Here is a 57671-nt window from a genome sequence, read left to right as displayed (position 1 = left end):
CGGCCGACCACTTTGCAGCAGGGCGAAATGATGAATGTCGGCGACTGCCGGGCCCTGAATCTCCACCGAATAATCCTGCTTCGCCTCCGGGCCGAAATCCGCCAGGTGATCACCGGAGAAATTGATACCGCCAATGAACGCAATCAAGCCATCGACCACGACGATTTTACGATGCAACCGGCGAAACCAGTTGGTGCGGATGCCCAAGCGTTTCGGTGCCGGATCGAAGATCTGCAAATGCACACCGGCCTCGCTCAGCGCGGCGAGATAGCCAGTGCTCAGCTCGCCGCAGCCGAAGCCGTCGAGGCTGACGGTGGTGCGGACACCGCGCTTGGCAGCATCAATAAGAATCTCCTGCAGTTCGGCGCCGACCTTGTCTTCGAAAACGATGAAGGTCTCCAGGAGGATTTCGCTTTTCGCCGCACGCATCGCTTCGAATACGCGGGGAAAATACTCCTCGCCGTTTTCCAGCAGTTGCACATGGTTGTTGCCCTGCCAGCGGTACTCGACATCGACATGACCGGGCTCGCGGACAGGCGGGGTAATGGCTATCGGTTCCACGGCGGATTTCTCCAGCGGCGCACTGTTCATAGTTCGATCTCCACCGATAACGGTGCGTGGTCGGAAAGGTGCGACCAGGGCCGGTTCGCCAGAACTTTCGGCTGGCTGGCCTTGAGGTTGCGCACGTAGATGCGGTCCAGGCGCAGCGTTGGCAGCCGCGCCGGAAAACTGCGCGCCGGTTTGCCATGGTGCTCAGCGAATACCTCACGCAAGCCACACGGTTTGAGCAGCGCATCGGCGCGCTGGCGCCAGTCGTTGAAATCACCGGCGACGATCACCGGCGCGTCGTCCGGCAACTCGGCGATGCGCTCGCCGAGCAACTTCAACTGCGCGTTGCGATGGCTTTCGCGCAGGCCCAGATGCACGCAGATCGCATGCACTTCGGTGCCGTCGCCGGGCAGGCGCAACACGCAATGCAACAGGCCGCGGTTCTCATGGCCGCTGATCGACACGTCGAGGTTGTCGTGGCGGATGATCTGGAATTTCGACAGCAGCGCATTGCCGTGATCGCCTTCCGGGTACACCGCGTTGCGCCCATAGGCGAACTGCGGCCAGAGGCTGTCGGCAAGAAATTCGTACTGCGGCATCGTCGGCCAATTGCTATAGCGCTTGGGATGATGTTCGTGGGTGCCGTGGACTTCCTGCAGGAAGACTACGTCGGCAGCCACGCTACGCACTGCCTCGCGCAGCTCCGGCAGGATGAAGCGCCGGTTGAGCGCGGTGAATCCCTTATGGGTGTTGACCGTCAGCACCGTGAAGGTGCGCACCGACGGTGCGACCACCGAGCCTTCATCGGTAAAGCCGACCGGTTCTGGAATGCTCATGCCAGCACTCCTTGCGCAGCGGGTTGACCGGGGGCGGTGGCAAGGTCTTTATCCAGTTCGAAGCGATGCAGCAGATCGCGCGCGTCGTACGGTGCACGGACTTTGATGTCGTTGTCGAAATAGCAAAATACTTCGCGGGATTTGCGTGCGCGCGGTTTCAGGCGTGGAGCGATCAGGTGCGCGTCGTGCGGTTGATCACCGTGGTGCCAGACGTCAATGCGTTCGGCCCAGCGCTTGAGGGCGGGCGCGGTGTAGCCGCTGGCGTAGAGTTCTTCGGCACCGTGCAGGCGCAAGTAAACGAAGTCGCTGGTGAGGTCTTCGCGGTACGGCCACTTATCGGCAGTGTCGGCGATCACCAGTGCAGTGTTGTAGCGCTTCAATAACCGCACGAATTCCGTATCAAGGAAGCTGTCATTTCGGATTTCCACGGCATGGCGCAAGGGCTTTTTGCGCCAGGCTTTCATGCTCGCGTGACCGTGCAAGTGGTCATCATGCTGACGGGCGAGGGTGGCGGCGGCTTCGGTATCGTGGGGTAGCAAGGCGAGGAAATGCTCGAAACGCTCGGGCTCGAATTTGAAGTTCGGCGGAAATTGCCAGAGGATCGGCCCGAGTTTTTCCTTGAGTTCCAGAATCCCGGAAGCGAAGAAATTCGCCAGCGGTTTTTCGATCTCGCGCAGGCGCCGGATGTGGGTAATGAACCGCGGCGCCTTGACGCTGAAGACGAAGTCATCGGGCGTTTCGGCGTACCACTGCGCATAGCGTTCGGGCCGTTGCAGGGCGTAGAACGATCCATTGATTTCGATGCTGTTGACCGCCCGCGAAGCGAACTGCAATTCGCGTTTTTGCGCCAGTCCCTTGGGGTAGAAGTCCCCACGCCACGGGGCGTAGCGCCAGCCGGAAATACCGATGTGAATCGTTGCCATGTCGCCCTCCCGTCGAAAGTCCTCGTCTTGCCGCTGTCTTTTGCTGACTGCGACTGGCTCGGGAAAGTTTCGACGGCATTACCGACGGCATATTTGCTTTCACATCAATAACCGGTTGATCGCACGCCCCTGTCGGAGCAGCCTGCGGCAGCTCCGACAGGGGAATCAGTGAGTCATCAGTGGCCGGTGACGACGCGCGAAGTGCTTTCGGTGTAGGTCGGGCCGAGGCGATCCAGACGTCCGCTCCACGCGGTCAGCGCCAGTGCCACCAACACCACCAGACCACCGATCCACGCCGTGTGGATCAGGCCGATGTGCTCGACGATCAAACCGCCGCCCCACGCACCGCCAGCAATCCCCAGATTGAACGCTGCAATGTTCAGACCCGATGCCACGTCTACTGCATGCGGCGTGTGATGTTCGGCCTGACGCACGACATACACCTGCAACCCAGGCACGTTTCCGAACGCGACCGCGCCCCAGACCAGCACCGTGGCCAAGGCCAGCCATGGATTGCCAGCGGTAAAGGTCAGCACGAACAACACGGCGGCGAGCAGGGCGAAGATGATTTTCAGCGCGCTGATCGGCCCGCGCTTGTCGGCCAGTTTGCCGCCCCAGATATTGCCAGCCGCGACCGACACGCCGTACACCAGCAGCACGAGGCTGACGGTGCTGGCGCTGAAACCGGAAATGTCCTGAAGGATCGGTGCCAGAAAGGTGAAGGCGATGAACGAGCCGCCGTAACCGATCGCGGTCATCGCATACACCAGCAGCAGACGCGGCTGTTTCAGTACCTGCAACTGTTGCAGCAGCGACGCCGGTTTGCTGTGGGCGATATTGTTCGGCACATAAATCAGACTGCCGATGAACGCGATCACACCCAGCGCCGACACGGCGAGGAAGGTTTCCCGCCAGCCGAAATGCTGACCGATAAATGTGCCCAGTGGCACCCCGGTCACCAAGGCGACGGTCAGGCCGGTGAACATGATCGCAATCGCGCTGGCAGCTTTTTCTTTCGGCACCAGACTGGTGGCGATGGTCGAACCGATCGAAAAGAACACGCCGTGGGCGAGACCGGTGACGATCCGTGCCAGCACCAGCGATTCATAACTCGGCGCGAGCCAGGCCAACAGGTTGCCGAGGGTGAACAGCACCATCAGCGACAGCAGCAACAGTTTGCGCGGGACTTTGCCGGTGAGCGCGGTCAGCACCGGCGCGCCGATGGCCACGCCCAATGCGTACAGGCTGACCAGCAGGCCGGCGGAAGGAAGACTGACGCCGAGATCGGCGCCGATGGTCGGCAACAGGCCAACGATGACGAACTCGGTCGTCCCGATGGCAAAAGCGCTGAGGGTCAGCGCGAGCAAGGCAATGGGCATGACGGCACTCCGGTAGAGGTTTGGATGGAGCGCAGTGTCGGGGTTTGGGTTGTGCGGAAAAATAGAGGGATTGGCATTTGATATTTGTCTTGAGCGCAAAGATCGCCAATGCGAGATGGCAGCCATTGTTGAAATCATCATCTTGGAGAGAGGCCTTTGTGGCGAGGGGATTTATCCCCGATCGGCTGCGCAGCAGTCGCAAAACCAGCCAACTCGCTCTAGCTGGAAAAATGGGAATTCAGGCTTGGGGCCGCTTCGCAGCCCTTCGGGGATAAATCCCCTCGCCACAGGGGAAGGAATTTTAAAAAATGGCATTTAGGGGAGATCACTCTGGGTTCAGTGGGTTATTGAGGCAAAAACCGAACTTGTCCGCCATTCACCGATCAGTTCCTTACAGGTTCAGTCACCGGAGGTCGCAGTTTTGCTCAAGTTCAGGATCGCCATTGTGCTGGGAGCACTGCTGTTTCTCGGCGCCAACGAAATCGAAGCTGCCGCGCTGCCAGGCGTTCCGGCCGCTGCCGAAGAACCGGCCAAGCCTGAGCCGATCGTACAAGGCGGTCTGCTCGGTGCGATCAGTTCAAGCATCGACGACGTCCAGGACAAACTCGATCTCAACGAACATCTGGTCGATGCCTGGCGCCTGCGTGCCGACCGCGCGGCTGATGAAGTCGACAAACTGGTCAACCAACCGTCAAACCGTTCGGGCTGGAGCGTCGCAGGGGATTTCCTCACGCTGTCGGGCGTATGGCTTGGCAGTTTCGCGTTATTGACCGTCCTCGGCAGTCTGTTGGCCAGTCGCCTGCGCCAGGGCCGCTGGTTGCGTACGCGGCAGCGCAGTCAGGATTTGCTCGGCTACCTGTTGCCGTACACCATACCGGCGCTGATCTGTCTGCCGCTGACCCTTTACGTCAGTCACTTCCTGCAGGGCTCGGTTGGCCGTGCGCTGGCGCTGTGTCTGGCCTACGCGACCAGCAGCGGTATTTTTTCAACCTCGATGCTGCTGTGCGTGGTGGTGATGTTCAACGTCGGCCACAAACGCCCGGCGGCGAAAATCATCCGTGATTACTGCCCAAAACCATTGTTCCTGATCGGCTTCCTCGCCGCGCTCAGCGATGCCTTGACCAGCCCGCAGATTGCCCGGCAACTGGGTGGCAATATCACCAGCAGCATTGCGGTATTTACTGGACTGATCGCTTCGATCATTTTTGGTTTGCTGGTGATTCGCCTGCGTCGTCCGGTGGCGCATCTGATCCGTAACCGCCCGCTGAGCCAGCGGCTGAAGCAACCATCGCTACAGGAGTCGCTGCGAATTTTTTCCGGGCTGTGGTATTGGCCGATTGTGTTGATGGTGCTGGTCTCGGCGGTCAGCTTGATCGGCATCGGCGAAGACAATCAGAAAGCGCTGCGTTGCGCGTTGTTCACCACGGTGTTGTTGATCGGCACGGTGTTCCTCAGCACGATCCTCCAGCACTTGTTCAAATCGCGAAAAGCCGCAGCGATCCAGCGCAGCAGCGCTTACAAGGAACGCTTTCTCAGCCTGTTGCACGCGCTGCTGCGGATCATCATTGCGATTGCCTTCATCGATATTCTCGGGCGGATCTGGGGCCTGTCGCTGCTCGACTTCGCTCAGAGCAGTACGGTCGGGCGGGCGATCAGCGATGCCTTGAGCCGCATTGGGCTGATCTTCCTGGTGACCTGGCTGCTCTGGGTGGTGCTCGACACGGCGATTCAGGAAGCACTGAAACCACCGGTCAGCAAACGCGCGGCGCGTCAGCCCAGCACGCGGGTGAAGACCATCCTGCCGCTGTTGCGCAACGCGATCAAAATCATCCTCGTGGTGATCTGCGCGATCACTACCATGGCCAATCTGGGGATCAACGTCGCGCCGTTGCTGGCAGGCGCCGGGGTGGTCGGCCTGGCCATCGGTTTCGGCTCGCAGCAACTGGTACAGGACGTGATCACCGGGCTTTTCATCATCATCGAAGACACCCTGTCGATTGGCGATTGGGTGGTGCTCGATTCCGGGCACGCCGGGACGGTGGAAGGGCTGACCATTCGCACGTTGCGCCTGCGTGACGGCAAGGGCTTTGTGCATTCGGTGCCGTTTGGTCAGATCAAAGCGGTGACCAATCAATCACGGCAATTCGCCTATGCGTTCTTCTCGGTGCAGTTCACCTATGACACGGATGTGGATAAGGCAATCGAACTGATCCGCGAAACCGGCGACTCGATTCGCGAAGACCCATTCCTCAAGTACAACCTGCAAGGGCCACTGGATGTGTTCGGCGTGGACAGGATGGATTTGAACGGCGTGGTGCTGACAGCGCAGTTCCGCACGGTGTCAGGTGGGCAGTATGCGGTGAGCCGCGCGTTCAACCAGCGTCTGAAGAAGCTTGTGGATAACACTGAGACGGTGCATTTCGCGCAGACCTATCCACAGCAGGTTTTGCTGCCCAAGCGCCAGCAGACGGATGATGTGTTGCAGGAGTCGGAGGAAACACAGTAGACGACGCACTGAAATCCTGTGGCGAGGGAGCTTGCTCCCGCTGGGCTGCGCAGCGGACCCAAACCCTGCAACCCGGTATGTCTGAAAGAAAGGGATGGCTGGTTTTGGGGGCGCTTCGCGCCCCAGCGGGAGCAAGCTCCCTCGCCACAGTTAACGGCGTTGGATCAATTTGCTTCGCATGTCGATCATGCTTTCTTGATCCAGCTCAAGCCAGAAATGCTGCTTGCCGGCAATCTCTGCCGCCGCCGGCAAACCATCGCGATAGACCAACCGATTGCTCACCAACGCCGGCACTTTCGCCCCCGGCAACAACGTCCCGGCCAGATTCAACGGATCCACCCCGCACACCGCAATCAGACTACCGTCATGCGGTCGCCGCCGCACTTCGCGCAGTAATGGAATCGCCTCGGGCAAGGCAAACTGTTCCCCCGCCAAACCACTGACAAAGCGCCCGCCACGAATCTCGCCGCGCGCCTCCAGACGATGAAACGTGCGCAGCAATTCACGCCAACTCGGCAACCAGTCCGCCTCGCGCTCCAGCAGACGCCAGAACACCACGCCGTAGCGGCGCAGCAAGGTCATCGCGAGGTGTTCGAGGGTTTCACTCGCGTCCACAACTGGCCCGCGGCGCAGCAACGCCCAACGCCCGGCATCGTCCATCCCGCCAACAAACGCCCCACGTCCGCGCCGACTGCTGCGCTGCTGGCGTTTGCTCGCCGGAGTGATCAGCGCGCGCAGGCCGGCAAAGCTGTCGGCATTCACCAACCCGGCGCCGACCAGTTCCTGCAAGGCGATTTCCAGTTCGCTGCGCAACAGATGCGCCTCATGAATCAACTCATCGAAAAACAGCGCGCCGTGCTGACTCAAGGCCTCAAAGACCTTTTGAGTTTTCGGCGACAGTTCGCTCACCGGCGTCTGTTCGGCCAATGCACTCCACAAGCCGACCTGACTGCGCGGCAGCAACACGATCGGTGTGCTGCGCAACGCCGTGCCGCTGACTTTTTGCCGGGTGCTGAGGCGCGTCCAGACCAGTTTGCCATTGCGACACAAATCATCCAGCCAGCTCGGCGAGTAGTCCTTGAGCCGCGCCGGGAGGATGTCGCTGTCCCACGCTGAAGCCGCCGCCGGGTAGCCTTCGAACTGGCCGATAATCGCCGGCAGAACCGTGCTGCCCTGACCGCGCGTGGTGGATGAGAGGTGCTGCCAGTCGAACAGGAAGCGCATGAAATCCTGCAACGCCACCGGTTCGATTTCCCGGCGCAAACGCTTGACCGTATAGCGATGGATGCGCGCGAGCAGGTGCCGTTCGCACCATTCCTCGACGTCGAGTTTCGGCGTGAATTGGCCGCGCAGCACATAACCTTCGCGTTCCAGTCGGGCGAGGGCCTGATTGACTTCAGTGGTCACCAGCGCGAGCGGTGCGGCGATGGCGGATAACGGCAGTGGGCCGAAGGCTCCGAGGCGCGCGCGGATCACTTCGATCAGGGCTTCATCGGAGGTCCAGGTTTCATCGAATCCCGGCAATGCCTCCAGCTCCGGTTGCACTGGAGCCTGTGGATAAAGCGCTTGCAGGCAGGTCAGGCGCTCACGGGCCAGCCACAACCAATGCTCTGGACCGATCTGCAAGCGGCAGGCGCGACCGCTGCTGGCCAAGGTTTCCAACCACTCACGCCAACCGCTGTTTGCTTGAACTTCAAGGTCACTGATGCATGCCAGGCTCATCAGTGCTTCGTGCATTTCATCCGTACTGTTCGGCGCTGGCCACGCCTCTTCACGCACGGCGGCAATCGCGTCGGCATCCAGCGCACCGAGGTCATCGGTCGATTGCGGATCACTCCAGCGTCGATTGATCACTGCCTGAGTCCGACGCTCCTCGAGCGGCGCATCGTCGAGAAAGGCATACGGCCGCGCACTGAGAATCTCCGCCGCGAGCGGTGAGGGCGCCGGCAGATCACGGCTGAGCAAACGCACGTCGCCACGTTCCATGCGTCGCAGCAAATGCAGCCAGCCTTCACTGTCCATCGCCTCATGCAGGCAATCGTCGAGGGTCTGCTCGATCAATGGATGCTCAGGGATTTCCCGTTCGCCCGCGAGGTTCTCCAGGCAGGCGATCTGATCGGGAAACACACTGGCAATCAGGTCTTCGCTTTTCATCCGCTGCAACTGCGGTGCAACTTTGCGCCCGCCGGTAAAACGCGGCAACGCCAGCGCCACGCCGGCATTCCAGCGCCAGCGCACGCCGAACAGCGGCGCATCGAGCACCGCTTGAATCAAGGTGTGCTCGGCGCTGTTGCTGTGCAGGTAACGCCACACCTCATCGAGTTCGAAACTGTGGCTGGTCGACAGCGACAGTACGATCGCATCCTCGCTGGCCGCGGCCTGTAGTTCGAAGTTGAAGGTGCGACAGAAGCGCTTGCGCAAGGCCAGGCCCCAGGCGCGATTGATGCGACTGCCGAACGGTGAGTGAATGATCAATTGCGTGCCGCCGGACTCATCGAAAAAGCGCTCCATCAGCAGCGTGTCCTGCGAGGGCAGGGCGCCGAGAGTCTGGCGTGCGCGGGCGAGGTATTCGACCAACTGCTCGGCGCTGGCGGCATTCAGCCCGAGGGTGTCGGTCAGCCAGTCGAGGGCCGGTTGCAGATTGCCGGGGCTGGCGCCCAGCAGAGCGTCGAGCTGCGCTTGCAGACGCGCCACGGCGAACGACAACTCATCGCTGCGCCCCGGCGCTTCGCCGAGCCAGAACGGAATGGTCGGCGGCTGGCCATGAGCATCCTCGACGCGCACCTTGCCGGTTTCCACCCGCAGGATGCGGTAGGACGTATTGCCCAGTTGGAACACATCACCGGCAATGCTTTCCACGGCGAAGTCTTCGTTGACGCTGCCGATGTTCAGGCCTTGCGGCTCGAGCATCACGCTGTAATCGGCGTTATCCGGGATGGTGCCGCCGCTGGTCACGGCGGTCAGTTGCGCGCCGCGCCGGCCACGCAAGGTGCGGCTGACGGCGTCGCGGTGCAGATAAGCACTGCGGATGCCCTGGCGGCCGTTGTAGCCTTCGGCGAGCATGCTCAGCAGGGCCTGATAGTGTTTTTCGTCGAGATTGCGGTAGGGCGAGGCTCGACGAAACATCGCCAGCAACGCGTCTTCCGCCCATTCCTGACAACTGACCTCGGCGATGATCTGCTGCGCCAGCACGTCCAGCGGCGCTTCGGGGATGTGCAGCGTGTCGAGTTCGCCACGGCGCACGCAGTCGAGCAGGGCGGCGCATTCGATCAGGTCGTCGCGGGTGGTGGCGAATAAACGGCCTTTGGGCGTGCCGCCGACCTGGTGCCCGGAGCGACCGACCCGTTGCAGAAATCCGGCGATGGAGCGCGGCGAGGCGATCTGGCAGACCAGGTCGACGTCGCCGATGTCGATGCCCAATTCCAGTGATGCGGTGGCGATCAACACTTGCAGTTCGCCGCGTTTGAGGCGTTGTTCGGCGTCGAGGCGAAATTCCTTGGCCAGACTGCCGTGGTGCGCCGCCACGGCGTGTTTGCCGAGGCGTTCGCTCAGATGTCGGCTCAGGCGTTCAGCCAGGCGCCGGGTGTTGACGAAAATCAGTGTGGTGCGGTGTTCGCGGGCCAATTCGGCGAGACGGTCATACACCAATTCCCAGACATCGTTGGCCATCACGGCGGACAGCGGCACGGGTGGTACTTCGATGCCCAGATCCCGTGGGCGCGCGTGGCCGATGTCGATGATCTCGCAAGAACGCTCTGCGCCGACCAGGAATCGCGCGACCGCGTCGATGGGTTTTTGCGTTGCGGACAGGCCGATGCGAGTCAGTGGTTCGGCGCATAGCGCTTGTAGTCGTTCAAGGCTCAGGGCGAGGTGGCTGCCGCGTTTGCCAGCGGCCATGGCATGAATTTCGTCGATGATTACCGTGCGCGCAGTGCCAAGCATTTTGCGTCCCGACGCCGAACCGAGCAGCACGTAGAGGGATTCTGGAGTGGTCACCAGAATGTGCGGCGGGCGCTTGCGCATGAGCGCGCGGTCTTTCTGCGGGGTGTCGCCGGTGCGCACGGCGGTGCTGATTTGCAGTTCCGGCAGGCCCATTTGCCGCAGTTGCTCGGTAATGCCGGCAAGCGGGTTTTGCAGGTTGATCTGGATGTCGTTGGACAGCGCCTTGAGCGGTGAAACGTAAACCACCAGGGTTTCGTCAGGCAGGCCAGCGGGGTTTTCCAGGCCTCGGTGGACGAGGTCGTCGAGCACGGCGAGGAACGCGGTGAGGGTTTTACCGGAGCCGGTAGGTGCGGCGATCAGCGTCGAGCGGCGCTGGCGGATCAACGGCCATGCGCGAGCCTGGGCGGCGGTGACCGACGGGAATGTGCTGTTGAACCAGGCGCTGACGGCGGGATGGAAGCCTGCCAGGGCCGCGTCCGTGGGAAGGGGCAGATTCATGGCTTAAGTTATGCGGTCGCAGGGGCGAAGATGCAAGTCTGTCTGGCTGATCGGTTATCCCTGTGGCGAGGGAGCTTGCTCCCGCTCGGCTGCGAAGCAGTCGCAAATTCAGCTGATGCGGTATTTCTGCTGCACCGCTTCGGTCGGATTCGGGAGTCCTTCGGCCTCCAGCGGGAGCAAGCTCCCTTGCCACAGGGTGTGCAAATCCCGGGGATGTACACTTTGCGGATGACGGTTGCGCACTAAACCCGCAAAATGCAACGATTCCGGCAATTATCGGCGACGCTTCCACAAGATCCGTCGCTCAAGCCATCGTTCCAATCAGACTGGGCCTGCTGACTCTATGCGAATGCGCCTTATGTTACTGGGCGGCGGAAATGCCCTTGGGCAGGCGCTGATTCGCCTCGGTGCGGAGGAAGACATCGGTTTCCTCGCCCCCCGCCCGCCCGAAAATGGCTGGGATGCCGCGAGCCTGACCCAATTGCTCGACGACACCCGTCCCGATGCATTGATCAACCTCGCCTACTATTTCGACTGGTTCCAGGCCGAAACCGTCAGCGAAAGCCGCATGGCCGGGCAGGAACGCGCGATCGAGCGCCTGGCCGAACTGTGCCAGCACCACAATATCGTCCTCGTGCAGCCGTCCAGTTATCGGGTGTTCGACGGCTCGCGGGCCACCGCCTACAGCGAAAAAGACGAACCGGTGCCACTGGGCCTGCGTGGTCAAGCCTTGTGGCGCATCGAACAAAGCGTTCGCGCCACGTGCCCGCAGCATGTGCTGCTGCGTTTCGGCTGGCTGCTCGATGACAGCGCCGACGGCACCCTCGGGCGTTTCCTTGCCCGCGCCGAACAACCTGAAGAACTGCTCCTGGCCGATGACCGACGCGGTAATCCGACGCCGGTCGACGACGCCGCACGGGTGATCATCTCGGTGCTCAAACAACTCGATTGCGCCGCGCCGCTGTGGGGCACGTATCACTACGCCGGTCACGAGGCGACCACCCCGCTGGCGCTGGGTCAGGCAATTCTGACCGAAGCGCGCAGCCTGCATGCGCTGGCGATCGAGGCGCCGACGGCTCAGGCTCACGCTGCGCGCCCGGACGCTGCCGAGGAACCGCAACACGCGGTGCTCGCCTGCAAGAAAATTCTGCACACTTTCGGGATCAAGCCGCGCGCCTGGCGTGCGGCACTCCCGGCTTTACTGGATAGGTTTTATCGTCATGGCTGAAGGCCCTGTTTTAATCACCGGCGGCGCCGGTTTCATCGGCTCACACTTGACCGACGCGTTGCTTGCCAAGGGGCACTCGGTGCGGATTCTCGATGATCTGTCGACCGGTAAACGCGCCAATCTGCCGCTGGACAATCCGAAGGTCGAGCTGATCGTTGGCGATGTTGCCGATGCTGCGCTGGTCGCTCAGGCCATGCAGGGTTGCAGCGCCGTGGCGCACCTGGCCGCTGTGGCCTCGGTGCAAGCCTCGGTGGATGATCCGGTGAAGACTCATCAGAGTAATTTCATTGGCACGCTGAACGTCTGCGAAGCCATGCGCCAGGCTGGGGTCAAACGTGTTTTGTTCGCCTCCAGTGCGGCGGTGTACGGCAACAACGGCGAAGGTCAGTCGATTGACGAAGACACGCCGAAAGCACCGCTGACGCCGTATGCGTCGGACAAACTGGCGGGTGAGCATTACTTCGATTTCTACCGCCGTCAGCACGGTCTGGAACCGGCGATCTTCCGTTTTTTCAACATTTTCGGCCCGCGCCAGGATCCATCCTCGCCGTACTCCGGGGTAATCAGTATCTTCAGCGAGCGCGCGCAGAAGGGTTTGCCGATTACCGTGTTCGGTGATGGTGAGCAAACGCGGGATTTCCTCTACGTCGAGGATCTGGTCGATGTGCTGGTGCAGGCGCTTGAAAAGCCTGAAGTAGAAATCGGTGCGGTGAACGTTGGCTGGAATCAGTCAATGAACCTCAAGCAAATGCTCGCAGCGCTGGAAACAGTGGTCGGCGAGTTGCCACCGATCAGCTATGGCCCGGCGCGTTCTGGCGACATCCGCCATTCGCGGGCGAACAACCAGCGCCTGCTGGCACGCTTCACGCTCCCAGAGCAGACGCCGATGAGCGTGGGTTTGGCGCGGTTGTTGGGAAGATAAAACGCAGAAACAAAAAAGGCGCCTTTGCAGGCGCCTTTTTTGTGGGCGGGGTATCGCTTTGACTCAGATGCGATCCCTGTGGCGAGGGAGCTGGCTCCCGCTCGACTGCGTAGCAGTCGCCAATCCAATCAGTGCGGTTTTTCTGAAGCACCGCTAGTGCCTGTTTCGGGGCCGCTTCGCAGCCCGGCGGGAGCAAGCTCCCTCGCCACATTAGCCCGCATTCACCACCACGCGAATGTTCCTTAGAACTTGTAGCCCAAGCCCACCATGTACACAAACGGATCGACATCAACATTCACTTTGGCACGGGTACCCGGGGCCACAGCGTTGTTCTCGACAGTGGCGCGGGTATCGATATCGATGTAGCGCACTTGGGCGTTGAGCATGATGTTGTCGGTCAGCATGTAGTCCGCACCGACCTGCCAGGCCAGACCCCAGGAGTTCTTCGCCTTGAAGTTGCTGAAGCCGTTGGACTGCGCTTCGCTGCCGACGTGTTCGTCGTAGATCCAGGTGTAGTTGATGCCGCCGCCGATGTACGGCTGGAACGGTGATTTCGAATCCAGCGGGTAGTAAACGACGCTGAGGGTCGGTGGCAGGTGTTTCAGGGTGCCGAGTTTGCCGTTGGCCGCTGGCAGGGCAGTGCCTTTGATCTTCACGTCATGCTCGAACGGCGACGCGGCCAGCAACTCGATACCGATGTTGTTGGTGACCATGTAAGCGAAGTTCAGACCCAGTTGGGTATCGCTGCTCATGGTCGCCTTGCCGCCCAGATTGGTGCCGCTCAGCGGACCCTGATCGACCTTGACGCTGGAGCTGTCGGCCTTTGGGTTGACGGTGATCGCACCAGCGCGAACGATGATGTCACCCGCATCGTGGGCGTGGGCGAGCGGGGCTGCGAGCGCGAGGGCAAACAACGAAGCGCTGAGCAAGGACTTGTTCATGGGGGCTCCAAAAGGACGTTAAAAGTTTCTGATGTCCTATGGTACGAAGCCAACTGATACGGTCTTTTGACTCAGCTCAATGAAACAGTGAAGGGGTCAGGTTTTGTGGAACCTTTGAGGCCCTCATCGCTGGCAAGCCAGCTCCCACAGGGGAACGCATTCCAAATGTAGGAGTGAGCCTGCTCGCGATAGCAATTGAACAAACAACCCAGAGTTACCGGATTCACTCCGGCAGCTCATACACATAAATCTTGTCGGCATCCATCTGATACCCGGCGTCCGCCAACTCGCTGCTCGACGCCTTGACCTGCAACGGCCCCTCGACCCAATACGGCTGATACAGCTCATCGAGCTTCACGCCCAATTCGCTTTTCACATGCACGATCTGGTTCGACGGCGGTGGCGGCACATGGATGCAGGCGCCGAAATACGGCACCAGCAGGAAGTCTGTCGTGCGTCCTTCTTCGTTCACTTCCAGCGGCACGATGTACCCCGGCAAACGAATGTTCTGGCCATCGAGTGACTGCACCACCGGCGCGTTCGGCAAATCCTGCTTCGCTGCTGGCGCGGATTCGGCGGACAGCGCATCGCTCATCTTCGACAGGTCGTGCAGCGGCGTCATGTTCGGCACTTCCGGCGCGGCGTCCGGCGGGATCATCTCCGACCACGTCAGGTCTTTCGGCGCCGCCGCCCACACGGGCAGGGCGACCAGCAACAGCAGCGCGAGTACGGCGCGGGGCATGGTGAACATCCTCATAGACGAATCGACAGGCCATCGGCCAAAGATTGGCGATACGCACGCCAGGCCGGCACGCTGCCCATCAGCAGCGCGGCCGCCAGAATGCCACCGAGCAGCGTCCATTCATACTCGCTCGGCCATGCCAGCGGCAGGAACAAACCGTAATTGGCCTGCACGTAACCCTGCGCGGCAGCGATGCCGATGTACAGCAATGCCACGCCGACGATCACCCCGGTCAGCGCCAACGCAAACGCTTCCAGCACCAGCAGGCTCGCGATGTGCCATGGCCGCGCACCAACCGAACGCAGAATCGCCATCTCGCGGCGACGTTCGTTGAGGCTGGTGAGAATCGCTGTGAGCATGCCGATCAACCCGGTCAGCACCACGAACAGTGAGACCACGAACAGCGCTTTTTCGGCGGTGCTCATCAGGCTCCACAATTCCTGCAGGGCCACGCCCGGCAGAATCGCCAGCATCGGTTCGCCACGGAATTCGTTGATTTCACGCTGCAGTGCAAAGGTGGAAATCTTGCTGTTGAGGCCGAGCATGAATGCGGTGATCGCTTGCGGCGTCAGGTCCATGTTGCGCGCCTGATCGGCCGTGATCCGGCCATTGCCTCGCGCCGGCACGCCGTTGTGCCAGTCGATATGAATCGCTTCCATGCCGCCGAGGCTGATGTGCAACGTGCGATCCACCGGGGTGCCGGTGCGTTTGAGAATGCCGACCACGGTGAACGGTTTGTCATCGTGCTTGACCAGACTGATCGCCGCCACACCGTGGGCCAGCACCAGTTGGTCGCCGAGTTTGTAATGCAGCGCGTCGGCCACTTCAGCGCCGAGTACCACTTCAAACGGGTCGGTGGCGAACGCGCGACCGTCGGCCAGTTCCAGGTGTTGCTGGCGGCCGTACTGGTAGTGCTCGAAATAGGCTTCGGTAGTGCCCATCACGCGATAACCGCGATGGGAGTCGCCGAGTGACATCGGAATCGCCCACTTCACTTTCGGGTTGCTGGCGAAGTGTTCGAAGCTGTCCCAGCGGATATTGTTAGTGGCATTACCAATGCGAAACACCGAGTACAGCAACAGGTTCACCGAACCGGAGCGCGCGCCGACGATCAGGTCGGTGCCGCTGATGGTGCTGGCGAAACTGGCTTTGGCCTCCGTGCGTACGCGTTCGACGGCGAGCAGCAGGCAGACCGACAGGGCGATGGCGAATGCAGTGAGCAAAGCGGTGAAGCGGCGGTTGGCCAGGCTGGCCATGGCCAGACGAAAGAGATACATCTCAGACCTCCGCAGACGTGGCGGCGCGATTGAGCTCGGCCAGGGACAAATGACGATCGAACAGCGGCGCCAGGCTCTGATCGTGGCTGACGAACAGCAGACTGGAACCGGCCTCGCGGCATTCAGCGAACAGCAGGCGGATGAAGTTTTCCCGGGCGTCGTAATCCAGCGCCGAGGTCGGTTCATCGGCGATTACCAACTCTGGCTGACCGATCAGCGCGCGCGCCGCAGCAACGCGCTGTTGCTGGCCGATCGACAACGAATCGGCGCGACGGCTGAGGATACTTTCATCCTTCAAGCCCAAGTGGGCGAGGAGGGTGGCAGCGGCTTGATCGACGCTGCCGTGACGCTGTTTCGCCCGCTGAGCGCGCAGTTTCGAGAAGTGGCAGGGTAGCTCAACGTTCTCGCGCACCGAGAGAAACGGCAGCAAGTTGAACTGCTGGAAAATGTAGCCGGTGTGATCGACGCGAAAGGTGTCGCGGGCGCCGGCGGAGAGTTCGGTCAGTTCCTGGCCGAGCAGGCGAATGCTGCCGCGATCGGGTTTCTGTACACCGCCGAGCAGGCCAAGCAGAGTGGTCTTGCCGCTGCCGCTGGGGCCTTTGAGGAACAGGGTTTCGCCGGGTTCGAGACGAAACGCCGGGATGTCCAGCAGCGTCGGGTGACCGGGCCAACTGAAGCCCAGGTCGGACAGTTCGATGAGTGCTTGGGTCATGGCACCAATTTCATGGTTGGACACTGAATCCCTGTGGGAGCGAGCCTGCTCGCGAATGCAATCTGACAGTCAACATCGATGTCGACTGACACACCGCTTTCGCGAGCAGGCTCGCTCCCACAGGGGATTTTCGATGTATTCAGAATTTCAGCGCGGCAGCCTTGGCCGTCACTTCGGTCCCTTGCTGGCCGTTCGCGCTGATCAGTTGTACCTGAATTTTTTGCGTCGCCGGGAAGGTATTGAACACGTTCGACAGGTCCAGCGTCTTCAACGCGCCCGGTGCCGCGCAGTTGAATTGATAGTGCGCGTGGATTTCGCTGTGGTCGTGGTGATGCTCATGACCGTCCTTGCCTGCTTCATCGTCGTCGTGATCGTCGGCATCCGGTTTGTCGCCGAACAGCGGGCTCTCCAGTTCCTGGCTCACCACTTTGCAACCGGCCGCGGCGGGCAGGCTGAACAGAGCAAGGGGTTTTTCCAACTGCGCACGAGCAGCCGCGACCTTGGCCTTGTCGGCATCGCTGGTGGCAACGTGTTCAAACCCCACCAGGTTCATCGCCGGGCTTTCCAGCTCCAGTTCCAAGGTCTGGCCGTCGAGCGCAGCGTTCAGACGACCAACACCGTGTTCGTGAGCGCCGAGGCTGCCGTGTTCATGGTCGTGATCATGCTCATCGGCAGCATGGGCGATGGCCAGCGGCAACAGGGCAAACGGCAAAGCGAGCAGCAGACGACGCATGGCGGAACTCCGGTAAGTAGATGAATAATTTGTTATGTAATCTTATAACGAAAGTGCGCAGAGTTTGCCCGTGCGCTTGGCGTTGCACAAGTCCCGTGGGAGCATGCAGGTCAGAAATGTGCGGGAGTGAACTCAATGCTGCGGATACGCGGAACTGTCGGTGATGTGCCGGTGGATTTGACGGTGGAACTGGATGACAACGACTGGGCGAAGCTCGGTTCGGCACTGAATGGACAGGCGTCGATTGCTCAATCTGAAACGGTCGCGTCAGCCCCGGCGGCGAAACCGTTGAATCAGGACGATGCGTTGTGGCAAGTGGCCAAGGATCTGTTGCGCAAGGCCGGGCAGCTCAGCGGACCGGATTTGCTCGAACAGCTTGAAGGGCTGACGGGCAGCGCGGCGTCGGGCAAGCGCTTGCTGGTGCGCTTGCGCCACAGTTCGGACGTGAAAGTGGTGAGCGGCGGAGATACGCCGCTCTACAGCTGGATCGAATAGAACGCAGAAGCAAAAGGTCGCAGGCTGCGATCTTTTGCTCTTAATAAAGCGCAGCAAACATCTTGCGGCGGTAAACGCTGACCAGCGGATGATCATTGCCCAGCAACTCAAACACCTGCAGCAAAGTCTTGTGTGGCAAGCCTTCGCCATAGTTGCGGTTACGGATAAACAGCTTGAGCATTGCCTCAAGCGCCGCCTCATACTGCTGGCGAGCGAGCTGCTGAATCGCCAGTTGATACACCGCTTCATCATCCTGCGGATCTTTCGCCAAACGCGCTTTCAGGTCGGCGGCATCCGGCAGATCGCGCGCAAGACCGAGGAACTTGATCTGCGCCTTGGCTCCGGCCAACGCAGCCTTATGCTCATCGCTCTTGACCGCATCAAGCACGGTTTGCGCTTCGTCCAGTTCGCCGCGTTCAGTCAGGCAACGCGCATAGAGAATCAGCGCCTTGGCGTTGGTATTGTCTTCATTGAGCATCACCACCAGCGCCGCTTCGGCGTCGGCGTAACGGCCGTCATCAAACAACGCCTGAGCCTGTTCGAACGGATCAGCGGCGGCCGGTGGCGGCATCTGCACATGCGGCTCTAGCAGGGCGCGCACAGCGGATTCCGGTTGTGCACCGGCAAAACCATCGACCGGTTGACCGTCCTTGAACAGCACCACGGTCGGCAGGCTGCGAATGCCGAAGCGGGCGACGATGTCCTGCTCGATGTCGCAGTTGACCTTGGCCAGCAGCAACTCGCCCTGATAGCTCTCGGCAATGCCTTGCAGCATTGGCATCAGCGCCTTGCACGGCGCACACCATTCGGCCCAGAAATCCACCAGCACCGGTTTGTTGAAAGAAGCCTCGATCACCGACTGGTCGAAATCGGCAGTCGTGGCGTCGAAGATGTACGGCGTTTGCTCACTCATGGGGGATCTCGTCAAAGCGTGGATGGGGCAACTATACGGCTTGGTGGGGTGTGGCCGGAAGTTAGAGATGAGTTGTCAGGCAGGACGCCATCGCGTGCAAGCCCGCTCCCACAGGGTTCTGTGCCGTACACAAAATCCCGGTTCGACTCGGTCACTGTGGGAGCGGGCTTGCCCGCGATGCTTTAGCTAGCGCCGCGCGTAGTACAGGCTGACATGCCGAAATTCCTCAGGCTCGGCCAGATCCGGCAACGTCATGGCTTCAAGCATTTCAATACGCTCATACAACGGATGGCGAAAATCCCGTACCCGCGAATCAGCCACCAACGCCTCACGGCCACGGCTTAAAAACGCATCGAGCAATGGCAGATTCGCCCGGTCGTACAAAACATCCGCCACCAGGATCAGATCAAACCGATCGGCCTCGGCAAAGAAATCCGTCGAATAACTCATCTCTACATTATTCAACGTGGCATTCGCCCGGCACGCGGCAATCGCCAGTGGATCCAGATCACACGCCACCACCTCCAGCGCTCCGGCCTTGACCGCCGCGATCCCGGCAATCCCCGAGCCAGCGCCAAAATCCAACACGCGTTTGCCGCGCACCCATTCGGGAAACTCTGCCAGATAGCGCGCCACTGCCAGACCGCTGGCCCAGCAAAAGCTCCAGTACGGTGGCTCATGCAGGATCCGCTGGGTTTCTTCCTGGCTGAATTCACGCGCCATGTTGTCGCCATCGATCAACCACAGCTGCAAATCGCTGTCTGGCAACGTACAGGCCTTGAGCCTGGCGTCGCCGAGCAATTCACCTAATGCCTGTTGCAGGTCAAACGGTGCATTCATGGCGCTTTGACGAATTGCAGTTGGCCCAGCGCCTGAGTCGTCGGCTGAGTGATGGTTTGCGACGGCAGGTGCAGAATCAATTGACCGGACTGACTGGCGCGGCCACGCAACTCGACCCGCGCACCCGCCGGGAACGCGTCCGGGCTGAAGCGCAGGCGGAACGGCAGGATCTGGTTGTTGCCGATCAGGCTGGAACTGGCGAGCAATTGTTGCGGGCGATCTTTTTCATCGATCACCAGCAACGCCAGTTCGACTTCGGCACCGGCCGGCACGCCTTGCAGGGTGCCACTCAGTTCACGTTGATAGGCGGGCAGCGGGCCGAGGTCGGCAGCCTCTTTGGCTTTTTTCTGCGCCTGTTGCGGCGCGGGGCCTGGTGTCGGCGGTTGCGGCTTGGGTGCATCGCTGCCGCAGGCCACCAGCAGGCTGAAAAGACTGAGCAAAACGAGCGGTCGTAACGACATTGGCAGCTCCGGCAAAATGAAATCCATGGATCAAACGATCATGGCAGTCTGTATACCGCAAACCCTATGGCTTGTCTTGCCACCGGGATGCGCTACCATGGCCCTCCCTTTTTTTGTTGCCAGCCACCATGCACTGTCCCTTCTGCGGTGCCAACGACACCAAGGTCATCGACTCGCGTCTGGTCGCCGAGGGCGAACAGGTGCGCCGCCGGCGTGAATGCCTGGCCTGCGGCGAGCGTTTCACGACGTTCGAGACGGCCGAACTGGTGTTGCCGCGCCTGATCAAAACTGACGGCAGCCGCCAACCGTTCGACGAAGAAAAACTCCGCGCCGGCATGCAACGCGCCCTGGAGAAACGTCCGGTGAGCGTCGAGCGCCTCGAATCCTCTCTGGTTCACATCAAGCACAAGCTGCGCGCCACCGGCGAGCGCGAGGTCAAATCCCTCGTGGTCGGTGAGTTGGTGATGGCCGAATTGCAAAAGCTTGATGAAGTCGCCTACATCCGTTTCGCCTCGGTCTACAAGCGCTTCCAGGACCTCAACGAGTTCCGTGAAGAGATCGATCGTCTCGCCCGCGAACCGGTGAAAGAATGACCAGCGCCGCCGAACAGGCCATTCTCGACGCCCACTTCATGGCCCGCGCACTGGAACTGGCGCGCAAAGGTCACTACACCACGCACCCCAATCCTCGGGTTGGCTGCGTGGTGGTGCGCGACGGGCAGATTGTCGGCGAAGGTTGGCACGAACGCGCCGGTGAACCCCACGCCGAAGTCCACGCCCTGCGCGCCGCGGGTGAACTGGCCCGGGGCGCGACGGCTTACGTCACTCTTGAACCGTGCAGCCACCATGGCCGCACACCGCCGTGCGCCGATGCGCTGGTGAATGCCGGTGTTGGTCGAGTGGTCGCGGCGATGCGTGATCCGAATCCGCAAGTCGCCGGACGTGGTTTGCAGCGACTTGCCGATGCCGGTATCGCCACCGCAAGCGGTGTGCTGGAAGGTGAAGCGCGCCTGCTCAACCAGGGTTTCCTCAAGCGCATGGAGCATGGCCTGCCGTTCGTGCGGGTCAAGTTGGCCATGAGCCTTGACGGTCGCACGGCAATGGAAAGCGGCGAGAGCCAGTGGATCACCGGCCCGGCTGCGCGTTCGACAGTCCAGCGGTTACGCGCTCAGGCGGCTGTGGTGCTGACCGGCGCCGATACGGTGCTGGCCGACGGCGCACGCCTGACGGTTCGTGCTGACGAGTTGGGTCTGGATGCCGAGCAAACCGCACTGGCCATGAGCCGTCCGCCCCTGCGGGTGCTGATCGATGGCCGCCTGCGCGTGCCGCTGGATGCACCGTTCTTCAAGGCTGGCCCGGCGTTGGTCGCTACGTGTGTCGCGATCGAAGAGCAATACGCCCACGGTCCCGAGTGTCTGATCGTGCCGGGTGATGACGGTCAGGTCGATCTGCACAAATTGCTGGTCGAGTTGGCCAACCGTGGCGTCAACGACGTGCTGGTCGAGGCCGGTCCGCGTCTTGCCGGTGCTTTTGCGCAGTTGGGGTTGGTCGACGAATTCGTGATCTTCATCGCCGGCAAGTTCCTCGGCTCCACAGCGCGCCCATTGCTGGACTGGCCGCTGGCCTACATGAAGGATGCACCGGAGCTGAAAATCACTGAAATTCGCGCCGTTGGCGATGACTGGCGAGTCACTGCCATCCCTGTCCTTTCGGCGAGCGTATAATTCCCGGCCATCGTTACTACGCTGGCCTAGTTCTCAAGGAGAACCCCATGTTTACCGGCATCATCGAATCCATCGGCAGTATCCGCGCACTGACCCCAAAGGGCGGTGATGTGCGGGTACACGTCGCAACCGGCAAGCTCGACCTGAGCGACGTCAAACTCGGCGACAGCATCGCTGTCAACGGCGTGTGCCTGACAGCGGTCGAGTTGCCGGGCGACGGCTTTGCCGCCGACGTCAGCCGTGAAACGCTGGACTGCACCGCCATGAATGACCTGAAAAGCGGCAGCCCGGTCAATCTGGAAAAAGCCCTGACCCCGACCACCCGTCTCGGCGGGCACCTGGTCAGCGGTCACGTTGATGGTGTCGGCGAAATCGTCTCCCGTGCCGACAATGCCCGCGCCGTGGAGTTTTGCATCCGCGCGCCGAAAGACTTGGCCAAGTACATTGCCCATAAAGGCTCGATCACCGTCGACGGCACCAGCCTGACCGTGAACGCGGTCGATGGCGCCGAGTTCATGCTGACGATCATTCCGCACACCCTGAGCGAAACCATCATGGCGTCGTACAAGCCAGGTCGTCGGGTGAATCTGGAGGTCGACTTGCTGGCGCGCTATCTGGAACGTCTGCTGCTGGGCGACAAGGCCGCAGAGCCTGCATCCGGTGGCACGATCACTGAAAGCTTTCTGGCCCAAAACGGCTACCTCAAATCCTGAAGCTCTAATTCGAAAGAAGGGGGGTGCCTTGTGGCGCTCAATAGCATCGAAGAACTGGTTGAAGACATCCGCCAAGGCAAGATGGTCATCCTCATGGATGACGAAGACCGCGAGAACGAAGGCGACCTGATCATGGCCGCCGAATGCTGCAAGGCCGAGCACATCAATTTCATGGCCAAGCATGCCCGCGGCCTGATCTGCATGCCAATGACCCGCGAGCGTTGCGAGACCCTCAAGCTGCCGTTGATGGCGCCGCGCAACGGTTCCGGTTTCGGCACCAAGTTCACCGTCTCGATCGAAGCGGCCGAAGGCGTGACCACCGGCATCTCCGCCGCCGACCGTGCGCGCACCGTGCAGGCCGCCGCTGCCAAAGACGCCAAGGCTGAAGACATCGTCAGCCCGGGCCACATCTTCCCGCTGATGGCTCAGGCCGGCGGCACCCTGGCACGTGCGGGCCACACCGAAGCGGCTTGCGACCTAGCGCGAATGGCCGGTTTCGAGCCGAGCGGCGTGATCTGCGAAGTGATGAACGATGACGGAACCATGTCCCGTCGCACTGAGCTTGAAGCCTTCGCTGCCGAACACAACATCAAGATCGGCACGATTGCTGACCTGATTCACTACCGGATGATCCACGAACGTACCGTTCAGCGGATTGCCGAGCAGCCGCTGGACAGCGAACTGGGCCAATTCAACCTGGTGACCTATCGTGATTCGGTGGAAGGCGACGTGCACATGGCGCTGACCCTGGGCACCGTTTGCGCTGAAGAACCAACGCTGGTTCGCGTGCACAACATGGACCCGCTGCGCGATCTGCTGATGGTCAAGCAACCGGGCCGCTGGAGCCTGCGCGCCGCGATGGCTGCGGTCGCCGAGGCCGGCAGCGGTGTGGTGTTGTTGCTCGGTCACCCGCTCGATGGCGACGTGTTGCTGGCGCACATCCGTGAAACTGGCGATCAGCCAGCGCCGAAAAAACCGACGACCTACAGCATCGTCGGTGCCGGTTCGCAGATCCTCCGTGACCTCGGTGTACGCAAAATGCGCTTGATGTCGGCGCCAATGAAATTTAATGCGATATCCGGTTTCGATCTGGAAGTTGTAGAATACGTGCCCTCCGAATAATGACCGGTTGTTTCCGACATTGTTGGCGCAGATTCTTGTGGTGAGGGGATTCATCCCCGACGGGCTGCGCAGCGGCCCTATTTTGGGACTGCTGCGCAGTCCATCGGGGATAAATCCCCTCGCCACAGGGGTGTGATCAGGTAGCAATGCGGATTTTTCCGGCCATGTATTCGTGGCTAATATCACTGAGGGACGCGTACGAGACGCGTCCCGGCTCTTTAAGAGATCTGACGAATGACCCTGAAGACCATCGAAGGTACCTTCATCGCCCCTAAAGGCCGCTACGCTCTAGTAGTGGGCCGTTTCAACAGCTTCGTGGTTGAAAGCCTGGTCAGCGGTGCAGTTGATGCCCTGGTTCGCCACGGCGTGAGCGAAAGCGACATCACCATCATCCGCGCACCTGGCGCCTTCGAAATCCCGCTGGTTGCGCAGAAAGTCGCTCAGAAAGGCGAGTTCGCAGCAATCATCGCCCTTGGCGCGGTCATTCGTGGCGGCACTCCGCACTTCGAATACGTGGCAGGCGAGTGCACCAAGGGTCTGGCCCAGGTGTCCATGGAGTTCGGCGTTCCGGTCGCTTTCGGCGTCCTGACCGTTGATTCCATCGAGCAAGCCATCGAACGTTCCGGCACCAAGGCCGGTAACAAAGGTGCCGAAGCTGCCCTGTCCGCGCTGGAAATGGTCAGCCTGTTGGCACAGTTGGAGGCCAAGTGATTAGCGACGAAAGCGATCGTTTCAACCCGCGCGATCCGCGTCCAACCGACGCCGGCAAGCCCTCGAAAAGTGAAAAGCGCCGCGCTGCCCGTCAGTTGGCGACTCAAGCGTTGTACCAGCGCCACATGGCCAGTACTTCGCTGAACGAAATCGAGGCGCAGTTTCGCGTCGACAACGATTTCACCTTCGCCGATGCCAGCTACTTCCACGACATCCTGCACGGTGTTCCGGCCAGTCTGACCGAGATCGACACTGCGCTGGCGCCGTGCCTGGACCTGACCATCGAAGAGCTCGACCCGGTTGAACTGTGCGTACTGCGCCTGTCGACCTGGGAACTGCTCAAGCGCGTCGACGTGCCGTACCGCGTTGTGATCAACGAAGGAATCGAACTGGCGAAAGTCTACGGTTCCACCGACGGCCACAAGTTCGTCAACGGTGTGCTCGACAAGCTGGCCCCGCGCCTGCGTGAAGCTGAAGTGAAGGCGTTCAAGCGCTGATCCGCGCTTGATATCGCAATGGGCGAGTTTGAGCTGATCCGCAATTTCTTCGCCGCCGCGCCTTGTGCGCAGGGCGGCGAGGGCGTTGCACTGGGGATTGGCGACGACTGCGCCTTGCTGGCGGTTCCCTGCGGGGAACAGCTGGCGATTTCCACCGATACGCTGGTGGCCGGTGTGCATTTTGCCGACCCCTGCGATCCGTTTTTGCTCGGTCAGCGCTCGCTGGCCGTCGCGGTCAGCGATCTGGCCGCCATGGGTGCTACGCCCATTGCCTTTACCCTTGCCCTGACTGTGCCAACGATAACCGCCGATTGGCTGCAGGCTTATGCCCGCGGTTTGAACCGTATGGCGCAGAGTTGCGGTGTGGCGTTGATTGGCGGGGATACCACGCGCGGGCCGTTAAGCCTGACCGTCACCGTGTTCGGTCGCGTTCCCACAGGCCAGGCCTTGACCCGCAGCGGCGCGCAACCGGGCGACCTGCTGTGCGTTGGCGGCGAGTTGGGCAATGCCGCTGGCGCGTTGCCGCTGGTACTGGGCCAGCGCGACGCCGCAGCGGACATTGGCCAGCCATTGCTCGACCATTATTGGTCCCCGCAGCCACAACTCGCTCTCGGTCAGGCCTTGCGCGGCAAAGCCACTTCAGCGCTGGATATCTCCGACGGCCTGCTCGCCGATTGCGGGCATATCGCGCTGGCGTCGAAAGTGCGGCTTGAGATTGAACGCGAGCGCGTACCGCTGTCGGATGCCTTAGTCGCGTTTCTCGGCCAGCGCGGCGCCGAGCGTGCAGCGCTGAGCGGTGGCGATGATTATGTGTTGGCCTTCACGCTACCGTCCGTCGAGTTGCCTGCGCTGCTGGCGGACGGCTGGCCGATCCATGTCGTCGGCCGGGTAACAGAGGGGCAGGGCGTGGCGCTGCTCGATCGCGAAGGGCGTGACATCACCCCGCAAATCCGCGGTTACCAACATTTTCAGGAGTCACCGTGACAGATCACCCGAAACAGGTGCCGGGGGAATTCGTGCCGCCATCGGTCTGGCGCAATCCTTGGCATTTCATTGCGTTCGGCTTCGGTTCGGGCACCTTGCCAAAGGCGCCGGGTACGTGGGGGTCGTTAGTTGCGCTACCCTTTATCCCGTTATGGCAGATGCTGCCCGACTGGGGTTACTGGCTGATGCTCGGGATCACCATGCTGTTCGGCTTCTGGCTGTGCGGCAAAGTCGCCGACGATCTGCGGGTACATGACCACGAAGGCATCGTCTGGGACGAAATGGTCGGGATGTGGATCACTCTGTGGCTGGTACCGGAAGGCTGGTACTGGTTGCTCGCGGGGTTCCTGGTGTTCCGCTTCTTCGACATTCTCAAGCCCTGGCCGATCCGCTGGATCGACCGGCATGTCCACGGCGGCTTTGGCATCATGCTCGACGATGTGCTGGCGGGTGTGTTCGCCTGGCTGACCATGCAGGGACTGGTGTGGATTTTCGCCTGATTGTCAGGGTGATCAGGATCAAGTGAGGGAACTAGGGATGGCGCGAGGCTGGTTGGCGGTGGTGGTTTTTGCTCTGCTGGGCTCTGTGGCCAGTGCGCAAGACGCTGCGCCGACGCCTGCGGTCATCCATTTGGCCAGCGAAGACTGGGAAGACTACACCGCCGCCGACGGCCATGGCCTGGGTTGGGACGTGTTGCGCAAGGTCTTCGAACCCGCCGGCGTAACGCTGGATATCCGCACCGAGCCCTACACCCGTTCCGTCGGTTTGGCGCAGCGCGGTGAAATCGATGCCTGCGTCGGCTCCTATCATGAAGAGGCCAGCGATCTGCTTTATCCGCGCTGGAACTTCGACACCGATCATATCTACGCCCTGGGGCTTGCCAGCAACCCGGCGCCGACCGCGGAAACCCTCGGCAACTATCGTCTGGCCTGGGTGCGCGGCTACGACTATCAGAGTTACTTGCCCAATGTGCACAGCTACAACGAAGTCATCCGGCGCACCGGGATTTTGTCGATGCTGACCCACAATCGGGCCGACTATTACATCGACGCGCAGACCGAAGTCGATTACGTGGTCAGTCGGGCGAAGGATCCAACGCAATTTCGCAAAACCCATATCGCCGAATTGCCGCTGTATCTGTGCTTCGCCAATACGCCGCAGGCGCGCACGTTGATGGGTTTGTTCGACCGGCGCATGGACCAGTTGGTGAAGAGCGGCGAGTTGAAGCCGATCTTCGAGAAGTGGAAGCAGCCCTACCCATTCGTCTCTGACTGAAGCCCTGCGCAAATCCTTTGTAGGAGTGAGCCTGATCGCGATAGCGGTCTCATTCAAACGTTGATGTAGCTGACACACCGCCTTCGCGAGCAGGCTCGCTCCCACAGGGATCCGCAATGGCCGGGAGATATCAAACTTTTTGATCGTTATGCCCGATAATTCAGCCTAAGCGCCTGCCCAAAGCTGCTGTTACAATGCCGCCCAGCGAATCTTCAGACTTTTTAGATCAGGAGCACACCGGTGCCTGTCGTTTTTGTCGCCGCTTCCAAGCTGCCAACGCCTTTTGCGCAATTCACCATGCACGGTTTTCTCGATGAAGCCACCGGCCGCGAGCACGTCGTGCTCAGCCTGGGTGAGTTTGCCGACGGTGCCCCTGTACTCGGCCGGTTGCACTCCGAATGCCTCACGGGCGATGCCTTGTTCAGTCAGCGTTGCGACTGCGGCTCGCAACTCGAAGGCGCGCTGAAAGCCATCGCCCGTGAGGGCCGTGGTGTGTTGCTGTACCTGCGTCAGGAAGGTCGCGGTATCGGTCTTTTGAACAAGATCCGCGCCTACGAATTGCAGGACGGCGGCGCCGACACCGTTGAAGCCAACGAGCGGCTGGGTTTCGCCGCCGACCAGCGTGACTACGCCATGTGCCTGCCGATGCTTGAGCATCTGGGCGTGAAATCCCTGCGCCTGATGACCAACAACCCACGCAAGGTCAAAGCCCTGACCGACATGGGTATCGTCGTCGCCGAGCGCGTGCCGTTGCACACCGGGCACAATCCGCACAACAAGCTGTATCTGGCGACCAAGGCCAGCAAACTCGATCACATGATGGGCAACGAGCATCAAGGCGAGGTAGACCGGGCGTGACGCGCGGTCAGGTGCGGCGCCGGCTGTCGGTCGCGTGGTGGAAATACCTGGCGCTGGCATTGGTGCCGCTCTTTGTCCTCAACGCTCTGTTCGGCCAGGGCGAGGCAACTCTGCCCGTGTTGGCGATGCCGCTGTTCATTGCCGGTGTGGCGTCGATGTTTGTCAGCCTGAAGTTTTTTGGCCGCTACAAACATGCATTGATCGCCACGCAAAAAGCCCTCGATACCCCTGAAGAGCCTGCAGCCTGGATTGCCCTCGCCGCGACTCGGCGCTCCGCGTTCCTCGCGGCAGCCTTGCCAGCGTGGATCGGAGCATTGGCAGTATTCGTCGGTCTCGAAGCGGTGCCGTTGATGCTGCTGGCGCTGTCCACCGCCGTGTTGTTTTATCTCTACCGTATCCCGCGTCAACTCGGCTGATGCGCCGTCTCTGGCTGGCGGTTGTGCTGTTGGCCGTCACTGCTCCGGCGCTAGCGAGCCTGCGGGTGGTCAGCCTCGCACCGTCCCTGTCTGAAATTGTCGTTGAACTGGATTCGGCTGACCTGTTGGTCGGGGTGCTGGATGCCGGTGAACGTCCTGCGCAAATTTCCAACATTCCGTCGGTGGGTCGTTACGGTCAGTTGGATATGGAACAGTTGCTGAGCCTTAAACCTGATTTGTTGCTGCTCTGGCCCGGCAGCGTCGGCCCGGCGCAGCGTGATCAGTTGAAGCGTTTGGGTATTCCTACCTTCGTCGCCGAACCGCATTCTTTAGATCAACTCTCCACGCAGATAGAAGCCATCGCCACACAATTGGGCAGGCCTGAGCGTGGGGTGAAACTGGCTACTGATCTGCGGCAAAAACTCGGCGATCTGCGCCAGCGGTATCACCGGGAAGTACCGTTGCGGGTGTTTTATCAGGTGTGGGACAAGCCGCTGTACACCGTCGGTGGCGGGCAGATCATCAGTGATGCGCTGGAGGTGTGCGGGGCGCGGAATGTGTTCAGCGACCTGACCTTGCCTGCGCCGCAAGTCAGTATTGAAGCGGTATTGCAGCGAGATCCGGAAGTGATTCTGGCGGGTGATCAGGCGCAGTTGAAAGCGTGGAACGCCTGGCCGCAGGTAGCCGCCGTCAAGCAGCAGCAATTACTGTTGGTCACCGACAAAGGCCTCGAACGCCCAAGCGGCCAGATGATCGACGCCACCGCCAAACTCTGCCAGTTGATCGCACCTAGCCAATAACTTGTGGCGAGGGGATTTATCCCCGTTGGGCTGCGAAGCTGCCCCAAAATCTGCCAATGCTTTTTTCAGTTTGATCGCATCGGCGTTTATTGCGACTGCTGCGCAGCCGAACGGGGATAAATCCCCTCGCCACAAGGGAGGGTGGAAAGTCTTAGCGTTGAGGTGTCCAGGTGACGCCAAACATCCACGTCCGGCCTTCTTCGCGATAACCATACTGGCTGCCGTCGTAGCTGTAATTCGCGCGGCTGTAACCCTTGTCCAACAGGTTGTCGACCTTCAGATCCAGCTTGATCTCGCGGTTCAGCGCCCAGCTGCTGCGCAACCCGAACAGTGCATAACCGCCCAGCGGGTTTTCATTTTTCAGGTCGTCATAACTGCTGCTCACCGCCTGCCAGCTCGCACCGACGCCGATCTGGTCAAACTGCCGATCCAGATCCCAGCTCAACGTACGCCGTGCACGCCGCGCCAAGGTATGCCCGGTATCCCGATCGCGAGGATCGATGATCGACACACCGAGGTTACTCTGCCAGTCGAACAACTCCTGCTTCAGCGCCGCTTCAAAGCCGTTGATCCGCGCCGAAGCGACGTTCTCCGGGCGTGAATTGCTGCCAAAGATAATCGCGTCCTGCAGATCCGTGCGGTAGATCGACGCTTCCAGGCGACTGCTGTCGCTCAACTGGCTACGCCATTGCAGTTCGTAGCTTTTGGAGGTTTCCGGCTTCAGGTTGGGGTTGCTGTAATCCGGGTAATACAGGTCGTTGAAGGTCGGCGCGCGGAAACCTTCGCTGTAGCTGAGCAACAGGTCATTGTCGGGGTTGAGCGGCAGGGTGAACGTGCCGCTCCAGGTGTTCTGGCTGCCGAATTGCTGGTTGTCATCGTGGCGCAACCCCAGCTCGGTGGAAAAGCTGTCGGCCTGATAACGATGCTGAATGAACGCGGCGCGGTTCCAGCGGCTGTCTTCGTCAAACGCGGTGCTGCTGTTGACCTGGTCTTCATACCAGTCGCCGCCAAGTATCAGGCTGTTACGTGCGTCGAGCGTCAGGTCGTTCTGCCAGTTCACCGAGTCGCGATAGGTGTTGAACACCGTGCGTTCGTCGCTGAGCTTGTCGAGAGTCTTTTCGCGGTTCTCGGTGTGGCCGAATTCGACGCGGGTTTTCCAGGTTTCGTTGACCCGGGCATCGACGTAACTGCTGACGCTGCTGACGTTGAAATCGCTGTAGGGCTGCTGCTGGACCGATTCGAAGGTGTTCATGTCGAAGCGGCCGAACGGGTTGTCGAACTCACTCTTGCCACGGTTATCCAGCAGGTTGGCACCGACTTCGATGTCGTCGGTCAGCGCGTGGCTGAGGCTCAGGCTGACCGATTTATTGCGATAGGCATCGTGATCGCCGTCGCTTGGATACGACTCGTGGGTACGGTCGATCCCGGCGGTTTCATCGAGGCTGGCGCCGAGGTTGAAGCGGGTTTTGTCATCGCCACCGGACAGCCCGAGGCTGCGTTCCCACGTTTGGTTGCTGCCGAAGCCAACATGCATGCGTGGCTGCAAACCTTGCTCGGATCCGCGCCGGGTGAAAATCTGAATCACGCCGCCAATCGCGTCGCTGCCGTAAATCACCGAGCGCGAACCACGCAGTATTTCCACGCGTTCGATCTGATTGATGTTCAGGTGTTGCAGATTGCTGTCGCCGGAAGTCGAACTGCCGATGCGCTGGCCGTCGACCAACACCAGACTCTGCGCCGATTGCGTGCCGCGAATGTAGATCCCCGGCAGGCTGCCGCGCCCACCAGCCTGCGCCACTTGCACGCCCGGCACGCGCCGCAGCAGATCCGGTACGTCGCTCGGTTGCAGGCGATCGATGTCTTCACGGGTGAAAACGGTGTTGGCGGCGCTGCTGTCGTTGCGCGCTTCGACCTGACGGTTGGCGGAGATCAGCATGTCCGGCAGCTTCAAGGCCTGGTCACGCTCAAATGTGTCGGCGAAAGCGTTGGCAGCAGGCAGCAGAATAAAGGGCAGGGCGAGGCGCGAGAGTTTCATGGCAATCCATGGCTTATGCAAAACCGTGTAGGAGCTGCCGAAGGCTGCGATCTTTTGATTTTGCTTTTTTAGAAAGGTCTGGAGCCGCCGAGAAGCAGGATCAAAAGATCGCAGCCTTCGGCAGCTCCTACAGGAGGGACGCTTAGCGGTTGAGGAGGGCCAGACGCTGACGAATCGACGCTTCGATCCCTGCTTCATCCAGTCCGCACTCGGCCAGCATTTGCGCCGGTTTCGCGTGCTCGACGTAGATATCCGGCAAGCCCAGATGCAGCATCGACTTGAGGATGTTCTCGCGGGCCAGGAACTCGCTGACCGCGCCACCGGCGCCGCCCATGATCGCGTTCTCTTCGATGGTCACGAGCAATTCGTGGCTGCCGGCAATCTCGCGTACCAATGCTTCGTCGAGGGGTTTGACGAAGCGCATGTCGACCACGGTCGCATCGAGCTTCTCGGCGACTTTCAGCGCTTCGGCCAGTTGTACACCGAACACCAGCAAAGCGACTTTGCTGCCTTGGCGACGGACGATGCCCTTGCCGATTTCAATCGGCTGAAGATCTTTCTCAATGGTCGCATTCGGGCCGTTACCGCGCGGGTAGCGCACAGCCGCCGGGCCGTTGTAGAGGTGGCCGGTGGTGAGCATTTTGCGCAGTTCGTTTTCATCGCTCGGGGTCATGATGACCATGCCCGGGATGCAACGCAGATAGGACAGATCGAAACTGCCGGCGTGGGTCGGGCCGTCTTCACCGACCAGACCTGCGCGGTCGATGGCGAACAATACGTCGAGGTTTTGTACTGCGACGTCATGCACCAACTGGTCGTAACCGCGCTGGAGGAACGTCGAGTAGATCGCCACCACTGGTTTCGCGCCCTCGCAGGCCATGCCGGCGGCGAACGTCACCGCGTGTTGCTCGGCAATCGCCACGTCGAAGTAGCGCAGCGGGAAACGTTCGCTGAACGCCACCAGATCCGAGCCTTCCTTCATTGCTGGCGTAATACCGACCAAACGTGGATCAGCCGCCGCCATGTCGCACAGCCATTCGCCAAACACTGCCGAATACTTGGGGCCGCCAGCCTTTTTCGGCGCAGCAGCCGGAGCGTCGACAGGTTCCAGTTTGGTGATCGCGTGGTAACCAATCGGATCGACTTCCGCCGGAGCGAAGCCTTTGCCTTTCTTGGTGACGATGTGCAGGAACTGCGGGCCTTTCAGATCGCGCATGTTGCGCAACGTGGCGATCAGGGTTGGCAGGTCGTGGCCGTCGATCGGGCCGATGTAGTTCCAGCCCAGCTCTTCGAAAAGGGTGCCGGGAACCAGCATGCCTTTGGCGTACTCTTCGGTGCGACGGGCGATTTCCCAGGCGCCGGGCAGGCGCGACAGGACTTTCTTGCTGCCTTCACGCATGCTCGCGTAAGTGCGGCTGGAGAGGATCTTCGCCAGATAATTCGACAGACCGCCGACGTTGCGCGAGATCGACATGTCGTTGTCGTTGAGGATCACCAGCATGTTGGCGTTGACTTCCGGCGCATGGTTCAGCGCCTCGAACGCCATGCCCGCGGTCAGTGCACCGTCGCCGATCACCGCAATCGCCTTGCGATCACTGTTCTGCAGGCGGGCGGCAATCGCCATGCCCAGCGCAGCGCTGATCGAGGTGCTGGAGTGGCCGACGCCAAAGGTGTCGTATTCGCTCTCGGCGCGGCGCGGGAAGGCAGCGATGCCGTCCTTCTGGCGCAGCGTGCCCATGCGCTCGCGGCGACCGGTGAGGATCTTGTGCGGATACGCCTGATGACCGACGTCCCACAGCAACCGGTCGTCCGGCGTGTCGAAGACGTAATGCAACGCGATGGTCAGCTCGATCACGCCCAGGCCAGCACCGAAGTGCCCACCGGTCTGACCGACCGTGTAGAGCAATTCCAGGCGCAACTCATCGGCCAGGGTTTCCAGCTCGGCTTCGCCTAACCGGCGCAGGCCGTCCGGCGTATTCGCGCGGTCGAGCAGGGGCGTGGTCGGGCGCTTGCGGGGAATCTCATGAAACGTCGTGGGCATCAGGCGAATCGTTATAGGTATAGAAGAGGCGGCAGTTTACCTGATGCATCGGCCCCTGCCCACGCGTTGGTTTTTTTTGGCTGATACGCCGTCAGCTACGGCGCTCGACGATATACCGGGCCAGCTCGCGCAACGGCTCGGCCGCCGCGTCAAACGGTCGCAGGGCCTGCAGGGCCTGATCACGCAGTTCCAGCGCGTAAGCCTTGGCGGCGTCGAGACCAAGCAGGGCCGGGTAGGTTGGCTTGTCACGGGCAATATCGGCGCCCTGGCGTTTGCCGAGGGTTTCGGTATCGCTTTCGACGTCGAGAATGTCGTCCTGCACCTGGAAGGCGAGGCCGATGGCCTGTGCATAAGTCTGGAGGGCTTTGAGTTCGTCCAGCTCGGCGCGGCCGCTGGCGAGGGCACCGAGTTTGACGCTGACCTCGATCAGCGCGCCGGTTTTGTGCCGGTGCATCTGCTCAAGGGCTTTTTGATCAAGCTTGAGGCCGACCGATCCGAGGTCGATGGCTTGACCGCCGACCATGCCGGCCGGGCCTGCGGCATGCGCCAGTGCAGTGACCATTTGCAAGCGAATGTCGCTGGTGCAATCGCTCAGGCGCGGGTCGAGCAGGGCGCTGAAGGCCAGGCTCTGCAAGCCGTCGCCAGCGAGAATCGCGCAGGCTTCATCGAATTTTTTATGAGTGGTTGGCTGGCCGCGACGCAGATCGTCGTCGTCCATTGCCGGCAGATCGTCGTGCACCAGCGAGTAAGCGTGGATCAGCTCAACCGCACACGCGGCGCCGTTAGCCTGCTCAGCCTTGCCACCGAGCGCTTCACACGCGGCGTAAGCCAGCAGCGGACGCACGCGTTTGCCGCCGTTCATCACGCTGTAGCGCATGGCCTCATACAGACGCGCCAGTTCCGGCAGCGGCGCGTTGAGCAGGGTTTCCAGCGCCGCGTTGACCCGGGCCTGGCTGGACGCTGTATACGCTGCAATCATTCTGGCTGTTCCGCGTCGAAGGGTTCCTCGGCGAGTTCGCCATCGCGCTCCAGCAGCACTTGCACCTTCTGCTCGGCCTGCGCCAGCGCTGCCTGGCAATCACGGGTCAGGCCGATGCCCTGCTCGAAAGCGGTCAGCGAGTCTTCCAGCGACAATTCACCGTTCTCCAGACGCTCGACCAGTGTTTGCAGGTCGGCGAGGGACTGTTCGAAATCCAGTGCAGCTTTTTTGCGGGCCATGGCGGCGATTTCCGGTTGACGTTAAACCGGCGCGACACTAGCAGATAGGGGGGTTGTGGGCAAATGAGCAGGCCGATACTCGCAAGAACAAATGGGCCTTTGGGGAGAACAAAAATCCCTTGTGGCGAGGGGATTTATCCCCGATCGGCTGCGCAGCAGTCGTAATCGATGTTGACTCGGTTGACATGGAGATACGGGGTCGGCGTTTTTGGGCCTGCTGCGCAGTCCAGCGGGAGCAAGCTCCCTCGCCACAGGGATTGGTGTTGATTTTTAATGTGTGGGCTTGTCCGTATAGCTGATCTGATACCGCGTACTGCGGCCGCCTCCCGGCAATCGTTGCAGGCAACCCTTCTCCAGCAACTCCGCCAGATGCCGGGTCGCGGTGGCTTTAGATACATTGGCCACAGCCTGATATTGAGCCGCACTGATGCCGTGCTCACCGCCGTCAAGCAGGCGATTGAGCACTTTGATCTGTTCCACCGACAGTTCGGAATCACGATGCGTCTGCCAGAAACGTGTCTTTCCCAGCACGCTTTCAATCCGTGCGATGGCTTGTCGAAAGCTGCGCAATAAAGTCTGCAGGAACAACGTCAGCCAGTCAGTGATGTCCAGCGTGGCTTTCTGACTGGATTCAAGGATTCGGTAATAGCCGTCGCGATCATCGAGAATGCTGGCCGACATGGCATAAAAACGGATTGCCCGGGCTTCACCCTGGGCTAGTGCCAGATCGGTAATGGTACGGGTGAGTCGGCCGTTGCCATCGTCGAAGGGGTGCAGTGTGACAAACCAGAAGTGCGCGATGCCGGCGCGCAGCAGAGGATCGAGTCCAGCTTCATGCTGACTGGTCTCGAACCACTTGAGGAAACGCTCGAGTTGCTGCTCAAGGCCTTGCCTTGGCGGGGCCTCGAAGTGCACGGTCGGCCGCTCGATCCGTCCGGAAACCACTTGCACCGGCTCATCACCGCGCAGCGCAGCGACATTGATTGCGCGTGAGGAAAGACCATTTTCCTGTTCTGGAAACAGCAGCGAATGCCATTCCAGCAAACGCTCCAGCGTCAACGGCTCTGCGAAACGCCGGGTGGCGTCGAGCATCAGTCGCGCAAGGCCTTCACTGCGTGGACTGACGTTATCGTCATCAGCCGTTTCCAGCCCGAGGCGCCGCGCCAATGACGAGCGCACGGTGCCGACATTCAATTGCTCACCCTCAATGGCCGAGGAGGTCACGATGTTTTGCAGCAAGGCATCAAGTTCGGACTGAGCGCTCAGGGAATTGCTCACTGAGCCGGCCATGCCCAGCAATTGGCCTTCTGCCTGCACACACTCGCGCAGCAACAGCGTGAGGCGGTCTGCCTGCCAGTTGAAGTCGGGCCAATCGGGTTGCTGCCAGATCCAGTGAGTCGCCATGAGGTGTGGTTCCTGAGCGCGTGAGCCGAATAGAAAAGCTATTCGGCTCATTTTGTGAGCCGAATATGATGCCTATTCGGCTCACCGTCTACCGGGGGCCGTGATTCCCACAACAAATCCAGATGTATCCGATTGTTAAAAAACTGCCGAATGGCTAATCTTCGCGCCTTCTACGACCCGACAGTCACGGGTCTTTCAGACGAAACGCAGTTTTCACCGCTGTGAAGTACCGAGGATCGGGTGCAAGGTTTCGTTCAGGCATGGCAGGAGGCATCACATGCGTTCATTTCTTATGCTGCTGATCGGGTTGGCCTGCGCGCCTGCGCTGCTGGCGGCGCCGACGGCGGAAATGTCGGAACCGGTGGGCGGCTGGCGCTATCACGGTTTGCTCGACCGCACGGAAAACCCGCAAGTCGCCTATCCCACGCCGCCCATCGATCGCGGCATCCAGCGCAATCGCACGATGATCCAGGGCCAACTCAAGGCTATTGGCAATCAGCGTGGGCCGCATACGCTGGCGGTCAACGGCAACCCATTGAATCTGTACACCGACGATGACGGGCGTTTCGCCCGGCCCTACGCGTTCGGCGCCGGTTCCAACAGTGTCGAAGTGCGCAGCGCCGAAGGTCAGTCGCTCAAACGCGTGCAGTTCTATGAAGCCAACAACCTGCGCACGCCGGCGAAAATTCGCGTGGTGCTCGGCTGGGACGATCCCAAAGCCGAACTCGACTTGCACATCATTACCCCGGACGGCCAACACGCGTTCTTCGCGCATACCGCGTTGACCAACGGCGGCGGTCTGGACCCGGATGGCGTCGATGGCCCCGGCCCGGAAATGTTCACCATGACTGCGCCGTTGCATGGCACCTATCTGGTTTACGTCAACTATTGGGGCAACTTTGGCGATGGCGGCTATAACTTCGAGGAGACCAGCAACCAGAACGAGGTAATTACTTCGCAAATCACGCTGGTACTCAACGAGAACACCGTCGACGAAAAACGCGAGACCTTCATCGTGCCCCTGCGGGCGATCGGTGATCTGCTGCTGGTAAAGACTTTCAACTATTAAGCATCCCGCACCACGGATGAACTTCGGGTTTTGTGAACATGAGTGATAACACTGTTACTCCGGCCGTTGAAACGCCTGCCGGCAAACCTTTCCGGCGCTGGCCACTGCTGCTGGTCGGGCTGTGCCTGGTGGCCGGCGTGGCGGGTGGTTTTGGCTGGCTGCTGCTCAAGCCCAAGGCAGCGCCGACGGAATTGGCCGGCGACAAGCTTGGCCTGAGCCGTCCGGACGCGTTGCTGGAAACTCGCTCCCTGAGCCAGTTGCCCAAGGACCTGCTGACGGTGCCGTTCCTCAAGGCCACGCTCACCGAAGATTTCGTTTTCTATTACGAAACCCATGCCGACCGTCTCGGCTTGATCGGCAGCCTGCGCCGGATCATCTACGAGCATGATCTGAAGTTGCAGGACAGCTTGATCGAGCAGCTTTTCGACCAGCCGGCGGATGTGGCGTTGTGGCGCGGGGCTGATGGCCGCCTGAAGGATTTCCTGCTGGTGATGGATCGTGGTGGTCTGGCCAAACTGCTGGAGCCGCTGGCAAAAGTAGCGCTGGATGACACGCAGCTCAGCCAGATTGCAGAAATAAAGGTTGGTGGCGACACCGTGCCGTTGTACCAACTCACCTACAACGCCAGCAAAGCGCTGCTGTTCGCCTCGCATGGCGACAAACTGGTGGTGCTGTCCAATCCGGCCAAGTATTACGACCCGCAAAGCGGCGCGTCCGAAGAGTCGGGCCACGTCTCGCCGCAAGCGTTGGCGGCTCTGCTGAACGGCGAAAAACTGTTCCCTGAAGCCTTCGGTCTGCCGGCCAAGACACCAGAAACCAAGCAACGTCTGTCGGTGAACTCCAGTGTTCTCGCCATGGGTTACCAGCGCTTCATCCCGAATTTCGCCGGGCTGCGGTTCGACATGGACGATAAGGGCTGGCACAGCTACCTGGCCATGGACGAATTGGAAAACCAGCCTGACTTCGATTTCAAACCGGTCTGGAAAGCCATGCCGCTGGGCGCGAGCGCCTGCGTGACTCTGCCAGTGGCCGCTGAACCGCAAAAACCATTGCTGGTGAAACTCGGCGCCGAAGAAGCCGTGGCGCAGACCCTCACCGAACACGTGGCCGGCGCGGCGGGCCTGTGCTGGTACGCCGACTCACGCTTGTACACGCCACTGTTGGTCGCCAGTCTGAAAGACGAGGACAGCAGCAAACTCGACGGTGATCTCGGCAAACTGTTCGGCTCGATGGTCGGTGCATTCGAATCCAACGTCGAAGAAAGTGTGTTCCCGGTGATCGAGAAGCAGGAAGGCCAGAGCCACGTCTGGCAGCGTCAGGTCAGCTCCAACTTCGGCCCCTACGCGGCCAGGGATGCCGAGAACCCGGACGCCATCAGCGGCAAGGCGTTCATGAAAGTCAGTCTCGCGCGCCACGGCTCGACGCTGCTGTTTTCCCTCGACGACAAACTGGTCGACAAAGCCCTCGGTACCCTCGACAAGCGCTTCCCGCCGATGGCTGACGTGCTGCCCAAAGATGTGCTGATGCCGATCTATTTCGGCCCCGATTCGATGGCGCAGCTGATGCAGCAGGAAACCCTCGACAGCCTGCCGCAGGACATGGAACCGGTGTTCTACAACGCCGCGCAAACTTACCTGATTCCGAAACTGCGGACCCTTGGCGGCTACGGCAAATATGCCCTGACGTTGCCCGAAGGCAGTGAGCCTGACGGTCATTGGCAATGGCTGCCGCTGGAATGGAAAGCGCTGTGACTGGATTGATCCGCAGCCTCGGCCTGCTTGCGCTGCTGCTCAGTGCGGGTGCCCGAGCCGTCGACTCGCTGCCTTTAAAAGCCCCGGCACTTGATCCGGCGCAATCCCAGGTATTCCGCGCCTGGTTCGTGCGCATCGCCCAGGAGCAACTGAGCCAGGGCCCGAGCCCGCGCTGGTATCAGCAGGATTGCGCGGGACTGGTGCGTTTCGCCGCCAACGAAGCGCTGAAAGTCCATGACGACAAATGGCTGCGCAGCAATGGTCTATCCAATCGCTACCTGCCGCCGGAACTGTCGCTGAGCGACGATCAGCGCAAGCTTGCCCAGCAATGGCAGCAGGGTGGCGGCAAGGTCGGGCCGTACGTCAACGCGATCAAACTGATTCAGTTCAACAGTCATCTGGTCAGCCGCGATGTGTCGCAGGCCCGCCCCGGTGACCTGATGTTTTTCGATCAGGGCGACGACCAGCACCTGATGATCTGGATGGGCCGCTACATCGCCTATCACACCGGCACCACCACCCCCACTGACAACGGCATGCGTTCGGCAAGCCTGCAGCAACTCATGACATGGAAGGACACCCGATGGATACCCGACGCAGCCAACCCCAACTTCATCGGCGTCTATCGACTGAACTTTCTCTCCCAATGACCGGTGCCCGCATGTTGCGTATCTGCTCCCGAGTTTCCTTGCTGCTGGCGCTGTTGCTGCCGGTGGCGACTGTAAATGCCGAAGACTCGGTTGAGCCGAGCAACTACACGCCGGTATCCGGTGAAAGCTTTTTCCTGCTGGCCGACAGCAGTTTCGCCGCCGACGAGCAGGCGATGGTGCGCCTTGAAGCGCCGGGCCGTGATTACCGTCGGTTTCGCATGGAACCTTACGGCGGCGCCGACATTCGCGTGTACCGCATCGACAAGCCGCTGGACTTCCTCAAGCGCCAGAAGAACCTGCATCGCGTAGTCAGCGACGGTCAGTTCAAGGGTGAAGGCCTGTCCAACACCCTCGCGTATCTGTGGGACAACTGGTATCGCAAATCCCGGCGAGTGATGCAGCGCGCGTTCTCCTATGAATCGCGCAAACAGGTCACCGAAGAAGTGCCGGAACTGAAGATGGGCAATGCCATCGCAGCGCCGACACCGTATGACGCACAGCCGCAATTTGCGCTGATTCCGGGTCTGCCGGTGGTCAGCCAGTTCCGTTATCCGCTGTGGCAGGCGAAACCGATTCAACCACCTGCCGGGGTCAATCTGGCTGGCTCTTCCAGTGATTTCGTCAGCGTCGCGCCGGGCAACGTTTATATCCCGTTGGGCAATCTGAAGCCGGGTCTGTATCTGGTCGAAGCGCTGATCGGCAAGTACCGCGCGACCACCATGGTTTTCGTCTCCAACACCGTCGCCGTGAGCAAGATTGCCGGTGATGAGTTGCTGGTCTGGGCGGCACGCAAACACGAAGGCAGCTCGGTGCCGAAGGTTAATGTCCTGTGGACTGACGGCCTCGGCGTGATGAGCAGTGGCGCTACCGATGCCGATGGTTTGCTGCGCCTGAAACACGTCAGTCCCGAGCGTTCGTTTGTAATTGGCGAGGACGAGGAGGGCGGTGTATTCGTCTCCGAGAACTTCTATTACGACAGCGAAATCTACGACACCAAACTCTACGCCTTCACCGACCGGCCGCTATATCGCCCGGGGGATTGGGTGTCGCTGAAGATCGTTGGCCGCGAGTTCAAGAACGCGCGGGATTCGGTGTTGCCGGGAGCGGCTGACGTCACTGTCAGCGTGCTTGATGCGACGGGCACCGAATTGCAGCATCTCGATTTGAAACTCGATTCGAAGGCCGGCACTCAGGGTCGCTTCCAGTTGCCGGACAATGCCGTCGCCGGCGGCTACGAGATTCGCTTCAACTACAAGGACCAGGCCTACAGCAGCGCCTTTCGTGTGGCCGAATACATCAAACCGCACTTCGAAATTTCGCTGAACCTGGCCAAGCAGGATTACCGTACCGGCGAGCCGGTCAAAGGTAGTCTGGTGCTGCTCTATCCAGACGGCAAACCGGTGGCCAACGCCAAGCTGACCCTGAGCCTGCGTGCCCAGCAACTGTCGATGGTCGATAACGAGCTGCAGTACCTCGGGCAATTCCCGGTGGAGCTGACCAGCACCGAACTGACCACCGACAGCAAAGGCAACGCGACCCTCGACCTGCCGGCCGCCGACAAGCCGAGCCGCTACATGCTCACCGTGTTTGCCAGTGACGGCGCGGCGTACCGGGTCAAGACCACCAAGGAAATCCTCATCGACCGTGGCGCCGCAAGCTTCCGCTTGAGCGCGCCGCAACGCTTCAGCGCGGTCGGCGACAAAGTCGCATTCAGCTACGCCAACGAAGGCGGCAGCGAGCAAAGCAAAGCGGTGACGCCGAGCACATACGGCTGGGTGCGTCTGGAAGATCAGAGCACGGGCGAAGGCAAACTCGCCGCGACGGATAAAGGTTTCAGCCTCGCGTTCGAGCGTCCGGGCACTTACAACCTGACCCTGAAAGATCAGCACGGTCGCGTGCTCGGCGCCACCGGCCACTCGGTCACTGGCGACGGCGTCAAAGCGGTGCCGGGCACCGTCGAAATCGTCCTCGACAAACCCGAGTACAAGGCCGGCGATGAGGCGCTGGCGTTGATCACGTTCCCGGAACCTGTGAGCGATGCCCTTTTGTCGCTGGAGCGCGACAAGGTCGAAGCCACCGCGCTGCTGGCCAAGGGCGGGGACTGGCTGAAACTGGAAAAACTCAGCGACACTCAATACCGCGCGCGCATTCCAGTAAAAGAAAACTTCGCGCCGAACCTGACCTTTTCCGTGCTGTACACCAAGGGCGGTCAGTACAGCTTCCAGAACGCCGGGATCAAGGTTGTCGCGCCGCAAATCGACGTGGCGATCAGCACCGACAAACAGGTCTATCTGCCGGGCGATACCGTTACGGTTGACCTGACTACTCAGTTCGCCGGCAAAGCAGTTCCTGCGCATCTGACCGTCAGCGTCGTCGACGAAATGGTTTATGCGCTGCAACCAGAAGTCGCGCCAACCATCGATCAGTTCTTCTACCACCCGCGCCGCAACAACGTGCGCACCAGCGCCAGCCTGTCGTTCATCAGTTACGACGTGGCGTTGCCGGGCAGCCCGGGTGCGCCGGGCAAGGCCAATCGTAGTGAGCGTGGGGTGAAAGTGCTGGAACGGCCGCGTCGTGAAGACGTCGACACCGCCGCATGGCAGCCGGAATTACTGACCGGTGCTGACGGCAAAACCCGTTTCACCTTCAAGATGCCGGACTCGCTGACCCGCTGGCGCATCACCGCTCGCGCCATCGCCGATGACGGTCAGGTCGGGCAGAAGAAGCAGTTCGTCCGTTCGGAAAAACCGCTGTACCTGAAGTGGAGCGGGCCGAGCAAATTCCGCAAAGGCGATCAGCCGCAGTTGGGTGTGTTCGCGTTCAGTCAGGCCGAGAAACCGGTGAAAGCAGAACTGGTGACTCATTACGCCGGTGCCGAACAGCGCCTGCCGGTGACCCTTAACAACGGCATCAACTACCTGCCGCTGCCAGCATTCGCGCTGGCTTCGGGTGAGTGGACGGCCGAGCTGGTACAGGACGGCAAAACTGCGGATTCCCTCGCTGTGCGCCTGAGTGCGACGGGCGACGGCTGGCAAGTCACGCAAACGCAAAGCCTCGACGTGGCCAGCGGCGACACCGCGCTTAGCCTGCCGGCGGATGCTACGGATATTCGCCTGCGTCTGGATGACAGTCCGCAAGCACTGTTCCGTTCCGCACTCGATGATCTGCTCAGCTACCCGTATGGCGGCGTCGAGCAGACCGCCAGTCGTTTGCTGCCGCTGAGCATCGCCTATCCATCGCTGGCGTCGAGCCCGCAGACCCGCGACCGCTTGCGCCTGATCATGCAAAACAGCCGTTTGCGTCTGGTGCAAATGGCCGGGCCATCGGCGAGCTTCACTTGGTGGGGTTACGACGGCGAGCCGGATGCATTCCTCACGGCCTACGCCTATTACGCTGACTGGAACGCCAGCCAGGTGCTGGAACTGACCTTGCCGCCGGAGCATTGGCAGCGGGTGCTCGAGGTCTACGCCAAGCAAGCGCCGAACACGCCGTTGCTGCAACGGGCGCTGATTCTGTCGTTCGCCAAGCAGATGCATCTGCCGGTCAACACGCTGCTCAGCGGCTTGATGGACGATCTGGCCAAGGCCGGAGAGGGCAATGCCGAAACGCTGCTGGACGACGGTGAAGACAGTCTGGTGATGGGCGATCCGGATTCGGCGCTCGGTCTGGCGGCAGCGCGAGTCTTGACCGCAGCGCTGGCCACGCAGTCGAAAGTGGCATTGCCCGACGTGTTCAATCGTCAGGTGGGCGCGGCGCAACAACGTCTGTCGGTCAGTTCGCAACCATTTGCCGAAGCGCTGAATCTGTCCCTGCAACCGTTCGATCAGGCGCGTGCGACGGCGTTGCTGCAACGCTTGTTGCCACAGCAATCGACCCTCGAACGTGCACTGGCGCTGACCTGGCTGCAACGCAGCATCGCCCAGGCTTCGCCGACCATCGCGCTGACGCCGGGCGAAGGCTGGAAGAAAAATTACGGTGCGACTGGTGAGATGTTCTGGACCTGGCAAGGCGCGACGCCAGTGCCGAGCGTGTTGACGGTCTCCGGAACGCAGGAACGTCCGCTGCGCGCAGCCTTGAGCTTCCAGACGCAGCAGCCCGCCGTCGATCCAATGGCCGTGACCATCACCCGTCGCCTGTCGCGATTGGTGCCGGGCGACGAAGCGTTCACCTTCAAACTGGAGCCGGTTGGCACCAAGCCGCTGTCCAGCGACAGCCTGTATCTGGACGAAGTGATCCTCACCAGCAAAGCGTCGAAACCGCTGCGCTACGGGATGCTCGAAGTGCCGCTGCCACCGGGTGCCGATGTCGAACGTACCACGTGGGGCATCAAGTTGCAGGGCAAGGACGGCACCGAGCCGGCCGCGTTGGAGAAGGCGCGTTTCGAGCCGGGGCAACTGGCTTACGCGGTGCCGGTGGATGCGCTGAGTGGCGAGTTGCGTCTGCGTCATCTGGTGCGCTTCTCGCAGAAGGGCCAGTTCACTCTGCCGCCGGTGCGCTTCACCCAGATTTACGCGCCGCAGCATCAGGCCCAGGAAGCGAAAGCCGCCCTCGGTCAGGTCACGGTCAACTGACATGACCCGGCCGCTGCTGTGGCTGCTGATGTCTGTGATTCCTGCGCTGGCGACGGCGCAGGATGAGCCGTTGCGCGTGGCGTACAAGGGTGAGTTATTGTCGTTGAATCAGACGCAACTGGTCGCTCGTGAGCCGTTGTCGTCGTCGCTGGATACGCCGGTGGGCAGCCTGTGGAAGCTGTTTGTTTACGCGTGGCTGGTGGATACCGGCGCTCGCGAGCCGGCTTATGAATGTCGCGGGCAGTCGAAAGAGGAAGTCTACTGTTGCTCGGCCGGCGGCAAGATCGAGCGAGATCAGGCGTTGGTGAAATCCTGCGGGTTGTATTTCGAGCCAGCGCGGTTGGGTATTGCGGCTGCGGATTGGCGAACCTATTGGCAGGCGCGGCAGGCGCCTTCGTGGTTGCTGGAGTTGCCTTCGGTGCAGCCAGCCACGCGGGTTTCCGTGGCTGACTTGCTCAAGGTGTTGGCTTCGCTGCCAGCGCAGGATCAGATGCGCCGAGTGTTGCTCGATGTGGTGCTGAATGCTGCCGACGGCAATGTCGTCGGTGAACTCGGCGGACGCCTGCGGGTGAAAACCTGGAGCTGGCTCGGCGATCAGGATCCGCATTCGCGGCAGGGTGGTTTTGCCGGTTGGACGGCTGATGGCTCGCCGGTTTGGGCCGGTGGGCGCGGCACCAGTCAGATGGTTCTGCGTCATTACGGTCAGGCGTTGGCGACGGTATTGCCAGCGGCATGGCCGGCGGAGGCCGGGCGCTGTGTCGAGGTCGGGCTGTTCTCGCGCTATCCGCTAACCCGCGTTCTGGCGGGTGACCGGGCGGTAACTTCCGGCCCGTTACAGGGCGACTACCGCGTCGAATTCGCCAACGGCAACGCGCTGGATATCCACAGCGACGGCGAACTGTTTCTGCTCAACGACAAACTCGTCGCCAGGCTCGATCGCGAAGAATACGTCGCTCGTGTTCTTGAGCGCGAAGCCAAACCCGAGCCCGCCGAAGCCGCCAAGGCCCTGGCTGTGGCGATCCGCACTTATCTGCTGCAAAACGCCACGCGCAACGGTGACTGCCTGAGCATCGACGACAGCAGCACCCGTCAACGGGTCGCGCCACGTCCTGCTTCCGCCGAGTCGCGCAACATTGCGGCGTGGACCGCTGATCTGGTACTGGCTGGCAGCACCGTCACCTATCATTCCGATCAACCCGGCCCGGACAAACTCGCTTGGCAACAAGCCGTTGAGCAAGCGAATTCCGGCCAGCGCTACGACGCCATTCTGCTGCATGCCTACCCGCGCGCCAGCCTCAGCCGTTGGGACAACCCGGTCGCTTCCTGCGAAGCATTGCCCGCCGCGCAAGACTGGTTGCAAAAACAGCGTCGCGGCTGGCGTCCGAAGCTGGAAAGCGAAACCGGCTACAACGAAGTCAGCACGTTCGCCGTGTGCAAACTCGCTTTCGGTCGCCCGTTCGTTGATCGCGAACGCCAGCGTATCTATGTGCGCGGCGTCCTGACTTTGCAGGATCGCCTCGACCTGACTCACGAATATCTGCACCTGGCCTTTGAAGCACATCCCAATGGCCAGGATGAAACCTACATCGAAGGGCTCGCCCGTCACCTTTTGCTGGAATAGACCATGACACTTCGTTATCCACAGGTCTTGCTGCTGCTCTGCACGTTGACCGCGCTATCGCCGGCGATGGCCGCCGACAGCGTCAAACTCGACACGCCGATCGGCGGCTGGCGCAGCGGCGCACCGGAAGGCGAGGGCGAAAGCTTCCGCCAGACCGTCAACTACCCGGCCTCCTCGGTGAACACTCCGATCGGTCAAGCCAACACCGCCCGCATCAGCGGCCAGATCAGAGCCACTCCGAAGAGCAACGAGCCGGGCCGGCTGATCGTCAACGGCGTCAGCATGCCGCTGAAAATCGACGACAGCGGCCGCTTCGACCGTCCGTTCTCTTTCCCCAACGGTAGCAACAGCGTTGAAGTGCGCAGCCCCGACGGCCAGCAACGCCGCCGCACGCAATTCCTCAACACCAGCGGCGGCGCCACCCCGGCGAAACTGCGCGTGCTGCTGGCGTGGGACAGCGACGGCACCGACCTCGACTTGCACCTCGTCACCCCTGACGGAGCGCACATCTGGTACGGCAACCGCAGCGCCGCCAACGGCGCCGCCCTCGACGTCGATGTCACCACTGGCTATGGCCCGGAAATCTTCGCCATGCCGGCGCCGATCAAGGGCCAATACCTGGTGTATGTGAATTATTACGGCGGCGGGTATCGCGGGGATGACGAGGGCGGGGATGAAGCAGTGCAGGCGCTGACCACGGCGCAGGTGACAGTGATTACTGAAGAAGGCACGCCGAGCGAGAAGATGGAGACGTTTTTGATCCCGATGCGCGCAGTCGGCGAGCTGACGCTGGTGAAGTCGTTCAGTTACCCGTGAGGCCCAAATACAGCGAACGCAACGTCTGCACCCGATTACGCCCCTGATCCTTGGCGCCGTACAGCGCCTGATCCGCCTCCGAAAGCAACCGCGACAGGTCGTAACCCGATTCACGGGTGGTGACCACGCCAATACTGACGCTGAGCAGGCCCGGTTCCGGAATGGAGAGCCGGGCGAAGGAGTGACGGATTCGCTCGGCAATCTCCAGCGCGGTCGGCTCATCGCAGGCGCCGAGCAGGCAGGCAAACTCCTCACCACCGATGCGCCCGAATACATCCTCTTTGCGCACGCTCTCCATCAAGACATCGCTGAACGCGATCAATGCTTGATCGCCGACAGGATGGCCGTAGGTGTCGTTCAATCGCTTGAAGTTATCCAGGTCGCAAAGCAGCAGCGCCGCCGGTTCGTCCCGCTGCTGACTGTCGTCCAGCAAGTGAATGGCGTGCAGCATGAACGCTCGGCGATTGCCGATGCCGGTCAACGGATCGCTGAACGCTGCGGCCTTCAGTTTCAGTTCGGCACGCTCCTTGACCATCGCCAGCGTCACGTAAGCAATGCCGATCACATACAGCATCGACTCAAACAGCATAAATGAGAAAAACGAAACGCCTTCGCCACTGCCCAGCAAAGCGTTGGTCACCGGCAGGCCTTCATCGATTACGCTGCGCACGGCATAAAACACGGTATGTGAAACCGTCAGCAGCAACGCTGGCATGAACGCGACGTCCAGGCTGTCGCGGCTGCGCCAGAGTTCTCGTGTCGTCAATACGCCGTAGCCGAATGCCAGCAGCGAGTAGAACAACACACGGTTCGACATCGACTGGTAGAAGGCGGGTATCAGACACAACAGCAACCAGATCACACATCCGGCGAGAATCCCCGGCAAGCATGCCTTGCGACCGACCAACGTGCGCATGGCCGTCCAGTTGAACGCCGCGCTGAGCAACAAAACGACGTTGCCGAAAATGATCGGAATGTAATCGACACCCCGGTCACGCCAGCTGACCAGCACCACACCCAGCGCCCCCAGCAACATCATGCCGCCAAGAAAGGCCAGTGAAGGTTCACGGGTCTCGCGATACCAGGCGTGCAGCGTCAACAGCCCCATCAAAAAGAAGACGAAGACGGAAACGACCAGCAGGGTCGGGATATGCAGGGCCATTCCATGGATTCCCGTGAGGCTCAATACCGGAATCCGGCCGGTGAAGGGGATGCGGGTAAAAACAGAGGGTGGTTATGGGGCGGGATTTAGCACTGAGGAGGTGGAATTGGCAAGTGTCTGGGGGCCACGCAGATGAGTGATTCACCAGAACTTCCTCGGAGCGCAAACGGTATCCACGTTTCACGGGGGTACCGGTACTGGCGGTCTGTGGCGCCAGGTTGACGCCGAAATGATCATCGCCTGAAGGCTTCTTGCCGGGTGTCGGTGAGGTCACGGCAATGATCGTCGCCTGTTCCGGGCGGCGCATCGGCATGACTACGCTGGTGTCGGCGTTGAGGTAGCTGGCCATCGTCGCCAGCGTGAGGCCAACGAACGGCGAGGCCGAGCCGGTGTCGCCCAAGCGCTGAGTGAGGTCGTAGCTCTCGCGCGAATCGAGCAGGTCCAGCGGACTGTGCGCGGCAGTGAGCGCCGGCAGCAACTCCGCCAGTGGCGTGGTGTTCGCGCCGCCATCAAAGAACACCCGAACCGGTTTTTGCGCGAGTCCGTCGGTGGCGCTTTTCCAGCCAGCGGCCAGTTTGGCGGTCAGCGCGTCACGCTTCAGGCGTTCGCCATTGTCTGGCCGCAGCAGTGACACGGTGACCGGCCGATGCAGCTTGGCCAGCACCGGTTGCGCATCCCATTGCTCGAACGCACGTTGGGTCCAGGGTTGCGGAATGAACGTCGATGGCTGGAACTCCACGGCGGGTTTGCTCGCGCCCCAACCGCTGAACTCCGGGTCGATTTTGTTCTCGTTGACCTTGGCGAATTGTGCGTAATAACGCAGCCATTCGACGCGTTCGGGGCGGCCGACCACCATGGCGACCATGGCGTCGGTGAGTTCTCCCGGTTTGCGCGGGCCCGGCCCGCCAATCAACGGTGCCTTTTTTGCCGACAGTGCGAACGACATGCTGAACCCTTCCACGTTGTAGACCAGCACAGCGGGGAGGTCGGGGTTTTGTTCGAACAGGCTGAACAGGTTTTCCACCAGGCCTTCGGGGGTGTCATTGCAGACCACGCTATCTTGCAGATTGCGCACGCGATGCCAGTGCAGGCCCGCTTCCGTGCGGTAACTGTTGACCATGCCCGAGAGCATTTCCCGGGTTCTTTGCGGGGCGTAACGCAGGTTCGGTGTATCGGGATTCCAGCCACGCACGACGGTGATGGTCGGGATCGGCCACTTCTCCATGAAGTCGCGCAAGCCCAATTCCAGCGCATCGGCCTTGCGCTTGTCATAGGCGAGGTCTTTGGCGTCACCATCCACCGGGTACTTTTTCGGATCCGTGGGCAGAATGCTGCCCACATGCAGGGCTTCGGTCTGCTTTGCATTCTGCTCCTGCAAGGCTTTCCAGGCCTGACCCTGACGGAACACGTCGAGGCTCAGGCCAATGGCGAGCACATCCAGCGTGTCCAGACGAGGCGAGGTGGCAGGGGCGCGGTAACGGGCATCAACAGGCATGGTGGCGGCCTCCTTGGCCGAGGTATAGGCAGTCACGGGAGAAGCCGCGCTGGCAAAGCAACGGCTGACCGTCGATGGATGTTCAGCCGCGTGAACCAGAGGGCTGGTCAGGAAAAAAGCGCTGAGCAGCAGGCAAGCAGGCTTGAGAGACATGCCGTTTTTGCTCTTGCGACGCCGGCAGGCTGTGCCGTCATCGTTGGCGCGCATGCTGTTGCTGGCTGGCGGCGGATAGGGGATCGATTGCCTGGAACAAGGTTCCTTTGCCTGTGCAGCGTCAGTCATCACGCATTTCCTCCTTGAAAATTGACTCGATGGCCTCAACGAATGCGCCTTCGATTTGATCCCCCGCGATAATGACCCTTATTGGCGTTGCACCTCAAATACGAAGGGATCTCCCTGATTCGGGAAGTGCAGCAGGTACTGCGCAACCGGAGTCTTACCATCGGGCAACAGATAATCCATTTTCAGCCCGGTCGGATTATTTTCCCGCTCCGGACCCAGGTAGGAATTGTCCGGATAGCTGAACTGATTATGTGGTGCTTTGCGAACGCTCGCACAGGACGCAAACAGCCGCGGCAACGCGTAAAGGTGTTGGCCGTGTAGCAGCAAAACCTGAGGGTAACGATCACCGTAGCCACTGCTCACGTACTGCATCTCGAGACACGCCGAGGTGCCTTGGCGCCAGACCGTAGCCGACGCCACATTTTCCGGGTCGACCGGATCACCTACGCGCCATGCCGGCGTCGCGAGGTTGCTGACGTCGCGCAGCGGCCAGCGCTGTTTGCCGATCGCCAAGGCCTTGCCATCGAAAACAATTTCGGGCGTGCCTTTGGGCGGTTTTAGTGGCAGCCCATCGGGCGCGCTCCAAAGCGCCTGGTCATAACGTTCAAACGCTGGGCGCATGGCATTGACCCAAAGGCAATGCCTCGGCGATTCCGAGCAGGTCATGGCCAGTTCCATCCCCGGTCCTGCAAACAGGTTGCTGCCCAGCGACTCATAGAAAGCACGGTAATCGGTGAACTGCACTTGGGCTGCCGAGGCTGCAAAGGGCAGGCCCGCACCGAGAAACAGGCTCAGGCAACAGGTAAGTGTGCTCATCGATGCCCCTTGGCGTCGGATGCCTTGATGTAATGCGGATTGATGGTACGGAAATCGCTTTGCCGATGGTTTGCCAATTGTGCTCAGAAGTCTTCCGTGGTGACTGACACATTGATATAGAAGAACGTTATTTCTGACCATGATTCGCGTCTGTTTATGAGCGTTTCTTCGGACCCCATCCCTAGCAGATACCAACGCTGTGTATTTTTATCGCGATAAGAAAAAAATGTGGAATCCCATCCACAGCAGATATGTCGCAACTCAGGCATTGCGAAGCTACGGCTCATGTAGCGCTCAGCTTTAAGAGCATCCGAGCCTTTGACGCGGTAACGAGCATTGAGCGGTTTGCCCAACTGTTTGTTGTCTTGAGTGCACTCCAGAAACTCGACGAAGCCAGGCTTGTCGCTGAGTTTCGCAAGAAAATCCCCGCATTGCTGTTCGGCCATCGCGTTACCTGCAAATGTGGATAAGCCTGCGAAGACAAGTCCGCCAATCAACCTGTTCATGTATTCATCCATGATAAGTGCGCCAACGTATTTTCCTCCTGCTCTTTTCATACGATCAGGCAGCGAGGTTATATAAGGCTCGCCTATTGATACAGCTTTACGCTGGTCAAGCTATCGGGGAGATTTCTGGACAGGATAGGATTATTTCAGGCATTAAAAAGCCGGCTTGTGGCCGGCTTCTCGGGGACTGGCTTGGCCTATTTTTGGTAAGCCTTGCCAGCCTTCAAAACGTACACCCGGATCTGCGTCCGGCTGTGGGACTTGGTCAGACGTTGGTCTGCCGCGTCGGGCGCTCTCTGAGCCGCGGGGCGGGTCGATGCGCAAATGTGGGGCGCAGGATACTGAGTTTTGCTTGGAATTCCCAGTCTGAAGTGCGGTTTAGAGCGACTGCTGCAGTAGAAACTCGGGATTTGTACCGCTTTTCGGGGCCTCATCGCGAGCAGGCTCACTCCTACAGGGGGAGGTGCTAGTCGTCAGATCAGAGAAACGGCACCACCGGTCTGCGTTTGCTCAGGGTCGACCACCAGAACACCCAGCCCAATATGTGAATTCTCTGTTCCTCAATCTGTGCCGGCCGGAAGATTTCGTCGGGGTATTCGGCGCTGTTGTGGCTGCGCAGGCGCAGGCCGTTGCCGGGCATGCGGTGCAGGTATTTGATGCGCAGCATGCCGTCGTGTTCGATGGCGTAGATTTCGCCGTCGACGACTTGGGTCAGGCCGCGGTCGATGGCGACGACGGAACCGTCTTCGATACGCTCGGCCATGCTGTTGCCGATCATGTGCGCGCAAATGGCGTCGGAGTGGCGGATGTCCAGTTGATCGAGGTGGGCACGCAGCAGGCGGATCGATTGGTCCGGGTCCTGGATGACGTGGGTTTTGCCGGAGCCGTTGTTGAGCGACGTTTCTTTGAAGAACGCCAGATTGATGTCGTTGGGGTCGATGACGGTGTAGACGCCGCAGATGGCCTGAGCGTCGAAGGTATCGCCGTTGCTGGCCGGCGTGTTCAGGCTCGGCGACTCTTTGATGCCTTCGCCGGTTTTCAGCCATTCGCTGTTGACGGACAGCAGGCGTGAGACTTCTTCCATGCGATACGCCGGGACGCCCCGGGTGTACCAGTTGTGGACATTTTGGGCTTCCGTGCCCCAGAACTTTGCGAAATCCGTGGTCGAGATGTTCGCTGCTCCCAGGAGTGCCCTGAATCTTGGACCGCTAGTGTTCTTTCTCATAAACACGGAGTCTACGGCCGTGCCAGAGCGGTTTGAATAAACCGGGCGTTCAAAAACGAGCTGAATTTTGCGACCGGATGTAAGACGCTCTTGTGGGAAATTACACAGATTAAAACTTTTCTGTAGTCCGTCATAAACACACTGTTTAAGACGGCTTTTACCGAGCATAAAAAACCCCGGATCAACCGGGGTTTTCTTCAGGCGTTACGCGAGTCGCAGATGCTTAGCCTTTGTAGGCAGCAACCGACTTGGTGATCGCGTCGCGAGCGGCGTCAGCACCGGCCCAGCCTTCGATCTTGACCCATTTGCCTTTTTCGAGATCTTTGTAGTTCGCAAAGAAGTGCTCGATCTGCTGGATCAGCAGTGGCGGCAGGTCGGTGTATTCCTTCACGTCGACATACAGCTGGGACAGCTTGTCGTGTGGGACTGCGATGACTTTGGCATCGCCGCCGCCGTCGTCGGTCATGTTCAGGATGCCGACTGGGCGCGCGCGGATCACCGAGCCTGGCGCAACCGGGTAAGGGGTCACAACCAGCACGTCGAGGGGATCGCCGTCGTCAGCCAGGGTGTTCGGGATGTAACCGTAGTTGGCCGGGTAGAACATTGGGGTGGCCATGAAACGGTCAACGAACAGGCAATCGCTGTCTTTGTCGATTTCGTATTTGATCGGCGCGTGGTTGGCCGGGATCTCGATCGCGACGTAGATGTCGTTCGGCAGGTCTTTGCCAGCCGGAATCTTGCTGTAGCTCATTGGGCGTTGCCCCCGTAGTTGACCAAAAACACTTGGCCGGATTGACCAAAAAGTGGCGGCGATTATAGGCATATTCCTACGCCGACGCCACGTACCAGAAGTCGTGCAGCACTTAGTGTTGCGCCTGATAGACCGGGTCGCTGGCCTGAAGTTGCCGCAACCTGGCCAACGGATCCTGACGGTAGAAAAGCTTCAACTGCGCATAGACCTGTGGATAAGCCTCGTGCAGCAGATCCGGAGCACTGAAGAAGTATTCGCTGGTGACCGCAAAGAACTCCGCCGGGTTTTCGGCGGCGTAAGGATCGATGGCCGTTTCGGCATCGGGGTTACGCTCAAGCTGGCCATCAAGATCGTCATAAGCGGCCTGCATGACCTCGGCCCAGTCGCTGACGCGCATATCGGCGTGCAGCGGCGGCAGTCCGTTGGCGTCGCCGTTGAGCATGTCGAGTTTGTGCGCCAGTTCGTGGATCACCAGGTTGTAACCTTCCCAGCCGCCGCTGGCCATCACGCCTGGCCAGGCGAGGATGATCGGCCCTTGTTGCCAGGCTTCACCGCTGTGCTCGCCGTCCCACTCATGCTCGACGCCACTGGCATCGCGATGACGCTGCGGGCTGAGAAAATCATCGGGATAGAGGACGATTTCGTGGAAACCCTGATACCAGTTCAGATCACCGAGGTTGAGCAGCGGCAATTGCGCCTGGGCCGCGAGCAACAGGCGTTGTTCCTGATGCAACTCGACGCCGGGCAGGGCGGTCAGGTGTTTTTCTTCGAGGAACAGCACGCTGGCTTCGCGCAGCCACTGGTCTTGCTCGGCCGTGATACCGTCGAGAAAGCTCAGGTGATGGCGCACCCGTTGCCACATGTCGTCGGCAATCGGGTGTTTGGCCAAAATGCGCCGGCGTCGCCAGGCGCTCAGCGACCACATGGCTCAGCGAGTTTCGGCTTTGGCACCGCCGAAACGGCTGCGGACCACGCCGATGATCATCGGCACCAGCGACAGCAGAATGATTGCCACGACCAGCAACGACAGATTTTTCTTGATGAACGGGACGTTGCCGAAGAAGTATCCCAGCGTCACCAGGCCACCCACCCAGAGGATGGTGCCCAGCACGCTGAAGCCGAAGAAGCGCGGGTAAGGCATTCTCGCCACACCCGCGACGAACGGGGCAAAGGTGCGAATGATTGGCAGAAAGCGCGCCAGGGTCACGGTCTTGCCACCGTGCTTGTCATAGAAGTCGTGGGTCTTTTGCAGGTAGTCGCGGCGGAAAATTTTCGAGTTCGGGTTGTTGAACAGTCTTTCCCCTGCCGTTCGTCCGATCACGTAGTTGGTGCTGTCGCCGAGTATGGCCGCCAGCATCAGCAAGCCGCCCAACAGTACCGGATCCATGCCGCCACCCGCCGCTACGGCGCCCGCAATGAACAGCAGCGAATCGCCCGGCAGGAATGGCATCACCACCAGACCGGTTTCGCAGAAAATCACCAGAAACAGAATGGCGTAGATCCACGGCCCGTAGTTGGTTACCAGCAAATCGAGGTAAACATCGAGATGCAGGATAAGGTCGAGCGGGTTGAAATCCATGGAGGCACCTGTGTGTCGGCCCGACTCAGCGGGTCTGTGCGGGTGAATCGGGTGTAAGCCTACAGCGAGGTGTAGTTTTTCTTACAAGCCGGAAAGATCGCGATTATACGGTCTGAAAGATGAAAAGCGCGTTGGTTTTGTAGCGGGGGATGTCGGGGTGTGAATATTTGTCAGGGACGCATGGATTTTGGTGGCGAGTGTTTTTTGTGGCAAGGGCGCTTGCTCCCGCTGGAGGGCGCAGCACTCCCGAATCCGCAGGCATGCGGTGAGCCTGCGGGATCGAGGTGTTGGGGTTTGGGGCTGCTTTGCAGCCCAGCGGGAGCAAGCTCCCTCGCCACAGGAGCTGTCCGAAGTCGGTCCAGGGGTCAGAGCTCGTCGCTGATCGGCAGCACGTAGTTCTTGAATTCGGTGTCTTCCTTGAAGCCGATGGATTCATAGGTTTTCTGCGCGACTTCGTTATTGCTGCTGGTGGAAACGCGCATACGCACGGCCTGGGTTTCCTTGGCCATTTTCTTCGCGGTGCGGATCAGGTTGTCGGCGACCAGTTGGCGGCGGGCGTCTTCGGCAACATAAATGTCGTTGAGGATCCATACGCGCTTTAGCGATAGCGAGGAAAAGCTCGGATAAAGCTGGCAGAAACCCATCAGTTTCTTGTCGTCATCGTCGGCCAGGGCCAAATAGATCACCGATTCCTTGCGACGCAGACGTTTTTCCAGAAACGCGCGGGAGGAATCCGGGTAAGGCAGGGAACCGTAGAACTCGCGATATTTGACGAACAACGGAGTCAACAAATCCAGATGTTCGAGGGTCGCTTGAATAATCCGCATGATAGGTCTCGTCTTCAAGTGGCTGTCTTCAACTGCTCTGACGGCGATGGGAAACCCTGGCGGCCGTGCATCGATCCTGCCTGAAACCGGCGCAGAAACGCAATGCGGAAACGGTTCAGGTTGTGGGCGGATCGAGTAGGAAGTTTCCTTTAATGTCCGTTTTGGCGTCCGACTCAAGCGTCTGAACCTGCGCTTCGTCTTTCAGATTGACCCCTGACAACTGCCGCCGACAGGCTTCGCGCATCAGGTACAGCAAGCGATGCGCCGCCATGCCGTAGCTCAAACCTTCCAGCCGGACATTGGAAATACAGTTGCGGTAGGCATCCGTCAGCCCTGTTTTTGGATTGTAGGTGAAATACAAACCCAGGCTGTCCGGCGAACTGAGGCCCGGTCGTTCGCCAATCAGCATCACCAGCATTTTCGCACCGAGCAATTGGCCAATTTCATCACCGACGGCAACGCGGCCCTGTTCCACCAACACTATTGGCGCGATTGACCATTCATCACCGTCCATTTGTTCTTCCAGACGGCTGAGAAATGGCAGTGTGTGGCGATGCACCGCCAGCGCTGACAGGCCATCGGCCACAACAATCGCCAGATCGACGCCGCCCGGATGTGCCGCCGCGTAATCGCGCAGGTGTTGCGCCGACTCATCACTGAGCTTGCGCCCCAGATCCGGGCGTTGCAGGTAGCTATTGCGATCCGCTGCCGCGCTGTGCAGCAACAGGCTTTCGCGCCCGCGTTCACTCAATTGTGTGCTGAGCCCGACGTGATCGAACGGCAGGTGTACGGCGTCGCGCGCCTGGGCGTGGGCAAACTGGAAATCCAGTTGTGCGCGGGTCGGCAGGCTGGTGCCGGTGCGGCCGAGGGCGATTCGCGCCGGGGTCAGGCGGCGCAGTTCCAGCCAAGGGTTTTGCGGGTCGATGGGCGGTTTTTCCATGTGACTCATCCCAGTTGCGCCAACGCCTGGCGGAAGGCCGGCGGCAGGTTGTTACCGAAGCGAACCTTGCCGTCCGCCTGGGTGAAGATGCCCATATTGGCCAGCCACAGCTCGAACTCTGGCGCCGGTTTCAGCCCCAAAGTCTGCCTGGCGTAGAGCGCGTCGTGAAACGAGGTGGTCTGGTAATTGAGCATGATGTCGTCGGAGCCGGGGATGCCCATGATGAAGTTGATTCCGGCGACACCCAAGAGCGTCAGCAGGGTGTCCATGTCGTCCTGATCGGCTTCGGCGTGGTTGGTGTAACAGATGTCGCAGCCCATCGGCACACCGAGCAACTTGCCGCAGAAGTGGTCTTCGAGGCCGGCGCGGATGATCTGTTTGCCGTTGTAGAGGTATTCCGGGCCGATAAATCCTACGACGGTGTTCACCAGGAACGGCTTGAAATGTCGCGCCACGGCGTAGGCCCGGGTTTCGCAGGTCTGCTGGTCGACGCCATGGTGGGCGTTGGCCGACAGCGCACTGCCTTGGCCGGTTTCGAAATACATCAGGTTCTGTCCGAGCGTGCCACGATTCAGACTCAAACCGGCGTCGTAGCCTTCCTGCAATACGTTGAGGTTGATGCCGAAACTGGCGTTGGCCGCTTCAGTGCCGGCGATGGACTGGAACACCAGATCCAGCGGCACGCCTCGGTTGATCGCTTCTATAGAAGTGGTGACGTGAGTGAGCACGCAGGCCTGGGTCGGGATGTCGTAGCGCTGGATGATCGCGTCGAGCATTTCCAGCATGGCGCAGATTGAGGCGATGCTGTCAGTGGCCGGGTTGATGCCAATCATCGCGTCACCGTTGCCATAGAGCAGACCGTCGAGAATGCTCGCGGCAATGCCTGACGGTTCGTCGGTGGGGTGATTGGGTTGTAGCCTTGTGGATAACCGTCCGCGTAGGCCGAGGGTGCCGCGAAACTTCGTCACCACGCGGATTTTTTGCGCGACCAGAACCAAATCCTGCACGCGCATGATCTTCGATACGGCGGCGACCATTTCCGGGGTCAGGCCGGGAGCCAGATCACGCAGACTGGTTTCATCGGCGGCGTCGCTGAGCAACCAGTCGCGAAAGCCGCCCACGGTGAGGTGACTGACGACCGCGAAGGCCTGTTTGTCGTGAGTGTCGATGATCAGTCGGGTGACTTCATCGGACTCGTAGGGAATCAGCGCTTCCTGTAGGAAATGCGTGAGCGGGATGTCGGCCAGCGCCATCTGCGCGGCCACGCGCTCGCCGTCGTTGAGTGCGGCGACACCGGCGAGAAAATCCCCGGACCGCGCCGGGCTGGCCTTGGCCATCACATCCTTGAGGCTGTCGAAGCGAAAGGTCTGGGCGCCGACGGAATGGGCAAATGCGGCCATGGGGCGGTGTCCTCCGGTAATTACTGCAATCTGCTTTATATAGGAGTGAACCTTTGTGGGAGCGAGCCTGCTCGCGAATACGGACTGACATTAAAACAGTTGTCGACTGACACTCCGCCTTCGCGAGCAGGCTCGCTCCCACATTGGATCTGCATGCACTTCAATAATGCCGGCACCGGGCGAAAGGCCCGGTGCCGGTGCAACTAGATACCTTCGAGCATAGCGTCTGCCGGCGCTTCGGCGCGTTGCTTGGCGGTCAGCTGGAAATACAGGTAACCGGCGGCCATGAAACCCAGGAACACGCAACCGATCAGCGTGTTGAACCACGCCATCGCCACCAGGCATACCACGGCCAGAAACAGTGCAATCGCCGGCACCACCGGGTAGCCCGGCGCGCGGAAGGTGCGCTCCAGATTCGGTTCGGTTTTGCGCAACTTGAACAGGCTGAGCATGCTGATGATGTACATCACGATGGCGCCAAACACCGACATGGTGATCATCGCCGCCGTCAGGGTC

51 protein-coding genes and 1 pseudogene (2 of these 52 running past the window's edge) are annotated in these 57671 nt (G+C 60.6%); 22 read left to right on the top strand and 30 right to left on the bottom strand.

All coding sequences use genetic code 11. The annotated features are described in order from the left end of the window. From clsB to JFT91_RS02205, 4 genes are all read right to left on the bottom strand, one after another. Positions 1-591, bottom strand: partial view of a cardiolipin synthase ClsB gene (gene clsB, locus JFT91_RS02220; RefSeq protein ID WP_201231469.1) — the 5' end (the start) only. Its footprint begins 684 nt before the window's first position; the window shows 591 of its 1275 coding nt (coding positions 1-591); it begins with the start codon at positions 589-591; the stop codon falls past the left edge of the window. Continuing rightward, positions 588-1385, bottom strand: a complete 798-nt coding sequence (locus JFT91_RS02215; protein ID WP_201228683.1) for an endonuclease/exonuclease/phosphatase family protein — start codon at positions 1383-1385, stop codon at positions 588-590. The genes clsB and JFT91_RS02215 overlap by 4 nt, the downstream gene beginning before the upstream one ends. Next, a complete protein-coding gene (locus JFT91_RS02210) occupies positions 1382-2308 on the bottom strand; it encodes a DUF72 domain-containing protein (RefSeq protein ID WP_201228682.1) in 927 nt (308 codons plus the stop codon). Before JFT91_RS02210 ends, JFT91_RS02215 begins: the two co-directional genes overlap by 4 nt. Before the next feature lie 176 nt (positions 2309-2484). Further along, positions 2485-3687 carry an MFS transporter gene (locus JFT91_RS02205; RefSeq protein ID WP_201231468.1) on the bottom strand — a complete coding sequence of 401 codons (1203 nt, stop codon included), beginning with the start codon at positions 3685-3687 and terminating at the stop codon, positions 2485-2487. Between the two features lie 421 nt (positions 3688-4108). Between JFT91_RS02205 and JFT91_RS02200 the strand changes: the two genes are divergently transcribed. Beyond that, positions 4109-6193, top strand: coding sequence for a mechanosensitive ion channel family protein (locus JFT91_RS02200; RefSeq protein WP_201231467.1), 2085 nt, complete (start codon positions 4109-4111; stop codon positions 6191-6193). Between the two features lie 150 nt (positions 6194-6343). Here JFT91_RS02200 and JFT91_RS02195 read toward each other — a convergent pair whose 3' ends face one another. After that, complete coding sequence (locus JFT91_RS02195; RefSeq protein ID WP_201231466.1) at positions 6344-10633, bottom strand: DEAD/DEAH box helicase; 4290 nt, start codon at positions 10631-10633, stop codon at positions 6344-6346. 343 nt (positions 10634-10976) lie between these two features. On the opposite strand from JFT91_RS02195, the gene JFT91_RS02190 reads away from it, so the two are divergent. Both JFT91_RS02190 and pgnE read left to right on the top strand, forming a co-directional pair. Continuing rightward, complete coding sequence (locus tag JFT91_RS02190) at positions 10977-11861, top strand: sugar nucleotide-binding protein (RefSeq protein ID WP_201231465.1); 885 nt, start codon at positions 10977-10979, stop codon at positions 11859-11861. Beyond that, complete coding sequence (gene pgnE / locus JFT91_RS02185; protein ID WP_201231464.1) at positions 11854-12783, top strand: UDP-N-acetylglucosamine epimerase PgnE; 930 nt, start codon at positions 11854-11856, stop codon at positions 12781-12783. Before JFT91_RS02190 ends, pgnE begins: the two co-directional genes overlap by 8 nt. A gap of 242 nt (positions 12784-13025) precedes the next feature. Here the strand turns inward: pgnE and JFT91_RS02180 are convergent, their stop codons facing one another. From JFT91_RS02180 to JFT91_RS02160, 5 genes are all read right to left on the bottom strand, one after another. Continuing rightward, the gene (locus JFT91_RS02180; protein WP_201228677.1) at positions 13026-13724 is read right to left on the bottom strand and encodes an OmpW/AlkL family protein; all 699 of its coding nucleotides are present in this window, start codon (positions 13722-13724) and stop codon (positions 13026-13028) included. Positions 13725-13947: 223 nt separating this feature from the next. Further along, the gene (locus JFT91_RS02175) at positions 13948-14466 is read right to left on the bottom strand and encodes a DUF3299 domain-containing protein (protein WP_201228676.1); all 519 of its coding nucleotides are present in this window, start codon (positions 14464-14466) and stop codon (positions 13948-13950) included. Positions 14467-14477: 11 nt separating this feature from the next. After that, complete coding sequence (locus tag JFT91_RS02170) at positions 14478-15743, bottom strand: ABC transporter permease (protein WP_201228675.1); 1266 nt, start codon at positions 15741-15743, stop codon at positions 14478-14480. Between the two features lies 1 nt (position 15744). Continuing rightward, positions 15745-16455, bottom strand: coding sequence for an ABC transporter ATP-binding protein (locus JFT91_RS02165; RefSeq protein WP_201228674.1), 711 nt, complete (start codon positions 16453-16455; stop codon positions 15745-15747). Between the two features lie 139 nt (positions 16456-16594). After that, entirely contained in the window at positions 16595-17188 is a 594-nt protein-coding gene (locus JFT91_RS02160) for a DUF2796 domain-containing protein (RefSeq protein ID WP_201228673.1), read from the bottom strand. 135 nt (positions 17189-17323) lie between these two features. On the opposite strand from JFT91_RS02160, the gene JFT91_RS02155 reads away from it, so the two are divergent. Next, a complete protein-coding gene (locus JFT91_RS02155; protein WP_201228672.1) occupies positions 17324-17683 on the top strand; it encodes a hypothetical protein in 360 nt (119 codons plus the stop codon). A gap of 40 nt (positions 17684-17723) precedes the next feature. Here JFT91_RS02155 and trxA read toward each other — a convergent pair whose 3' ends face one another. The 3 genes from trxA to JFT91_RS02140 form a co-directional block, all read right to left on the bottom strand. Next, positions 17724-18596, bottom strand: a complete 873-nt coding sequence (gene trxA / locus JFT91_RS02150) for a thioredoxin (protein WP_201231463.1) — start codon at positions 18594-18596, stop codon at positions 17724-17726. Between the two features lie 186 nt (positions 18597-18782). Then, a complete protein-coding gene (locus JFT91_RS02145; protein ID WP_201231462.1) occupies positions 18783-19436 on the bottom strand; it encodes a class I SAM-dependent methyltransferase in 654 nt (217 codons plus the stop codon). Further along, positions 19433-19897, bottom strand: coding sequence for a YbaY family lipoprotein (locus JFT91_RS02140; RefSeq protein WP_201228669.1), 465 nt, complete (start codon positions 19895-19897; stop codon positions 19433-19435). Before JFT91_RS02140 ends, JFT91_RS02145 begins: the two co-directional genes overlap by 4 nt. A gap of 128 nt (positions 19898-20025) precedes the next feature. Between JFT91_RS02140 and nrdR the strand changes: the two genes are divergently transcribed. The 12 genes from nrdR to JFT91_RS02080 all read left to right on the top strand — a co-directional run bounded on the left by nrdR (position 20026) and on the right by JFT91_RS02080 (position 28996). Then, positions 20026-20490: a transcriptional regulator NrdR gene (gene nrdR, locus JFT91_RS02135; RefSeq protein ID WP_007910946.1), complete on the top strand. Its 465-nt coding sequence runs from the start codon at positions 20026-20028 to the stop codon at positions 20488-20490. Then, complete coding sequence (gene ribD / locus JFT91_RS02130; RefSeq protein ID WP_201231461.1) at positions 20487-21620, top strand: bifunctional diaminohydroxyphosphoribosylaminopyrimidine deaminase/5-amino-6-(5-phosphoribosylamino)uracil reductase RibD; 1134 nt, start codon at positions 20487-20489, stop codon at positions 21618-21620. Before nrdR ends, ribD begins: the two co-directional genes overlap by 4 nt. Positions 21621-21667: 47 nt before the next feature. Further along, complete coding sequence (locus JFT91_RS02125; RefSeq protein WP_201228667.1) at positions 21668-22333, top strand: riboflavin synthase; 666 nt, start codon at positions 21668-21670, stop codon at positions 22331-22333. 30 nt (positions 22334-22363) lie between these two features. Beyond that, entirely contained in the window at positions 22364-23455 is a 1092-nt protein-coding gene (gene ribBA / locus JFT91_RS02120) for a bifunctional 3,4-dihydroxy-2-butanone-4-phosphate synthase/GTP cyclohydrolase II (RefSeq protein WP_201228666.1), read from the top strand. A 234-nt stretch (positions 23456-23689) separates the two neighbouring features. Continuing rightward, a complete protein-coding gene (ribH, locus tag JFT91_RS02115) occupies positions 23690-24166 on the top strand; it encodes a 6,7-dimethyl-8-ribityllumazine synthase (RefSeq protein WP_003228649.1) in 477 nt (158 codons plus the stop codon). Beyond that, positions 24163-24663 (top strand): transcription antitermination factor NusB, encoded by a 501-nt coding sequence (gene nusB, locus JFT91_RS02110; RefSeq protein WP_008081844.1) that lies wholly within the window; start codon positions 24163-24165, stop codon positions 24661-24663. Before ribH ends, nusB begins: the two co-directional genes overlap by 4 nt. An 18-nt stretch (positions 24664-24681) precedes the next feature. After that, complete coding sequence (gene thiL / locus JFT91_RS02105) at positions 24682-25647, top strand: thiamine-phosphate kinase (protein ID WP_201231460.1); 966 nt, start codon at positions 24682-24684, stop codon at positions 25645-25647. Next, on the top strand, positions 25644-26147 hold the full coding sequence (locus tag JFT91_RS02100) for a phosphatidylglycerophosphatase A (protein WP_201228664.1): 504 nt from the start codon (positions 25644-25646) through the stop codon (positions 26145-26147). Before thiL ends, JFT91_RS02100 begins: the two co-directional genes overlap by 4 nt. Positions 26148-26184: 37 nt before the next feature. Beyond that, positions 26185-26922, top strand: a complete 738-nt coding sequence (locus tag JFT91_RS02095; RefSeq protein ID WP_201228663.1) for a substrate-binding periplasmic protein — start codon at positions 26185-26187, stop codon at positions 26920-26922. Positions 26923-27162: 240 nt separating this feature from the next. Next, the gene (gene ribA / locus JFT91_RS02090) at positions 27163-27780 is read left to right on the top strand and encodes a GTP cyclohydrolase II (protein WP_201228662.1); all 618 of its coding nucleotides are present in this window, start codon (positions 27163-27165) and stop codon (positions 27778-27780) included. Beyond that, complete coding sequence (locus JFT91_RS02085; protein ID WP_201231459.1) at positions 27777-28196, top strand: MFS transporter; 420 nt, start codon at positions 27777-27779, stop codon at positions 28194-28196. The genes ribA and JFT91_RS02085 overlap by 4 nt, the downstream gene beginning before the upstream one ends. After that, positions 28196-28996 (top strand): cobalamin-binding protein, encoded by an 801-nt coding sequence (locus JFT91_RS02080; RefSeq protein WP_201231458.1) that lies wholly within the window; start codon positions 28196-28198, stop codon positions 28994-28996. The genes JFT91_RS02085 and JFT91_RS02080 overlap by 1 nt, the downstream gene beginning before the upstream one ends. 151 nt (positions 28997-29147) lie before the next feature. Here the strand turns inward: JFT91_RS02080 and JFT91_RS02075 are convergent, their stop codons facing one another. The 5 genes from JFT91_RS02075 to JFT91_RS02055 form a co-directional block, all read right to left on the bottom strand. Then, positions 29148-31031: a TonB-dependent receptor domain-containing protein gene (locus tag JFT91_RS02075; RefSeq protein WP_201231457.1), complete on the bottom strand. Its 1884-nt coding sequence runs from the start codon at positions 31029-31031 to the stop codon at positions 29148-29150. Between the two features lie 142 nt (positions 31032-31173). Then, a complete protein-coding gene (gene dxs, locus JFT91_RS02070) occupies positions 31174-33072 on the bottom strand; it encodes a 1-deoxy-D-xylulose-5-phosphate synthase (protein ID WP_201231456.1) in 1899 nt (632 codons plus the stop codon). A gap of 91 nt (positions 33073-33163) precedes the next feature. Further along, the gene (gene ispA, locus JFT91_RS02065) at positions 33164-34051 is read right to left on the bottom strand and encodes a (2E,6E)-farnesyl diphosphate synthase (RefSeq protein ID WP_201231455.1); all 888 of its coding nucleotides are present in this window, start codon (positions 34049-34051) and stop codon (positions 33164-33166) included. Next, a complete protein-coding gene (locus JFT91_RS02060) occupies positions 34048-34290 on the bottom strand; it encodes an exodeoxyribonuclease VII small subunit (RefSeq protein WP_003228627.1) in 243 nt (80 codons plus the stop codon). Before JFT91_RS02060 ends, ispA begins: the two co-directional genes overlap by 4 nt. A 270-nt stretch (positions 34291-34560) precedes the next feature. After that, positions 34561-35694 carry a Fic family protein gene (locus JFT91_RS02055; RefSeq protein WP_201231454.1) on the bottom strand — a complete coding sequence of 378 codons (1134 nt, stop codon included), beginning with the start codon at positions 35692-35694 and terminating at the stop codon, positions 34561-34563. 277 nt (positions 35695-35971) lie between these two features. Here JFT91_RS02055 and JFT91_RS02050 point away from each other — a divergent pair, with 277 nt between their 5' ends. Genes JFT91_RS02050 through JFT91_RS02025 form a run of 6 tightly spaced genes read left to right on the top strand, consistent with a single transcriptional unit; the run spans position 35972 to position 46172 of the window. Then, the gene (locus tag JFT91_RS02050; RefSeq protein WP_201228655.1) at positions 35972-36763 is read left to right on the top strand and encodes a YfaP family protein; all 792 of its coding nucleotides are present in this window, start codon (positions 35972-35974) and stop codon (positions 36761-36763) included. Between the two features lie 38 nt (positions 36764-36801). Continuing rightward, positions 36802-38514: a DUF2138 domain-containing protein gene (locus JFT91_RS02045; RefSeq protein ID WP_201231453.1), complete on the top strand. Its 1713-nt coding sequence runs from the start codon at positions 36802-36804 to the stop codon at positions 38512-38514. Next, positions 38499-39164 carry a DUF1175 domain-containing protein gene (locus JFT91_RS02040; RefSeq protein WP_201232226.1) on the top strand — a complete coding sequence of 222 codons (666 nt, stop codon included), beginning with the start codon at positions 38499-38501 and terminating at the stop codon, positions 39162-39164. Before JFT91_RS02045 ends, JFT91_RS02040 begins: the two co-directional genes overlap by 16 nt. Further along, on the top strand, positions 39161-43735 hold the full coding sequence (locus JFT91_RS02035; RefSeq protein WP_201231452.1) for an alpha-2-macroglobulin family protein: 4575 nt from the start codon (positions 39161-39163) through the stop codon (positions 43733-43735). Before JFT91_RS02040 ends, JFT91_RS02035 begins: the two co-directional genes overlap by 4 nt. 1 nt (position 43736) lies before the next feature. After that, positions 43737-45356 (top strand): DUF2300 domain-containing protein, encoded by a 1620-nt coding sequence (locus tag JFT91_RS02030; RefSeq protein ID WP_201231451.1) that lies wholly within the window; start codon positions 43737-43739, stop codon positions 45354-45356. Positions 45357-45359: 3 nt separating this feature from the next. Continuing rightward, positions 45360-46172, top strand: a complete 813-nt coding sequence (locus tag JFT91_RS02025) for a YfaP family protein (protein ID WP_201228651.1) — start codon at positions 45360-45362, stop codon at positions 46170-46172. On the opposite strand, the gene JFT91_RS02020 is transcribed toward JFT91_RS02025, so the two are convergent. The 12 genes and pseudogenes from JFT91_RS02020 to eat all read right to left on the bottom strand — a co-directional run. Next, positions 46159-47334, bottom strand: coding sequence for a GGDEF domain-containing protein (locus JFT91_RS02020; protein WP_201231450.1), 1176 nt, complete (start codon positions 47332-47334; stop codon positions 46159-46161). The genes JFT91_RS02025 and JFT91_RS02020 overlap by 14 nt on opposite strands. A 184-nt stretch (positions 47335-47518) precedes the next feature. Then, positions 47519-48982: pseudogene (locus tag JFT91_RS02015) on the bottom strand (type VI lipase adapter Tla3 domain-containing protein); the annotation flags it as partial. A 207-nt stretch (positions 48983-49189) separates the two neighbouring features. Beyond that, positions 49190-49927: a hypothetical protein gene (locus JFT91_RS02010; protein WP_201231449.1), complete on the bottom strand. Its 738-nt coding sequence runs from the start codon at positions 49925-49927 to the stop codon at positions 49190-49192. Between the two features lie 83 nt (positions 49928-50010). Next, complete coding sequence (locus JFT91_RS02005) at positions 50011-50433, bottom strand: DUF4952 domain-containing protein (RefSeq protein ID WP_201231448.1); 423 nt, start codon at positions 50431-50433, stop codon at positions 50011-50013. Between the two features lie 478 nt (positions 50434-50911). Beyond that, the gene (locus JFT91_RS02000) at positions 50912-51658 is read right to left on the bottom strand and encodes a S24 family peptidase (RefSeq protein WP_201198175.1); all 747 of its coding nucleotides are present in this window, start codon (positions 51656-51658) and stop codon (positions 50912-50914) included. Positions 51659-51881: 223 nt separating this feature from the next. After that, positions 51882-52409, bottom strand: coding sequence for an inorganic diphosphatase (ppa, locus tag JFT91_RS01995; RefSeq protein ID WP_008052339.1), 528 nt, complete (start codon positions 52407-52409; stop codon positions 51882-51884). 112 nt (positions 52410-52521) lie between these two features. Then, positions 52522-53334 (bottom strand): M90 family metallopeptidase, encoded by an 813-nt coding sequence (locus JFT91_RS01990; RefSeq protein ID WP_201231447.1) that lies wholly within the window; start codon positions 53332-53334, stop codon positions 52522-52524. Between the two features lie 3 nt (positions 53335-53337). Continuing rightward, a complete protein-coding gene (locus JFT91_RS01985) occupies positions 53338-53988 on the bottom strand; it encodes a DedA family protein (protein ID WP_201228649.1) in 651 nt (216 codons plus the stop codon). 365 nt (positions 53989-54353) lie between these two features. Beyond that, a complete protein-coding gene (locus tag JFT91_RS01980; protein ID WP_003228592.1) occupies positions 54354-54815 on the bottom strand; it encodes a GNAT family N-acetyltransferase in 462 nt (153 codons plus the stop codon). A gap of 115 nt (positions 54816-54930) precedes the next feature. Further along, positions 54931-55764: an ethanolamine ammonia-lyase subunit EutC gene (gene eutC, locus JFT91_RS01975; protein WP_518524853.1), complete on the bottom strand. Its 834-nt coding sequence runs from the start codon at positions 55762-55764 to the stop codon at positions 54931-54933. Beyond that, the gene (locus JFT91_RS01970; RefSeq protein ID WP_201231446.1) at positions 55761-57155 is read right to left on the bottom strand and encodes an ethanolamine ammonia-lyase subunit EutB; all 1395 of its coding nucleotides are present in this window, start codon (positions 57153-57155) and stop codon (positions 55761-55763) included. Before JFT91_RS01970 ends, eutC begins: the two co-directional genes overlap by 4 nt. Before the next feature lie 203 nt (positions 57156-57358). Then, positions 57359-57671 carry the 3' portion of an ethanolamine permease gene (eat, locus tag JFT91_RS01965; protein ID WP_201231445.1) on the bottom strand. Its footprint extends 1058 nt past the window's final position, so 313 of the gene's 1371 nt are visible here — the last part of the coding sequence; its start codon lies beyond the right edge, outside the window; the stop codon is at positions 57359-57361.

It is taken from the genome of Pseudomonas sp. TH08, assembly GCF_016651275.1.
Classification (GTDB): domain Bacteria; phylum Pseudomonadota; class Gammaproteobacteria; order Pseudomonadales; family Pseudomonadaceae; genus Aquipseudomonas.
Note: the sequence above shows the minus strand (reverse complement) of the source record. Positions and strands in the feature narration are given on the sequence as shown.

Coding starts and splice junctions, on each gene's coding strand:
- JFT91_RS02215 (WP_201228683.1), bottom strand. CDS start 1,385: ATGAGCATTCCAGAACCGGTCGGCTTTACCGATGAAGGCTCGGTGGTC.
- JFT91_RS02210 (WP_201228682.1), bottom strand. CDS start 2,308: ATGGCAACGATTCACATCGGTATTTCCGGCTGGCGCTACGCCCCGTGG.
- JFT91_RS02205 (WP_201231468.1), bottom strand. CDS start 3,687: ATGCCCATTGCCTTGCTCGCGCTGACCCTCAGCGCTTTTGCCATCGGG.
- JFT91_RS02195 (WP_201231466.1), bottom strand. CDS start 10,633: ATGAATCTGCCCCTTCCCACGGACGCGGCCCTGGCAGGCTTCCATCCC.
- JFT91_RS02190 (WP_201231465.1), top strand. CDS start 10,977: ATGCGAATGCGCCTTATGTTACTGGGCGGCGGAAATGCCCTTGGGCAG.
- pgnE (WP_201231464.1), top strand. CDS start 11,854: ATGGCTGAAGGCCCTGTTTTAATCACCGGCGGCGCCGGTTTCATCGGC.
- JFT91_RS02180 (WP_201228677.1), bottom strand. CDS start 13,724: ATGAACAAGTCCTTGCTCAGCGCTTCGTTGTTTGCCCTCGCGCTCGCA.
- JFT91_RS02175 (WP_201228676.1), bottom strand. CDS start 14,466: ATGCCCCGCGCCGTACTCGCGCTGCTGTTGCTGGTCGCCCTGCCCGTG.
- JFT91_RS02170 (WP_201228675.1), bottom strand. CDS start 15,743: ATGTATCTCTTTCGTCTGGCCATGGCCAGCCTGGCCAACCGCCGCTTC.
- JFT91_RS02165 (WP_201228674.1), bottom strand. CDS start 16,455: ATGACCCAAGCACTCATCGAACTGTCCGACCTGGGCTTCAGTTGGCCC.
- JFT91_RS02160 (WP_201228673.1), bottom strand. CDS start 17,188: ATGCGTCGTCTGCTGCTCGCTTTGCCGTTTGCCCTGTTGCCGCTGGCC.
- JFT91_RS02155 (WP_201228672.1), top strand. CDS start 17,324: ATGCTGCGGATACGCGGAACTGTCGGTGATGTGCCGGTGGATTTGACG.
- trxA (WP_201231463.1), bottom strand. CDS start 18,596: ATGAGTGAGCAAACGCCGTACATCTTCGACGCCACGACTGCCGATTTC.
- JFT91_RS02145 (WP_201231462.1), bottom strand. CDS start 19,436: ATGAATGCACCGTTTGACCTGCAACAGGCATTAGGTGAATTGCTCGGC.
- JFT91_RS02140 (WP_201228669.1), bottom strand. CDS start 19,897: ATGTCGTTACGACCGCTCGTTTTGCTCAGTCTTTTCAGCCTGCTGGTG.
- nrdR (WP_007910946.1), top strand. CDS start 20,026: ATGCACTGTCCCTTCTGCGGTGCCAACGACACCAAGGTCATCGACTCG.
- ribD (WP_201231461.1), top strand. CDS start 20,487: ATGACCAGCGCCGCCGAACAGGCCATTCTCGACGCCCACTTCATGGCC.
- JFT91_RS02125 (WP_201228667.1), top strand. CDS start 21,668: ATGTTTACCGGCATCATCGAATCCATCGGCAGTATCCGCGCACTGACC.
- ribH (WP_003228649.1), top strand. CDS start 23,690: ATGACCCTGAAGACCATCGAAGGTACCTTCATCGCCCCTAAAGGCCGC.
- thiL (WP_201231460.1), top strand. CDS start 24,682: ATGGGCGAGTTTGAGCTGATCCGCAATTTCTTCGCCGCCGCGCCTTGT.
- JFT91_RS02095 (WP_201228663.1), top strand. CDS start 26,185: ATGGCGCGAGGCTGGTTGGCGGTGGTGGTTTTTGCTCTGCTGGGCTCT.
- JFT91_RS02080 (WP_201231458.1), top strand. CDS start 28,196: ATGCGCCGTCTCTGGCTGGCGGTTGTGCTGTTGGCCGTCACTGCTCCG.
- JFT91_RS02075 (WP_201231457.1), bottom strand. CDS start 31,031: ATGAAACTCTCGCGCCTCGCCCTGCCCTTTATTCTGCTGCCTGCTGCC.
- dxs (WP_201231456.1), bottom strand. CDS start 33,072: ATGCCCACGACGTTTCATGAGATTCCCCGCAAGCGCCCGACCACGCCC.
- ispA (WP_201231455.1), bottom strand. CDS start 34,051: ATGATTGCAGCGTATACAGCGTCCAGCCAGGCCCGGGTCAACGCGGCG.
- JFT91_RS02060 (WP_003228627.1), bottom strand. CDS start 34,290: ATGGCCCGCAAAAAAGCTGCACTGGATTTCGAACAGTCCCTCGCCGAC.
- JFT91_RS02055 (WP_201231454.1), bottom strand. CDS start 35,694: ATGGCGACTCACTGGATCTGGCAGCAACCCGATTGGCCCGACTTCAAC.
- JFT91_RS02050 (WP_201228655.1), top strand. CDS start 35,972: ATGCGTTCATTTCTTATGCTGCTGATCGGGTTGGCCTGCGCGCCTGCG.
- JFT91_RS02045 (WP_201231453.1), top strand. CDS start 36,802: ATGAGTGATAACACTGTTACTCCGGCCGTTGAAACGCCTGCCGGCAAA.
- JFT91_RS02040 (WP_201232226.1), top strand. CDS start 38,499: ATGGAAAGCGCTGTGACTGGATTGATCCGCAGCCTCGGCCTGCTTGCG.
- JFT91_RS02035 (WP_201231452.1), top strand. CDS start 39,161: ATGACCGGTGCCCGCATGTTGCGTATCTGCTCCCGAGTTTCCTTGCTG.
- JFT91_RS02030 (WP_201231451.1), top strand. CDS start 43,737: ATGACCCGGCCGCTGCTGTGGCTGCTGATGTCTGTGATTCCTGCGCTG.
- JFT91_RS02025 (WP_201228651.1), top strand. CDS start 45,360: ATGACACTTCGTTATCCACAGGTCTTGCTGCTGCTCTGCACGTTGACC.
- JFT91_RS02020 (WP_201231450.1), bottom strand. CDS start 47,334: ATGGCCCTGCATATCCCGACCCTGCTGGTCGTTTCCGTCTTCGTCTTC.
- JFT91_RS02010 (WP_201231449.1), bottom strand. CDS start 49,927: ATGAGCACACTTACCTGTTGCCTGAGCCTGTTTCTCGGTGCGGGCCTG.
- JFT91_RS02005 (WP_201231448.1), bottom strand. CDS start 50,433: ATGAACAGGTTGATTGGCGGACTTGTCTTCGCAGGCTTATCCACATTT.
- JFT91_RS02000 (WP_201198175.1), bottom strand. CDS start 51,658: ATGAGAAAGAACACTAGCGGTCCAAGATTCAGGGCACTCCTGGGAGCA.
- ppa (WP_008052339.1), bottom strand. CDS start 52,409: ATGAGCTACAGCAAGATTCCGGCTGGCAAAGACCTGCCGAACGACATC.
- JFT91_RS01990 (WP_201231447.1), bottom strand. CDS start 53,334: ATGTGGTCGCTGAGCGCCTGGCGACGCCGGCGCATTTTGGCCAAACAC.
- JFT91_RS01985 (WP_201228649.1), bottom strand. CDS start 53,988: ATGGATTTCAACCCGCTCGACCTTATCCTGCATCTCGATGTTTACCTC.
- JFT91_RS01980 (WP_003228592.1), bottom strand. CDS start 54,815: ATGCGGATTATTCAAGCGACCCTCGAACATCTGGATTTGTTGACTCCG.
- eutC (WP_518524853.1), bottom strand. CDS start 55,764: ATGAGTCACATGGAAAAACCGCCCATCGACCCGCAAAACCCTTGGCTG.
- JFT91_RS01970 (WP_201231446.1), bottom strand. CDS start 57,155: ATGGCCGCATTTGCCCATTCCGTCGGCGCCCAGACCTTTCGCTTCGAC.